Raw genomic sequence first — 57671 nt, 5'->3', positions numbered from 1 at the left:
TAATTTTAAAACACAGTACTCTAATGGTTATAATTATCCTAATAGAGAAAACCCTATTTCTCGTTTCATGGCTCCAGGATATTTATTTATAGGTGGAGGTGTTGAATATGGTAAAAATCTCGAAAAATTATCTTTCTATTTCTCTCCTTTAACTTTTAAAGGCACTTTCGTTTTAGACCAAGAATTAGCAGATGCCGGTTCTTTTGGTGTTGATGCAGCTGTATATGATGCTTTAGGAAATAGAATTAAAAAAGGAGAAAATGCGAGAACAGAAATGGGTGTTCTAATTACAAATTCCTATGAAACCGAAGTTTTTGAAAACATCTATGTTAGAAATCAATTAAGCCTTTATACAGATTATCTTAATAGTTTTGGTAATGTTGATGTCGATTGGGAAGTTGTTTTCGATTTTAAGGTTAACGATTATGTGAAAGCAACTTTAGGTTCGCATATTAAATATGATAATGATATTAAAACGCAACAAGAAACTGCTGTTGCAGATGTATTTATAGAAAGAGGAGCTAAACTACAATGGAAACAAATTCTAGGAGTTGGTGTTACTATGGATTTATAAAGCATTATAATTGAAAAATAAACTAATAGTAAAAATAGTAACGCTAGTTATAGTTATAATAAATATAGCTTCAGTTTTGTTTTTAGATTTTTTTATTAGCCAACTTGTTAGGTTGGCTTTAAGTGCTTTGTTTCTTATACTTTTTTTATTTCTTAAAACTAGAAATAAATTATATTTAGTCTTTTTGGTGTTTATGGTTATTGCAGATATAGTAGATTTATATTATACTAAACCGTATATAACCGAGATTTATTCTCTAATAAAAATGATTGCATTTTCTTTATTAGCGTTTAGTGTTTTGAAAAAAATAAAAATTCAAAAATTAGAATATAAAGTAGTTATATTATTTTCAGTTGTTGTTGGGATTAATTTATTAATAGCATATAAATTAGTTAGTGAGACATCTAATTTATTGTATAATAACATAGAAAGAATAGCTATGTTTGCAAATTGGATTGTTAGCATTTCTGTAGCTGCTGTAGCAGCTAAATACTATTTTGATTCCGAATCGAAAAAGGCTTTTTATTTTATGTGCTTTACTTTCCTATTTATATTTACAGATTTATGTGGCTTTATATCTAATTCTTTTGGAATGCATTTATTTCTGTATTTAGAACGTATTTTATACTTTTTAGCTTACATGTATTTATCCTTTTATTTGTGTTTTACTGAAGAAAATAAGGATGATGTATTAGAGTTGTTTTAAATAAAACCTTTTATCAATAACAAGAAACTACAAGTTATTAAAGAGTCAATAGCATAAAGAGTAGCAACTAATTTAAAATTAGAAACGCCTACCATTTTATAGAATTTTAATTTTCTTCGCATGTTTCTATCATTAATCATTAGCCAAAATAAGAGCATTAAAAATAATTTGGTTAATAGCGCGCAAACTATTCCAGGATTATAGATCGTTACTAATACAGTAACAACAAAAGACCACACGGCAATTGGTCTGTAATAAAATAGTATGGCTCTAAATTGGTTAAGCATAGCTCATTTATAACGAAAGTTCTAGAAAAATATTTTAAACTATAATCATCAGTTTTAAGTATAAAATATTGTTTCTTAGGCATAACAATAATTACTATCTTCGTAAGACCAAATTATAACCTATTTATTTACTTTGTATTATCAAAAGCTATTATATTCTATAGCAGTTACTTTATTTTCAACTGGTATTTATACTGTCGCAAAGCTGTCATTCGATGCTTATGTCGTTCAAACCATGATTACATCTTTAGTATTTACAGCTGTATATTTTTATATAGGTTGTTATAAACATAAAACGGCTACAGTTATAATGTTTCTGTTTGTTCTTTTCGATATACTTACTTTTTTTGTGCAAACACCAGTAATAACTAAGTTGTCTATAATAGTTCGGGCAGTTATATTTTTATTATTATCTAGTTTAATAATAAAGAAAATTAGCATTAAGGAAAGAAGCTATTCTATGATTTTAATTTTTTCTTCAATAGCAATGTTAAATGGATACTTAGTTTATTTATTAATTTCTTCGGTAGATATTCAAAAATTTGGTTTTGTAGATAGAGCCTTTTTTATAATTCCAAGTATTATAATGATTGTAATGTGCGTCTTTTCTGCAAATTATAATTTTAATAGATTTCATTTGCGTTCAACACTCTTTTTGTTAGCAACGTTTTGCGTAGCATTTGCTGATGTTTCTATGTTTTGCGGCTATTTCTTAGAGTTTAAATACATGTTTTATTTAGAGCGTTTTTTCACAGTATCGGCATTTTTAACTTTTGTAAACTACGTTATGTTAGAGAACAAAAAAAGAGCGCAAAATTCAGTAGAGAAAACCACTTATTATTATTGATTATTTATCGTATTTTTGCTCAATAACGCAAAATATTTATGTTAGATAAATTACAAATAGTAAAACAACGTTTTGATGAGGTTAGTGATTTAATCATTCAACCTGATATTATTTCAGATCAAAAAACTTATGTTGAGCTAACTAGAGAATACAAAAGTTTACGTTTATTAATGGATAAACGTGAATTATATATAGAGCAGACTAATAATTTAGCTGAAGCTGAAGAAATAATATCAGACGGTAGTGATGCCGAAATGGTAGACATGGCTAAAATGCAATACGATGATGCTAAAGCTCAAATTCCATTATTAGAGGAAGAAATAAAATTATTACTAATCCCTAAGGATCCTCAAGATGCTAAAAATGCTGTTGTAGAATTAAGAGCAGGAGCAGGTGGAGACGAAGCAAGTATTTTTGCTGGAGACTTGTTTAGAATGTATAGTAAGTACTGTGAAAACAGAGGTTGGAAAGTAGATACTGTAGATTATAGTGAAGGAACAAACGGAGGTTTTAAAGAAATTCAGTTTGAAGTTTCTGGAGACGATGTTTATGGAACTTTAAAGTTTGAAGCAGGAGTACACCGTGTACAACGTGTACCACAAACAGAAACTCAAGGTCGTGTGCATACAAGTGCAGCTACAGTAATGGTATTTCCAGAAGCCGAAGAGTTTGATGTCGTTGTTGAAGCAAAAGACGTAAGAGTAGATTTCTTTTGTTCTTCAGGTCCAGGAGGTCAATCGGTAAACACAACGTATTCAGCAGTACGTTTAACGCACATTCCAACAGGATTAGTGGCGCAATGTCAAGATCAAAAATCGCAGCATAAGAATAAAGAGAAAGCCTTTAAGGTTTTACGTTCGCGTTTATACGATTTAGAATTAGCTAAAAAGAACGAAGAAGATGCTGCTTTAAGAGGTACTATGGTAACTTCTGGAGATAGAAGTGCTAAAATTAGAACTTATAACTATTCTCAAGGACGTGTAACAGATCACAGAATTGGGTTAACACTTTACGATTTACAAAACATTGTAAATGGTGACATTCAAAAAATATTAGACGAATTAATGCTAGCCGATAATACTGAGAAGTTAAAGGCTAACAATGATTTACTTTAAATTTAAAGCCTCTTTTTTAGAGGCTTTTTTATTATATAAAAATTAAACTATTTTGTTACACCACACATAAGAGCAACATTTGTTGCAGTATGATGTGGAACTCACATTTTTAAGGCATGACAACACAGCAACTAACAACACAAATTAAAAAAAAGAACTCTTTCTTATGTATAGGGTTAGACGTTGATTTAAATAAAATTCCAAAGCATTTATTAGAATTAGAAGATCCTATTTTCGAATTCAACAAAGCAATTATAGATGCAACACATCATTTGTGTGTAGCTTATAAACCAAACACTGCCTTTTACGAAGCTTATGGAATTAAAGGTTGGCAAGCTTTAGAAAAAACAATAAAATACTTAAATAAAAACCATCCTGAAATTTTTACAATTGCAGATGCAAAACGTGGAGACATTGGTAATACAAGTACTATGTATGCAAAAGCCTTTTTCGAAGACTTAGCGTTCGACAGTGTTACTGTAGCACCATATATGGGAAAAGACTCAGTAGAGCCTTTCTTAGCTTTTAAAGATAAGCATACTATAATGTTAGCATTAACGTCTAACCAAGGTGCTTTCGATTTTCAAACAAAGCAAGTAGATGGTAAAGAGCTTTACAAACAAGTTTTAGAAACGTCTAAAAATTGGGAGAACTCAGAAAATTTAATGTATGTTGTTGGTGCAACAAAAGCAGAATACTTTGCAGAGATTAGAAAAATTATTCCAAATAGTTTTCTTTTAGTTCCAGGTGTTGGCGCTCAAGGTGGAAACCTTCAAGACGTTTGTAAATATGGAATGAGTGATAATGTTGGTTTGCTTATTAATTCTTCTAGAGGCATTATTTATGCTTCAAACAATAAAGACTTTGCACAAGCAGCGGCTACAAAGGCAGCAGACTTGCAACAACAAATGGAAGTTGTCTTAAATAGCTAACCAATCTTTTTAAGGTAGAAGCTAAATCTATTGTAATGAAACTAAAAGACCAAATAGGAAATCTAATAGAAGTAAATACTACTCCAAAACGTATTGTCTCCTTAGTGCCATCGCAAACCGAGCTGCTTTACGATTTAGGTCTTGAAGATGCTATAGTTGGTCTAACAAAATTTTGCATACATCCCATTCAATTAAAAACTACAGAAAAAGTAGTTGGAGGCACAAAGCAAATTAATCTCGAGAAAATAAAGACACTTAAGCCAGATATTATTCTTTGTAATAAAGAAGAAAACACAAAAGAGATAGTAGAAGCTTGCGAAAGTATCTGCACAACTCACGTGTCAGATATTTTTACAATAGAAGACAGTTTAGAGCTTATAACTCAATATGGGAAAATTTTTAATAAGAAAGTAAGCGCGACAAAAATCTCAAATCAAATTAATGCTAATTTAACCAATTTTAAAGCCTTTGTAAAAGATAAGCCAACTCTAAAAGTAGCTTATTTTATATGGAGAAAACCATGGATGGTAGCAGGTAATAATACATTTATAAATCATTTATTAGAATTAAATAAATTCGAAAATGTTTATAATAACTTAGAACGCTATCCCGAAATAGAATTAGAAAACTTAAGCTCAAACGGTGATCCCGAAATTGTATTACTGTCTAGCGAACCTTACCCATTTAAAAACGAACATGCCATAGAAATAAACAACGCATCTCCTCACACAATAACAGTTCTTGTAGATGGAGAAATGTTTTCCTGGTATGGTTCTAGACTTATAAAAGCATTTAATTATTTTAAGACGCTACGTCAAAACCTTTAGGTTGCTTTTTATTATCCAGCACAGTTTTAAAAGACTGTTGCATAGCCTTTTCTTTTAATACATTTATTTTATAGGACTTATTTAAATTAGGCCTTATTTTTCCAACTTTACAAAAATGTGTATTCATATCTTTCTTTTTATATAAATACGAGTAGTTTTCTTACTTAGATCTCGATTAAATAAAAAATATAAAAATTTATAGTGTAGTCTGTGGGTTGTCACGAAATAGAAACTTAATCTTGTTTAATTTGTGTAGTAATTTTAACGCCTTAAACTCAGAGTCGTCACTAAGCGCATGGTCTGTTTCTCTTAAATTATAAGCTTGTTCTATTAGCTGCAGGTACCGGCTGTTCAGTTTTTGATGATGAGATTCTAATAGATTTACTTTTTTCATAATAATTAGAGCTTAGTCTTATAAAAATACGTTAAATATTGATAATAAGCAACTTATGTTGTTTGTAGGCTGATTGCATTATAAAAAAAGCCAATCTAAATTTTTAGATTGGCTTTAAATATTTTTTACTAAACTAACTAACTCAAGTAAATTATGGAGAATAAAACTTGAAGTACAAAAGTATAGAAATCCCTTTGAGCTTATGTTACCAAAACTTTAGCTTAGTATTATTAATTTGTATATTTTTATTAAATTAATCCTGTAGAGCAAAAACTTTCTGTAATAATGCAGTTGTTCTAGACGATGCTTTTTCTCTAATTTCTAGTTCTTCAACAGCAATCATTTTATAAACACCTTTTAAAGCTTCAGTAGTAACGTAATCTGTTAAATCAGGATTTACATCACTAGTAAAAGGTATTGTGTTATACTTATTTATTAAGTTAGACCAAATTTGATCTGCACCAACCTTAGCAAAACTATTTTTAATTACAGGATTAAATTTAGCATATAAAGCTGTTTGTGTTTTTCCGTTTAAGTACTGTGTTGCTGCATCTTTATCTCCTAATAAAATGTTTTTAGCATCGTTAAAAGTGATGTCTTTAACTGCATCAACAAATATAGGTGTTGCCTCTCCAACAGCATCTTCTGCTGCACGGTTTAATACTTTTAAACCTTCGTCTGCCAAGCTGCTAAGTCCAATATCACGTAATGCTTTATCTACTTTTTGTAACTCTGCAGGTAATAATATTTTTACCAAATCGTTCTTAAAAAAACCATCCGTAGACGTTAATTTACTTACTTGTTTATCTATTCCAAGATCAAGAGCTTCGCGTAATCCGTTACCAATATCTAATTGAGAAATAGCACCAGTACCTTGAGGTAATTGACTTACAACTTGTTGTAATTCTGCACAAGCAGATAAATTTAATACTAATAAAAGGGCAATAAATTTTTTCATCTTTTGTTATTTTAAGTGGTAAAGGTAATAATTATTAGAGCAAATATTTTGTTAAAACTATTCCGCAAGCTCCACAGCTTTAAAAAAACATCGCGTTTTCCGTTATATCTTTTTTTTGCCATATATGGCAGCAAAAAAAAGGATGCCACTGCAACCGCTTTTGCAAAATCACTGTTATGAGAAAATAACGGTTTTATTATTAAACACCATTACCTTACGTTTTATGTGTAATTTAATAGCATTAGCTAAAACAACACGCTCTAAGTCTCGACCTTTTGCTATTAAATCTTCAATAGTATAAGTGTGAGAAATACGCTCTACATCTTGTTCTATAATTGGTCCTGCATCCAATTCCTCGGTTACATAATGGCTAGTTGCTCCAATAATTTTTACACCACGTTTATAAGCCGAGTGGTAAGGCTTTGCTCCAACAAAAGCAGGTAAAAACGAATGGTGAATATTGATAACCTTATTAGGAAACTTATTAATAATTTTGCTAGACACAATTTGCATGTAACGTGCTAAAACAATAAAATCGATACCATGAGCATCGCATAATTTTAATTGCTGTGCTTCGGCTTCAGCTTTAGTGTCTTTTGTTACAGGAATATGATAAAACGGAATATTAAAACTATCTGCAATAGGTTTTAATGTATTGTGATTACTAATAATAAACGGAATTTCTAAATTAAGTTCACCAGAGTTATAGCGACCTAAAAGGTCGTACAAACAATGGTCGTATTTAGAAACAAATAGTGCCATTTTAGGTTTTTCCTCATCATTATAAATACGCCACTTCATGTTAAATCTTTCGGCTAACTCCGTTTTAAAGCTAAGTTTAAAGGCTTCCATAGAAAAAGAAGTAAATTCACTTTCTAGACGCATAAAGAAAATATCTTGTTCTCTATCTACATGTTGGTCTATGTAAACAATGTTTCCATTATTGTTGGCGATAAAATTAGTAACTGTAGCAATAATTCCAGATTGGTCTTTGCAATGTATTTGTAATGTGATTTTTTTCATTTTTGTTTCCGCGAAAGCGTTAATTTTTCACCTGTATATAATTCCGCTAAAGCGAAAAACTGAGTGTTAATAGCATTACTAAAGTACTATAAATTGGGCTGAGTAATTTTATTCACTAAAACTTTTAGATAATTGTAGTTTTTAGAGCAAATTTTTTGATTATTCCGTAAATTGCACGCTTAAATCAGATTATTTTTTCCGAATGATACAAGCAACACCATACAAACCAAAATATAAAGTTAGAATTGTAACAGCAGCAGCCTTATTCGATGGGCACGATGCCTCCATAAATATTATGCGACGTATTATCCAATCTACTGGAGTTGAGGTTATTCACTTAGGACACGATAGAAGTGTTGACGAAGTAGTAAACACTGCCATTCAAGAAGATGCAAATGCTATTTGCTTAACGTCTTATCAAGGTGGACATAATGAGTATTTTAAATACATGTACGATCTTTTAAAAGAAAGAGGTGCAGAACATATTAAAATCTTCGGAGGAGGAGGAGGTGTAATTTTACCTTCAGAAATTAAAGAATTAATGGATTACGGTATTTCTCGTATTTACTCACCAGACGATGGTCGTGAAATGGGATTACAGGGTATGATTAACGATTTGGTTAAACAATCAGATTTTGCAATTGGAGACAAATTAAGTAACGAAGTAGAAATGCTTCATACTAAAAACCCAAAAGCAATAGCTAGAGTTATTTCTTCGGCAGAAAACTTTCCAGAAGTTGCCAAAGATGCTTTAGATAAAATTCATGCTAAAAATAAAAAATCTAAAACACCTGTTTTAGGTATTACAGGAACAGGAGGTTCAGGTAAATCGTCATTAGTAGATGAATTAGTAAGACGTTTTCTTATAGATTTTCCAGAAAAAACGGTTGGTTTAGTATCTGTAGATCCATCTAAACGTAAAACAGGAGGAGCACTTTTAGGAGATAGAATTAGAATGAACGCTATTAACTCTCCAAGAGTCTATATGCGTAGTTTGGCTACACGTCAAAGTAATTTAGCATTATCTAAGTATGTAAACGAAGCAGTACAGGTTTTAAAAGCTGCAGAATACGATTTAATTATACTTGAAACTTCTGGTATTGGGCAATCCGATACTGAGATTATGGAGCACAGTGATGTTGCTTTATACGTTATGACTCCAGAATTTGGTGCAGCAACACAACTTGAGAAAATCGACATGCTTGATTTTGCAGATTTAGTTGCCATTAATAAATTCGATAAACGTGGTTCTTTAGATGCTTTACGCGATGTTAAAAAACAATACATGCGTAATAATCATCTTTGGGATGTTCATCAAGATGATTTGCCTGTTTTTGGAACGATAGCGTCTCAATTTAACGATCCTGGAATGAATACGCTTTACAAAGCGATAATGGATAAATTGGTTGAGAAAACCGATAGTGTTTTAAAATCTACTTTCGAGATTTCAGAAGAAATGAGCGAAAAGATTTTTGTTATCCCACCAAGTAGAACACGTTACTTATCTGAAATAGCAGAGAGTAATCGTGCTTACGATAAAACGGCTTCAACTCAAGTTGAGGTTGCACAGAAATTATACGGTATTTATAAAACATTAGAATCTGTTTTAGATGCAAAACCAGAATTAGATAAAGCTGGTATAGCTTCAGAATCTGTTACAGCAACAGAAGACAACAAAGATTTTGTTAGATTATTGGTTTCAGAATTCGATCGTGTAAAATTAAACTTAGATCCTTACAATTGGGAAGTTATTACAGGTTGGGACGAGAAAGTAAATAAATATAAAAATCCTATCTACACTTTTAAAGTAAGAGATAAGGAAATAAAAATAGAAACGCATACAAAGTCATTATCACAAAGTGATATTCCTAAGGTAGCTTTACCAAAGTACAAAGCTTGGGGAGATATTTTAAAATGGTGTTTACAAGAAAATGTACCTGGCGAATTTCCATACACATCAGGATTATATCCTTTTAAACGTACAGGAGAAGATCCAGCACGTATGTTTGCAGGAGAAGGTGGACCAGAACGTACTAACAGACGTTTTCACTATGTAAGTGCAGGTTTACCAGCAAAACGTTTATCTACAGCTTTCGATAGTGTAACGCTATATGGTAACGATCCAGATTTACGTCCGGATATTTACGGTAAAATTGGTAATGCAGGTGTTAGTATTTGTTGTTTAGACGATGCTAAAAAACTGTATTCTGGTTTCGATTTAGCAAGTGCAATGACATCTGTAAGTATGACAATTAATGGTCCTGCTCCTATGTTATTAGGTTTCTTTATGAATGCTGCCATAGACCAACAATGTGAGTTTTACATTAAAGAAAATGGTTTAGAAAAAGAAGTAGAAGCAAAAATTGCTAAACTATATAAAGACAAAGAACGTCCATCTTATAACGGAGAATTGCCAGAAGGAAACAATGGTTTAGGTTTAATGTTATTAGGTGTTACTGGAGATCAAGTATTACCAACAGACGTTTATGCAGAAATAAAAACAAATACAATTGCTCAAGTTAGAGGAACTGTACAAGCCGATATTTTAAAAGAAGATCAAGCGCAAAACACATGTATTTTCTCTACAGAATTTGCATTGCGTTTAATGGGAGATGTGCAAGAGTATTTTATCGACAACAATGTGCGTAACTTTTACTCGGTATCTATTTCTGGATATCATATTGCCGAAGCAGGAGCAAACCCAATTACACAGTTAGCATTAACGTTATCTAATGGTTTCACTTACGTGGAATATTATTTAAGTCGTGGCATGGACATCAATAAATTTGGTCCAAATTTATCGTTCTTTTTCTCTAATGGTATCGATCCAGAATATTCTGTAATTGGTCGTGTGGCTAGAAAGATTTGGTCTAAAGCATTAAAGCATAAATATGGAGCAAACTCAAGAGCACAAATGTTGAAATACCACATCCAAACCTCTGGTAGAAGTTTACATGCTCAGGAAATTGATTTTAACGATATACGTACAACGCTTCAAGCATTATACGCTATTTACGATAACTGTAACTCGTTACATACAAATGCTTACGATGAAGCTATTACTACACCTACGGAAGAGTCTGTACGTCGTGCAATGGCAATTCAGTTAATTATAAACAAGGAGTTAGGATTAGCTAAAAACGAAAACCCAATACAAGGTTCTTTTATTATTGAAGAGTTAACCGATTTAGTAGAGGATGCTGTATTAAAAGAATTCGATCGTATTACCGAAAGAGGTGGCGTTTTAGGTGCAATGGAAACTATGTACCAACGTTCTAAAATACAAGAAGAAAGCCTGTATTACGAGACTTTAAAACATAATGGAGAGTTTCCTATTATTGGTGTAAATACTTTTTTAAGTTCTAAAGGTTCACCAACAGTTGTGCCAAAAGAAGTTATTAGAGCTACAGAAGAGGAAAAGCAATTCCAGATTAAAACACTAGAAAACTTACATAAAGCTAACGATACAAAAGCGATGTTAAAAGACCTTCAAGTAAAGGCAATTAACAACGAAAATATATTTGAAGCATTAATGGAAGTTTGTAAAGTGTGTAGTTTAGGTGAAATTACAGCTTCGTTATTTGAAGTTGGAGGACAGTATAGACGTAACATGTAAGCAGAGAACCATTTTTCGTTTTTACGAAAAGTGAGAGGATGGCTTATCCCAAATTTATTTTGGGATCTCATAAAACGATTAACTTTTAAGAGAGTCGTTTGTGTCATTCAGAGCATTATTGAAATCAAAATATATTTTGATTGAAAATACCTAAACATAGTTTAAAGAATCTTAAAAAAGAATCTCAATAAATTAAACAAAAAGCGTTTCTATTTTGAAACGCTTTTTTTACATCAAAAAACTAAAATAATATGTCTATAAATCACACCTTTAAAGCAAAAGTAAACTGGACAATAAACGAAGGAGAAAGCACTCAGAATCCAAGAACTTTTAGCAGAAACCATAGCGTTACAATTGCTAATAAAGTAACTCCATTACAAGTGTCTGCAGCAAAAGTATTTAGAGGAGACGATACATTATACAATCCTGAAGATTTATTATTGTCTGCTTTAGCATCTTGCCACATGATGTCTTACTTATACGTTTGTACTCAAAATAACATAGAGGTTTTAAGTTATACAGATACTGCAGAAGGCGATTTAGAAGTTGAAGCTACAGGAAGTGGTAGTTTTAAAATGGTAAGATTAAAACCTGTAGTAACTATAAAAGACGCTAAACAAAAAACGTTAGCACTTAGCTTGCATGAAAAAGCAAATAGTTTATGTTTTATAGCGAACTCCTGTAATTTTCCAATCTCTCATGAAGCCATAGTTTTGGTGAGTTAATATTTTATTTTAAGCCATTTTAAAATAAAAGCAGATATAAATGCATCTTTTTAAAACATGCTGCGTCTATTATATGAACTTTAAAATTAGATACCATGAAAAATATAGAATGTACTTGCAACTGCGAAGGTTGCTCTAAAGGAAACTGTACTAATTGTACTTGCGATAATTGTACATGTACTAACTGTAACTGTTAAGGTATAATTAAACCTACAGTATTATAACGCTAATTTCAGTAAATTTATACTAGAATTAGCGTTTTTTATAACCTATCATTATGAAAACTCAAGAGGTTTGGAAGTTGCATGCAGAAGATATTAAATACTTTATTTTAAGTATGGTAAAGGATGCAACAGTAACAGACGATTTATTACAAGAAACATTTATTAAAGTACATACTAAGTTGGGGACTTTAAAGGATGATGCTAAGATAAAGCCCTGGTTGTTTTCTATAGCAAGATATACTGTTTTTGATTATTTTAAAAAACAAAATATAGTTTATGAAACCACCGATGATGATTTTGTTGAAGAGCAAAAACAAGAGCATACAGAAATTGATTGCTTACATGGTATTATAAAAAGCTTGCCTAAAAAATATAGAGATCCATTATTTCTGTCGGATATAAAAGGCTTAAAACAAGCTGAGATTGCTAAACAATTAAAAATAGAATTATCAACCGCAAAATCTCAAATACAACGTGCTAGAAAAATGGTAGCACAAGGTTTTAAAGACTGTTGTGGCTTTGTTGAGAACGATAAAGGCGTTTTGGTTGGTGAACTACAAGAGAAAAAAGATTGCAAAGTTTGTAATTATTAATGTGCTAAATGCTTTTAAAGCACGACAAAAAGTTGTATATTCGTGTAAATTGTCGCAATCATGAAGCAGTATAAGCAAGACCATAGTATTCAAAACTTAGCAAACGAGCCAGAAGCATTCTACGGCTTAGATAATAAGTACGATAGAATTGTAAGTGTTTTAGGAGGTAGTACAAATATTTCTCATTCTATAAGTAGCGATTTCGATCTTATTCAAATTACAAGAAATGGTTTGCCAAAATCGGCAGTTTTAACGCTTAGTAAATTGTTAGGTATCTCTATGGAACGCATGAGCGATTTAATTCATATTTCACATCGTACAATACAACGTAAAAGCGATAGCGATTTATTAAATGTATACAGTACCGAACAAATTTTAGAAATTGCACAAGTGGTTTCTCGTGGTATCGAAGTTTTGGGTACGTTAGATAATTTCACTTCTTGGTTGCATAGCGATATTAGGGTGTTAAACTATAATAAGCCTATAAGTTTACTAGATACTAGTTTTGGTACTGGGTTAATTCTAGATGTTTTAGGTCGTATAGAATTTGGCGTATATTCTTAAAATATGCGTGTATTTAGGATTGCTAAAAAGCAATATTTAGAAGATTTATCTGGAGAAGGTTCTCGTTTATTTGGTGGGCGATGGAATAAAAAAGGAATGCCGATGCTTTATTTTTCGGATAGCTTATCTACCAGCTTACTTGAAGTTTTAGTGCATTTAGATTTTAAACATCTTACTAAAGATTTTGGCTATATTGAAATTGATATTCCCGACAACTTAATAGATACTAAATTAAAGTTGAAAGATTTAGATGATAATTGGAGAGACAATCCACCAAAAAGTATCACTACAAATCTTGGAACTGCATTTTTAAAGGCTAATAAAAAATTAGCATTAAAAGTACCTTGTGCTATTTTGCCAATGGCAAGTAATATTTTAATAAATCCGAAGCATAAAGATTTTACGAAACTAAAAGTAATTAAGGTAGCAGATTTAGATATTGATAGTCGCTTGATTGTTGATACTAAATAATTAATTATCAATAGTGATATAAGAGAGTTTCTCTAAATCCCAATCAATTACCAATCCTGTAGCAAGTTGTTGTGCTATTTCTTTTCCGTAAAGTACTTCGCATAAATATAAAGAGGCTTCAAAGCTTTTTGCACCTCCAGCTGAGGTTATGTATTTGTTGTCATGTACAAATAGTACCTCTTTTCTAATATCTAAATCAGGAAACATCTCGCGCATAAAATCGATATCGCTTGGAAAGGTGGTCGAAACCTTATTATCAAGCAATCCTGCTTTTGCTAAAATAAAAGCACCATCGCAATGTGATGTTACATATAAAGCTTCTTTGTCGATTTCTTTAACAAAATTAATTAAGGCTTCATCTTCAAGATCTTTATCTAAATGATGCTCTGCACTAGGTATTACAAGAATATCTATTTTAGGTAATTCATCTTTTAAATAATTAAAATCAGGAAGCATTCTTATGCCTTCAAAAGTAGTGATAGCATTATCGGTATTTGCAACCGTAAACACATTCATTGCTTTAATATTGTTTCTGTAAATAGTGTGTTGAAATATATCGAAAGGTGCAGTAAGCTCTGTGTTGAAAGTGCCGTCCATTATTAAGCAAGCAACATTATATCTATTAGCTTTAAGTTCAGGGAAGACTTTCTTGCTTTCTACAGTTTTATTTTTTTCTTTCTTTTCTTCGGAAGTATTACAGCCTAAAAGTATAAAAACGGTAAGTATGTATAGTATCTGTTTCATAGTTTAATTAATGCGCCAAGGTGGATTTTTTCTATCCTCACCAGCTTTAAATAGTATAATATTATTACCATCGGGATCTTGTAATTTTGCTTCTTTCCAAAGCCAAGCTTCATCTTTTGGTAATTGATTTAAAGTTATTCCTTTTACTTGAAGTTTTTCAACTAAAACATCTAAATTTTCATCTTCAAAGTATAAAGTTATGTTGTTTCCTGTTGAGATAGTTTCTGTAAAATGAATAGATAACGTCGCCTCGCCATCTGGACACTCCAAACGCGCATAACGTGGCAACGCATCTACTATTAACTTAAGACCTAGTTTTTTGTAAAAAGAGACTAAGGTATTAGTCTTGTTAGAGGCTATTGTGACTAGGTTTAAGTTTATTTTAATTATTTTTTTTCATTTTCATTTTTAAAATAAATAATAATAGAACGCCTAGCATAGCAAGCGCCGTCATAATATACCAAGTGTTATTAAAGCCTAAGCCTTCTATAAGATGTAAACCTGTATTGTGACCAAATATGCTTCCCACAGAAAAAGCCATGGCATACATTGCCATATATTCTCCTTGATTTCCTTTTTTTGCACGATCTAATGCAAAACCATTGGCGAAAGGAAATGCTATCATTTCTCCAACCGTCATTAAAAACATACCAACAATTAAAATACCAGACCAACTAGTAATATTTAAAACGATTAAGCTTAATCCTGTTAAAAAGCATCCGAATAATATTAGCCCAATTTTGGTGTTTTGTGTTTTTTCTAACCATTTTATTAATGGCATTTCAAAAAGAAATATAAATAAACCATTAGCACCTAAAATTAAACCAACCTGTAATTCGCTTAAATGATGTGTTTCTCTATAGTAAATTGGCATTGCAGAGAAGTACTGAAAAAATACAATGGCAAATAATACCATAGCCATAAAAAAGATTAAAAATGGTTTGTCCTTATAAACAGATTGCGGATTTTCGATTTTAATTTCGTCTTGTATTTTGGCTTTTTTCGGATTTAAAACAATAAATAAAACAAGAGTTGCAAGAATACAAGTAATACCATCTACCCAAAATAATCCGGAGTAATTAACGTGTGTAATTATTAGTCCGCCAATTGCTGGTCCAGCCGAAAAACCTAAGTTTATTGCTAAACGAATAAGTGTTACGCTTCTTGTTTTGTTTTCAGGTTTACTATATGCGCTCATGGCAACAAAAGATGCAGGTCTAAACATATCTGCCACGCACATGGTTAAAAAGATGCCTAAGCAAAGTGTTTTAAACGTTGTTAAATATTGCAGTCCAATAAATAGAAAACCAGTAGCGAGAAGGCTAAATACCATTATTTTGTAATAACCAATAATATCTGTAAGCTTGCCACCAACCCAAGTGCCTATTAGCGAACCAAGTCCAAAACAGGTCATTATCCAACCTACATTTCCAATAGAAATTTCTAAATCTTCGGTTAAATAAATCGACAGAAAAGGAATTACCATTGTGCCAGCGCGATTTATTAAAGTAATAAGTGCGAGCCACCAGATTTCTTTAGAGAGACCACTAAAAGAGTCGATGTAATTTGCGTAAAGTTTTTTCATTGGTTAGGTTAGTTTTTGGTTTATTTCATTTACTAAAAGTTTAATTCGTAATGGACCTAAAATAAAAAAGTCCAACTATGAAGTTGGACTTTTAATATTGTATTAATTGATATTTATATCATTACAAAATATAGCAAGCCCAATCTGTATCTCTACAAGAGGTTTGTTTTATATAATATGTAATGACTAAATTCATTTTCTATATTTTGATGCTTCAAAGCTACGCAAATTTTTTATATGTCGTATTTTTGAAAAGATAAATATAATTAAAGATGAAAAAATATATTGTTTTAATCGCTGTAGTTTTAATGCTTTTTTCCTGCGGAAGCGCTTCGTTTCAAGGGTTTTATAATGCTCATAAAACAGATTTAGGCGCAACCTCCTTTCAAGTGCCAAATGTTATGAAAGCACTTTTAAGTTCGGTGTCACTAGAAACAAAAAGCATTATTGGTAATCTTCAAGATGTAAAATATATTAAATTAAATAGTGTTTCATCATTTAGAAGACAGCAAATAATTACAGAAATGAATGCAGTTACAAATGCAGGGTATTTAGATATGTTTAGACAGAATGAAGTTAATAACACACGCATTATTTCGGTTAAAGAAAATGGCAATGTATTAACAGATGTTATTCTTTTTAATTGTGATGAAAAAGAAGTTACTGCTTTCTATTTAAAAGGCATTTTTGATCCGGATAAGATTAAAACATTATCTGAAGCATCTACTTTTAATGCTCTATCATTAGATTTGTTACAGTCTTATAAATCTAATATGAGACCAAGTTTAAACCCATCTTTCAATCCAAATAATTAATAGGATTATAATATAAGTACTCATGACAAAAAATATTTTACTTTTTATTTTATTCGTTTCAGCTTTAAGTTGTGCACAAAAAAAAGAACCACTTTTAGGGGATACGGAATGGCAGCGTAAAATGAATTCAGATTTTAAAGACGCTTCAGAATCACCATTAAAAGATAAAGACAGAAAGACATTTAGGGCTCTAGATTTTTTTGAATTTGATTCGACTTACACTGTTGTAGCGACTTTAAAAAGAACACCAGATTCTAAATGGTTTAAAATGAAAACGACTACTAACCGCATGTCTAAAGAACGTGTTTTTGGGGTTTTATCATTTAAACTGAATGAAAAAGAGTATCAATTAAATGTTTATCAAGGTGAAGATTTAATGAAGAAAGAAGGTTTTGAGGATTATTTATTCCTTCCTTTTTTAGATAACACCAATGGCGAAACTAGTTATGGCGGCGGACGTTATATCGAACTACGTATACCTGAAGGTGATGAAATAATTATAGATTTTAATAAAGCTTACAATCCGTTTTGTGCTTACAACGCAAAGTATTCTTGCCCAATTGTACCAAGAGTAAATTATATAGATGAAGAGATTAAAGCAGGAGTTAAAGCTTATGCAAAACACTAAAAGCTTTTAGCCAAATAGATGCCGCCAAAAACGGCTAAAAAACCAATAACAAAACTTGCAATAGTATAGATAGCAAAACTTGTAAAATCTCCGGCTTTTAAAAACACATGGTTTTCGTAAGCAAAGCTTGAAAATGTGGTAAAACCACCACAAAATCCTGTTGCTAATAATAGTGTGTGATTTTGTGAAAGTGTATTGTTTTTAAGCGCTAAGCCTAATATAATACCAATAAGTAAACTTCCTAAAATATTTGCAGCAAACGTACCGTAAGGAATTCCGTTTTCGGCATTGTTTAAATACTTTCCTAGTAGGTAGCGTAAAACACTACCCAAACCACCACCAACAAATACGAGTAAAATATTTTTCATTGTTATTTTACTGCTATATAAATTTCAGTTTTTAAATCTGCTGGATTTGGTGTGTTAGATGGATTGTTTAGATAAGCTTCTAAATTTGGTCCATTCTCTTCTTTTTCTAATCCGCTTTTTGTAATGGCAGCCATGGCTTTTTTCCAAGCGTCTTCAAGGTTGCTATAATCACCATTTAGTGTTGTTCTTACAGCTTTAAAAGGAGCTAATTGACCTGTTAGTATTTCGCCTCCAGTAGTAATTACACGAGCAGTTGTTGGTACACAGCATGAAAACATAACAGCGTTATTCTCTTCGTCATATTTATGATATAATATATAAGGAGCTCCAGCCATTGTAATATTGTTTTTCTGTGCATACGTTATTACGGCAGGTAACATTGTAGCCATTTTGCTTTTAAAATCCTCTAAAGTTGTAGCTGCGGTATTATAAATATAATAGCCTCCACTATGTTGTGTCGTTTCTTTATCGACAACAATACTGTATTTTTTCATGTCTATAAGAATAAGATTGTCTAGTTTTTCAAGACTACGCTCGTATTCTGGACCTATCTGTTTTTCCATACCTCCCATAAAAGTAGAAAAAGCTTTAAAGGCAAAAGGCAAATCTTTACCTTCTATTTTCCATGTTACATCTGTAGAACCATCTGCGTTTGGTTTAAATTTCCAAGATACGTTAGACGATGGAAAATCTCCATATTGCATAACTTGACTAATAGATTTATTAGTATTGGTTTCTATGGTTTTCATGGTGCCAATACCATCTTTATCTTCCCAAGTATAAACAGCGCTTTCTCCTAGAGTTGTTTCTGATAAAGTAATTTTTATATCTGGATTTTTTTCGACCCAAGAAGACCATGATTTCCAATTTTTAAAATCATTAACATTCTTGTAAATCACAGCTGCAGGTGCATTAATTGTACGTGTTCTTGTTACAGAATACTCGTTTGGTTGTACAGCAATATATATGGCTAAAGCAATAATAGCAATAAGGACAAGAAAGAAAATGTATTTTATGGCTTTCATAAATGGTTTTTGTGGCTTTTAGTAAAAAATTAAATTTACAAAATTTGTAGAATAATTAGTGGTTTATAGAAGAATGTAACCAAAAACTACTTAAAAACAAACTTTATAGCTGCAATAAGTCCAATAAAAGAGATAAAGGCAACCAATACCCAAATAGTACCTTTGTAGTGTTGTTTATGTAATTTTAAGTCCTTTCTGTAGGTATAAACTAAGGCTGCAATAAATACAACAGCAAAACAAATGGCAAAGATTAATTGTCCTGTACTAAACATATCGTTATTTTTATGCAAAAATAACGAATAGAAGTAGTAAAAAATCATTTCAATGAAAAATAAAATAGAAGCTGTAAAGGCATTTCATACCGCATTTAAAATTGGTCATTTAGAAGCTCCAAAAGCCGACTTAGGAAACGCTAAAAATAAGTTGCGTTTTGATTTAATGAAAGAAGAAAACGAAGAGTATTTAGAAGCAGCAAATAATAATGATTTAGTTGAGGTTGCAGATGCTTTAGGAGATATGCTTTACATTTTATGTGGTACTATTATAGAGCATGGTATGCAACATAAAATTGAAGAAGTCTTTAACGAGATACAACGTAGTAATATGAGTAAACTAGGTGAAGACGGTGAGCCTATTTACAGAGAAGATGGTAAGGTTTTAAAAGGCCCAAACTATTTTAAGCCAAACATTAAGGCTATTTTAGAAAAGTAATTTAGTACTATTAAAAAAAGCAGCCAATTGGCTGCTTTTTTTTGTTATTTATATTCTGGTAAGTGTTGCTTACTAACTAGATTTTAACTCTCCATCCAAAAGGATCTTCAGTTTTATTAGTTTGTATTGCGACAATACGTGCTTTTAATTTACTAGCGTAAGTATCTTCTAATTCTGGTAAATCGAAATCTGAATCTCTAAAACCAAAACCAGAAATAGGAGAAATTACAGCTGCTGTTCCAGCACCAAAAATTTCTTTTAAACTTCCGTCTTTAGCCGCTTCAACAAGCTCGCTAACTTTTATTTTTCTTACTTCGGTGTTTATGCCTTCCGCTTTAGCGATATCTAAAATACTTTTTCTAGTAATTCCATCAAGAATTCTATCACTTACAGGAGAGGTAATTAATGTATCGTTAATACGTACAAAAACATTCATTGCACCAGCTTCTTCAATATATTCGTGAGATGTATCGTCTGTCCAGATTACTTGTTGGTAACCTTTATCTTTAGCTAATTGCGTTGGATAAAACTGTCCAGCGTAATTACCACCAGCTTTAGCAAAACCAACACCACCATTTGCAGAACGTGAATATGTTTCTTCGATTAAAACTTTTACTTTTCCAGAAAAATAAGGTCCAGAAGGCGCACAAGCAATAATAAATTTATACTCGTCTGCAGGAGACGCGTGAAAACCTTCTCCAGTTGCAAAAATAAAAGGTCTAAGATATAAAGAGCTTCCTTCTTTTGTAGGAATCCAATCTTTTTCTAAGTCTAAAAGCGCTTTTAAACCTTCCATAAAATAGTTTTCAGGAATTTCTGGAATACATAAACGTTTTGCCGAAATATTTAAACGCTTTACGTTATCTGTTGGGCGAAATAAAAGTACATCGTCATTAGCATCTTTATAGGCTTTCATGCCTTCGAAAATAGATTGTCCGTAATGAAAAATCTTTGCAGAAGGCATTAATGTAATAGGTGCAAAAGGCTCAATTTTTGGTTGTTGCCATTTGCCATCCTTATAATCGCATGTTAGCATGTGATCTGAAAATACTTGACCAAAAGCAAGATTATTAAAATCGATACTATCAATTTTAGAGTTTTTAGCTTTTGTAATTTCTACTTGATCTTTAGTTATGTTTTCCATGAAAATATTGTATGTCTTTCTATTGCAAAAGTACAGAATTAAGAATTAAGAAATCGGGTTTTTCATCTTAAAATACTATCTTTGAAGGAGTAAAAATTAATTTAATAAAATAGAGTAATATGAGAAAAGTAGTATTGGCACTAGCTGTTGTTTTCAGTATTGTAGCATGTAAAGAAGCTAAAAATGAAGAAGCTGTTGAGGTGGCTAAAGAAATGGCTGTTAATTACAAGTCGTTTGGAGAAGAAATTATTGCGGATGATGCTATTGATGCAAAATCTATGGCAGAACATTACAAAGCAATGAATGTTGGTGATAGTATAAACAGTAAAATGATTGCAAAAGTAGATGCGGTTTGCCAATCTAAAGGATGTTGGATGAAGTTAGATTTAGACAATGGAGAACAAGTTATGGTTAAGTTTAAAGACTACGGATTCTTTATGCCTAAAAACATTGCAGGACAAGAAGTAATTGTAAATGGTAAAGCTTATGTAAATGAAGTGTCAGTTGAAGAATTACGTCATTATGCTGAAGATGCAGGTAAATCTACCGAAGAAATTGCATTAATTACAGAGTCTAAAAAAACATATTCTTTTGAGGCTGATGGTGTTTTATTAGTTGAATAAAAAAATGAAATATTTACTTTGCTTTATAAGTTTAGCCTTTGTTTTAAGTTGTAATTCTAACGTTAAAGAAGGCGCTAAACAAGAAGAAAAATCTGAAAAGAAAGTTTACGATATGTATGAGCCGTCTGAAATGGCGAATCTCATGAACGAAATGTATGCTATTAATGCAAAAATTAAGGCAGACATTCTTGCAGGAAATACTCTAGAAGAGTTTCCTTCGGCGTTTTTAGAAATTCATACAGCTGAGCTTTCAGATTTTAAAAAAAGGAATGCAAAGTTTGAAGCTTTTTCAAATATATACATTCAAGCAGAAAAAGAAGTTTTTAATACCGAGTCTAGTTTGTCGGTAGAAGAACGATTTAATAATGCCGTTGGTGTTTGTATTTCTTGTCACCAAACAGAATGTACAGGACCAATACCAAGAATTAAAAAACTACTAATTAAATAGTTTATTTGGAACGCAAAATAATAATAACAGACGATGGTTCTACAACCATCCACATACCAGAGTGGAACGAGCAATATCATTCTACACACGGCGCAATACAAGAGGCTGAGCATGTTTATTTAGAACATGGCTTAGCCTTTTTTTGTACTTCTGAAGGCTATGCAAAAGATTCTGAAATTTCCATTTTAGAAATAGGCTTTGGTACCGGATTAAATGCTTTTTTAACAGCAATTAAAGCCGAAGCATTAAACCTAAATTGTAATTATGTTGGAGTAGAAGGTTTTCCTATTTCTAAAGAAGAATTAAAAGCTTTAAACTATTCTGAAGCACTAAAAGACGATGTTGTTTTTGATGCTATTCATGAATGTGATTGGGAAAAAGATTGTATGGTTTCTAAAAACTTCAGTCTTAAAAAAGAACAGAAGCAATTTTCTGAAATTACAGATAAAAATAAGTTCGATGTTATATATTTCGACGCTTTTGGGCCAAGAGTACAACCAGAATTATGGACAGAAGCTATTTTTAAAAGCATGTATGAAGCCATGAAACCAAATGGTGTATTGGTTACTTATTGCGCTCAAGGTCATGCTAGACGTGCTATGATTTCGGTTGGTTTTACTGTAGAAAAAGTAAAAGGGCCTCCAGGAAAACGACACATGTTAAGAGCCGTTAAATTATAGTTGCTATTTTGGTTGTTTTTAAGAGTACTTTCAATCGAAAACATAATTTTTTACACCTTAATATTTAACGAAATATTAGTGCTTTAGGTGTTTATCACTACAAACTAAAATTGTATTTTTATAAAAAAGAGATGCGCGTACTTATAACAGGAGCAACAGGTTTAATTGGAACTGAAATTGTAAAAAAATGTCATAATAATGGCATTTCAGTTAATTACTTAACAACAAGCAAATCTAAAATAGAAAACACTTCTAATTATCAAGGTTTTTATTGGAATCCTAGTAAAGCTGAAATTGATGTTAATTGTGTAAAGGATGTAGATGTTATTATTCATTTAGTAGGATCTAGTATTTCTAAACGCTGGACAGAGGCTAACAAGCAAGTTATGCTAAGTAGTAGGTTAGAAACTACAGCTTTATTGCACGAAACGGTTAAAAACAATCCTAATAACATAAAACAAATTATCTCTGCAAGTGCCATTGGGTATTATCCAGATTCTTTAACTAATTATTATTCTGAAGAAGAAAAACAAATCAACGATTCTTTTCTAGGAAAAGTGGTGCAAGAATGGGAACAAGTAGTAGGCACTTTTAACACCTTAAATATTACTGTTTCTAAAATAAGAATTGGTATTGTGTTTTCAGAGAAAGGTGGCGCTTTTCCACAATTAGCTATGCCAATTAGGTATGGAGCCGGTGCTGCAATGGGAAATGGAAAGCAATGGATGTCTTGGATTCATTTAGACGATTTAATAAACATATTTCTACACGTTCTAGAACACAAGTTGGAAGGTGTTTATAATGGCGTTGCTCCAAATCCAGCAACAAATAAAGCCATTACAAAAGCGATTGCAAAGGAATTAAAGATGCCTTTGTTTTTGCCAAACATACCAAAGTTTGTAATGAAATTAATACTTGGCGAGATGCATATACTTTTATTTGAAAGTCAACGTGTAAGTGCCAAAAAGATTGAGAATACAGGTTTTAAGTTTGAATATCTTAATTTAAACTCGGCTTTAAAAGAATTGATTTAATATCGTTTAGGGAAAGACTGCTCTACTTTTTGTGATTAAATAGCTTCTTTACAGCTAATAGCATCTTTTTTGTTTTCGAGTTTCTAGCAATTGCATCATAAAAAGCCAAAGTTGTGAGTAGAGATATAAAAGCTAAAGCACCTAGTAATCCTCCGTAACCATTAAAAAAATCTCCTTTGTTAATATAGATAATACTAAATAGGATGGAAGCTATAGATAAGCGAATGTAACTGCTTTTTACTTTAGGAGAAACCATTCCTATAAAGGAAGATCCTATAAATACTATTTGAATGTTTTTTGTTAAGTAAGCATTAAATACTTCAGGAAAAAAGTAAAAAAACAAACCGACACCTAACGATAATATAGCCGATGCTCTTACTGCACCTTGCTTTAGTTCATGGCTTACATAAAAGGTTAATGTTGTGCCTAAAATACTTGTTATTACAATAATTAGTAAGTCCATTAATAGAAAGAGTTTATTAAGTAAACAACTGCAACACCAATAAATGCTATGGTTCCTAATTTTCCTCCTAAGCCTAGAAACAAGTTTTTAGATAGCATATAAAGTATACCTGTTATAGATCCTGCTGCAATAGCAAACGTTATTGATGGAGATATTTCTGTGCTAGACATGCCTACAAATGCACCACAATAAATAGCTGCTGGTAACTTTTTTAAATAGTCAGATTGTTTATTTATTAATGGTAAAAACGACGCAACAGTTCCAGTGATTCCTGCAGCTAAAATACTTCCTAAGCCGCAATAAGCATTTAAGGAATAACAAATTAAAGTGCCTAAAGGTACCCATAAGGCTACAGATACTTTTTCGTAGGCATACTCTTCATGATGTAGATCAAGATATTTGTAACCGTAAAACATGATTAAGGAGATTATAATTAGTGAAACTATTGTAGCAAAACTATCTGTTTCATATTTTTCTTTTACAGTTATAACTAGTAGTACAATTTGAATTATCAATACTATTTTAATCAAAAAAAACCTAATAACCTTGTGTCTTCTCATTAAAGCACTTCTTTAGAACTTAATCGTTTTATGCTGCTAATTTACAAATCCAAATTGCTATTGAATAAAAAAAAAGCTACATCTTTCGATGTAGCTTTTTAATAATTTATAAAAATCTAATTAAGATTTTTTAGCTGTAATAGAAATTTTTAATTCCATATCATCATTAATAAACTTGTCTCCAAGGTTATCAAAAATACTTTTAGAGCCATAGTTTATAGACCATTTTGTTCTGTCTATAGTAAATGCTTCACTAATAATTGTCATTACATCACCTGTATTAGTAATAGTAGCAGGAAAAGTAATATTATTCTTAATACCTTTTAAAGCTAAATTACCAGAAATCATAGTTTTTCCGTTCTCAACAGTAGTTCCTGTAATTTCAAAAGCAGCATTTGGAAATTTTGCAACGTTAAAAAAGTCACCTTCTTTACCTTCAACAGTACCTTTTAAGTGAGCATCAAGATTTGCTTTTTGGTCACCTTCTAAATCTGTAGAATTAATAGAAGTCATGTCTATAATAAATGTTCCACTTTCTAATGTGTTATCTGTTACAGAAAAAGTACCACTATCTAAATTTATAGTACCATTGTGAGATCCTGTTGGCTTAAAACCTTTCCACTCAATAGTAGATTCAGAAGTGTTTACTGCATATTTTGAAGAACTACTTTCGCTTGTTGCTGCTTCTTTTACTTCACTTGTATCTGCCTCAGCTCCTTTTTTACATCCTACAACTGCAAGACCTAAAGCTAAAACTGTAAAAATATTTAATACTTGTTTTTTCATTTTAAATGTTATTATTGGTTAAGTAACAAAAATAAAAAACATTCCATGGAAAATACTTAAATTTTTCATAAATATTGAAGGTTGGTATAGTGTCAAAATATGTTTTAAATAGATTATAATTAACAGACATATAGGCAATTTTAAGGCTTTTATGCAGTATAAAAAAAAGATAATGACATTTTGGCATTTTTATAATAATGGCAGTACTTTTGCCAATCTTAATTGGTATTAAAATAAATACAGAAATGAGCAAAGCAAAAGATATTAAAGAAGATATAATCGAAGAGCAAGTAGAAGCTACAACAGTAGAATCTACAACAAACGAGGAAACTGTTGAGGTTGAAGAATTATCTACAGAAGACAGGCTTAATAAAGAATTAGGTCAAGAAAAAGACAAGTTTTTAAGATTGTTTGCTGAATTCGAAAATTACAAAAAAAGAACATCTAAAGAACGTGTTGAGTTATTTAAAACAGCAAGTAAAGATGTCATGGTTTCAATGTTACCAGTTTTAGACGATTTCGAACGTGCTTTATTGCATATAGAAGACGATAAAGAAGCCGAAGAATTAAGAAAAGGTGTGGTGTTAATATACCAAAAACTGTTAACGACTCTAAGTCAAAAAGGTTTAGCAGCAATGGAAGTGAAAAAAGGAGATGTTTTCGATTCTGAAATTCACCAAGCTATTACACAGGTACCAGCACCAAGTAAGAACTTAAAAGGAAAAATTATAGATGTTGTTGAAAAAGGATATACACTTGGAGAAACAGTAATTCGTTTTCCAAAAGTAGTTATCGGACAATAATAAAATAATTTTTAACTAAAAGGCAACAGCAAATAGCTATAAGTCAAATAAAGATATGGCAAAGAAAGATTATTACGAAACATTAGGCATTAGTAAAGGTGCTACAGCTGCCGAAATAAAAAAAGGCTATAGAAAAAAAGCTATAGAATTTCATCCAGATAAAAATCCAGATGATGCAACAGCCGAAGCTAAATTTAAAGAAGCAGCAGAAGCATACGAGGTTTTAAGCGACGAGAATAAAAAAGCACGTTACGACCAATATGGTCACCAAGCCTTTGAAGGTGGCGGTGGTTTTGGTGGCGGTGGAAGAGGCGGCATGAATATGGACGACATATTTAGCCAATTTGGAGACATCTTTGGTGGAGGTGGCGGAGGCTTCTCTGGCTTTGGAGGTGGTTTTGGCGGAGGTCAACAGCGTCGTGTAAAAGGAAGCAACCTACGTATTCGCGTAAAATTAACACTAGAAGAAATTGCTAATGGTGTTGAGAAAAAAATAAAAGTAAAACGTAAAATTCAAGCAGAAGGTACTACATACCAAACCTGTGGAACTTGTAATGGAGCTGGTCAAGTTACTAGAGTTACAAATACCATTTTAGGTCGTATGCAAACTGCAAGTCCTTGCCCTACATGTGGAGGAGCAGGACAAACTATAGACAAAAAACCAGCTGGAGCAGATGCTCAAGGTTTAATTGTAAAAGAAGAAACAATCTCTGTTAAAATTCCAGCAGGAGTTGTAGACGGTATGCAACTTAAAGTATCTGGTAAAGGAAACGATGCGCCAGGAAATGGTATTGCAGGAGATTTATTAGTAGCGATAGAGGAGCAAGATCACGAAACTTTACAACGTGAAGGTGATAATTTACATTACGATTTATATGTTAGTTTACCAGATGCAATTCTAGGCGCTTCTAAAGAAATTGATACTGTTACTGGAAAAGTACGTATTAAAGTAGAAGCAGGTTTACAGTCTGGGAAAATTTTACGCTTACGCGGAAAAGGTATTCCAAGCATTAACGGTTATGGTAAAGGAGACTTGTTAGTACATGTAAATGTATGGACGCCAAAAACGTTAAATAAAGAACAGTCAGCCTTTTTCGAGAAAATGAAGGATGATGAACACTTTACACCTAAGCCAGAAGGAAGCGATAAATCGTTTTTTGAAAAGGTAAAAGACATGTTTTCATAGAAATAAAAACATATATATTAAAAAAAATCTGCAATACTATTGCAGATTTTTTTTGTTAATTAACGAACTTATTTAATCTTAAAAGGGATTGTTAAACAAAAAATAGTATATTTGGTTTATCATTGGTTTGCGCCAATGGTAATTTTTCTTTTTCATAGCAATTTTTTCCCATCCTTTATTTGCGTAGAGGGTGGGTTTTGTTTTTTAGTAAGTTTATCTTTTAAATATTTCTTATCTTAAAACAAAATGTAATAAAGATGTAGTCTGCAATTTATTTTATTCCTTACAGCGTTAAAAATAATTTTAAACAATAAAGCATACCAACTTACATTTTTTATATTTACACAACTAACAACTTTATCTTTATGAACAACTTATTAGAAGCACAATCGGTTTCTAAAAAATTTGGTGACTTTACAGCATTAAACAATGTTTCTATCTCGGTAGAAAAAGGAAGTATATTTGGATTACTTGGTCCAAACGGAGCAGGAAAAACCACTTTAATTCGTATTATCAATCAAATCACAATGCCAGACAAAGGGCAAGTGCTTTTAGATGGAGAACCTTTACAAAGGCATCACATACAAAACATCGGCTATTTGCCAGAAGAGCGTGGTTTGTATAAAACAATGAAAGTTGGTGAGCAAGCGTTGTATTTAGCGCAACTTAAAGGCTTAGATAAAGCTGAAGCTAAAAAACGTTTGCACGAATGGTTCGAAAGATTAGAAATTGGAGATTGGTGGAATAAAAAAATTCAAGAGTTGTCTAAAGGGATGGCCCAAAAAATTCAATTTGTAGTTACGGTATTACATCAGCCAAAATTATTAATTTTCGACGAGCCTTTTTCAGGTTTCGATCCTATTAATGCAGATATTATTAAAAACGAAATACTAAGACTTAGAGAGGATGGCGCTACGGTTATTTTTTCTACGCATAGAATGGAATCTGTAGAAGAATTGTGTGATCATATTGCATTAATACATAAATCTAATAAGATTTTAGATGGTAATCTTAATGCTATAAAAAGACAATATAAATCTAATACTTTTGAGGTTGGTATTACTACCGACAATGCTTCAGAATTACAACGTTCGCTTTCAGAAAAATTTATAGTATCTCCAGCAGAGTTTAAGACGTTAAATAACGAGTTAAAACTTAATGTAAAGCTTTCAGAAAAAGAATCTGCAAATCAATTATTAAATTATTTAACTACAAAAGGAGAGGTCTCTCATTTTTTAGAAGTAATACCAAGTGCAAGCGATATTTTTATTCAAGCAGTAAAGAATAATTAAAAACTATGAACCATTTACCACTTATAATAAAGCGAGAGTACATTACTAAAGTGAGAAATAAAGCTTTTATAATTATGACTTTTATGAGTCCGTTAATTATGATTGCTCTCTTTTCTTTAGTCGCGTATTTATCTCAATTAAATAATACAAAACAAAAAAGTATTACTGTTTTAGACGAGTCAGGACAAATTGAATCTATTTTTACAGATAAAGAAACAGTAAAATACACTATATTAAAAGGTGTAACTTTAGAGAACGCCAAGGCTATTGTAGAGGAGCAAGAAAGTTATGGATTGCTTTATATTTCAGGCTTTAAAAATAGGGTTGGCACAACAGATGAGGTTAAAAAAAGAAATGTAGATGTAAAGTTTTATTCTTCTGAAACACCTTCACTAAGTATTATTTCTGGATTAGAAACTAAGGTAGAAGACCGCCTTAAGGAGATGAATCTTCAAGACAAAGGAGTTAACCAAATTACAATAAAAAATGCAGAAGTAGATATAAATATAAACCAAGAAAATTTTACAGGTGAGAAAACATCTAAAGAAGGTAGTGTTGTAAAACTTATTTTTGGAGGTGCTGCAGGTTACTTGCTTTTTATGTTTATAATAATTTATGGAAACATGATTATGCGTTCGGTAATCGAGGAAAAAACGAGTAGAATAATTGAGGTAATTATCTCTTCGGTTAAACCAATACAATTAATGTTAGGTAAAATTATTGGTACTACACTTGCTGGGATTACACAGTTTGGAATTTGGTTAATTTTAGGAAGTGTTTTAATGGTGGTTGCGTCTTTAATTTTCGATATTGATTTTTCGCAAGTCAATACACCACAACAAGATCTCATGGCTCAGGCAATGCAAAATCCAGATGCAAATGCTGATATCCAAATATTTATAAACGCCTTTTTTAATATGCCATTAGCAAATTTAATAATAGCCTTTATTTTATTTTTTGTTAGTGGTTATCTATTATACAGTTCGCTTTATGCTGCTATTGGTGCAGCTGTAGATAATGAGACAGATACGCAACAATTTATGTTGCCTATAATTATGCCTTTAATTTTGGCGGTATACGTTGGTGGATTTACAGTTATAGAAGATCCTCATGGAACCGTTGCAACAGTGTTTTCTTTTATACCATTTACATCTCCTGTTGTTATGCTTATGCGTATTCCTTTTGGAGTACCAATTTGGCAACAAGTTCTCTCTTTGTTAATATTAATTGGTACATTTATATTTACCATTTGGATGGCTTCAAAAATATATAGAGTAGGTATATTAATGTATGGTAAAAAGCCAACGTACAAAGAACTTTTAAAATGGATTAAATATTAAAGATGCAAGAAAAAGTTTCAGATAAAATAGAAGGTACTGTAGAAGAGGTAAGCGATGCTATAACCGAAAGTTCTATTTGGGAAAGTTTTATTAACTTTTTAAATATTAAAATATATACATTTACAGATGCTGCTGGAGCTAGTACAGGAGTATTAAAAGTAAAATATGTCTTAATTTTAATAGCCGTATTATTTTTAACTACTTATGTTTTACGTTGGGTTAGAGTGTTGTTAACACAGCATATGCCGGAAGCTGATAAAGCTAAATTTGTAACAGTGTTTTCTTTTGGTAGATGGATCATTTATATGATTGTCTTTTTGGTGTCAATAAGCTCTTTAGGTATTGATATTACTGCTGTTTTTGCAGCATCGGCAGCATTACTTATTGGTATTGGTTTAGCTTTACAAACCTTATTCCAGGATATAATTTCTGGTGTTTTTATATTGATTGATCAATCTGTTCATGTTGGAGATATTATAGAAATTGAAGGTAAAGTAGGTCGAGTTGAAGAGATTAAACTTCGTACTACAAGAGCAGTTACTATAGATAATAAGGTGTTAATAATACCCAATCACTTATACTTAACTAATAGTTTGTACAACTGGACACAAAATGGATCTTCCACAAGGGAATCTGTAGACGTTGGAGTTGCTTATGGTAGTGATGTGGAATTGGTTAAAAAGTTGTTGCTAGAGGCAGCTAAATCTTCAAAATTAGTTTTTAAAAATCCTCCGCCAGGTGTTACTTTTATAGACTTTGGAGAAAGCTCTTTAGACTTTAGAATCGCTTTTACAATAGAAGATAGTTTTAATGCTAGGATACCAAAAAGTGAGGTGCGCTTTGCAATTTATAAATTATTTAAAGAACATAATATTAGCATTCCTTTTCCGCAACGCGATGTTCATGTTATTCAAAATGGCGAAGAAAATATTCAATTAAAAATGAACTCAAAAAAATAATATTAATAACATTTATGAAAAACCAAACCGCTAAATTTATTGTAGCCGCTTTTTTTATTATGGCGTTTCAAAATACGTTTGCTCAGCTCACAGATTTAGCACGTTTGGAGTATTCCTACATTCCTAAAGGCAATTCAGAAGATAGCTTTAGTAGATTTAGAGGCTTAGTTAATTATCCTATAAAAACTAAAGAAGATTGCTATTTAGTAATTGGAGGAGAGTATAGTAGAATAGCACTTAATATAGAAGATAATTATCCGTTTAGCACATCTAATTTAAGGCGATTACATGTAATGGACTTTAATGTAGCGTACACTTTTAAGATAAAAAGTGGTTGGCGTTTAGGAGCTAAAATTTCGCCTAGAATCGCATCTACATTAACACACAAGTTATCGGGAGACGACTTCTTTTTAAATGGAGGTGTTTATGCAATAAACGATAGAACAAAAGACGAGTCTAAAAATAAACCATACCGTTTAATTTTAGGGCTAACCTATAATAGTACTACAGGTATACCATTGCCATTGCCATTTGTAAGTTATTATAGACGTGTAAACGAGAAGTGGTCTTTTAATTTGGGAGTACCAAAAACAAATGTTAAATATTTTTTTAACGAACAAAGTATTATACAAACATTTGTAGGTATCGATGGTTATTCTGCCAACGTTCAAGATCCTATTGCTATTGGAGGAAAAGAAGTAGATAATATTTCCTTATCGGTTATTCTTGCAGGTTTGGGTTACGAGTATTGTTTTACAGACCATTTAGTATGGTACGCATATTCAGGCTACACCATAAGTATGAGTAATAGATTACGCGATGAAAATAGAGATGAAGTCTATAAATTAGACAACGTAAATACATTTTATTTAAGAACAGGATTTAAATTTAAAATATAATGCCAAAAATATTAGTAATAGAAGACGAAGCAGCAATTAGAAGAGTTTTAATAAAAATTCTTTCTGAGGAAAATGATAAATATGAAGTCTTCGAAGCCGAAGATGGTTTGGCAGGAATAGAAAGAATTAAAAAAGAAGATTTCGACCTTGTGCTTTGCGATATTAAAATGCCAAAAATGGATGGTGTAGAAGTACTTGAGGCTGCAAAAAAAATAAAACCAGAAATACCAATGGTCATGATCTCTGGACATGGAGATTTAGATACAGCAGTAAATACAATGCGTTTAGGTGCTTTCGATTATATCTCTAAGCCGCCAGATTTAAATCGTTTATTAAATACAGTACGTAATGCATTAGACCGAAAAGAATTGGTTATCGAAAACAAAATTCTTAAAAGAAAGGTTAGCAAAAAGTACGAAATGATTGGAGAAAGCGACGCTATTTCTCAAATTAAAGATATAATAGATAAAGTAGCTCCAACAGATGCTCGTGTATTAATTACAGGACCAAACGGAACAGGAAAAGAGTTAGTAGCACATTGGTTACACGAAAAAAGCGCACGTGCAAAAGGCGCAATGATAGAGGTAAACTGTGCGGCAATACCAAGCGAGCTTATTGAAAGTGAATTATTTGGTCACGTAAAAGGAGCCTTTACAAGTGCAGCAAAAGACAGAGCAGGAAAGTTTGAAGCAGCCAATGGTGGAACCATTTTTCTAGACGAAATTGGAGACATGAGCCTATCTGCGCAAGCAAAAGTACTACGTGCTTTACAAGAAAGTCGTATTCAACGTGTAGGTAGCGATAAGGATATTAAAGTAGATGTTCGTGTTGTAGCTGCAACAAATAAAAACTTAAAAAAGGAAATTGCAGAAGGTAGATTTAGAGAAGATTTATACCATAGGTTAGCAGTAATTCTTGTTAAAGTGCCAGCGCTTAACGATAGAAGAGAAGATATTCCTTTACTAATAAAACATTTTGCAAAGAAAATTTCTAACGAGCAAGGCACAGCAGAAAAAAACTTTTCGGTTAAAGCCATAAAGTTATTACAAGAGTACGACTGGACAGGAAATATTAGAGAACTACGTAACGTAATAGAAAGATTAATAATTTTAGGTGGAGTAGAAGTAAGCGAGCAAGACGTTAAATTATTCGCCAGTAAATAATAAATTTCTACGCAGGTAGAAATCTCATATAAAACGATAAATAAGCCTTTATTTATGAAAAACATAAGCATAAAAGACCATAAAATAACATCACAAATTAAGTTGTCTAATTTACCATCTCATTTAGATTTAGGTGAAACCGAAGACGAAGTAAAAAACGAGTTAAAAAAGGTAAGAAAGAAGTTAGGTAAACTTCAAGACAGGCTTTATGCGCATGGTAAATATTCAGTTTTAGTCTGTTTACAAGGTATGGATACCTCTGGAAAAGATAGTTTAATACGCGAAGTCTTTAAAGACTTTAACGCACGTGGTGTTGAGGTTATGAGCTTTAAAGTGCCAACCGATTTAGAGCTAAAGCACGACTATTTATGGAGACATTATTTAGCCTTACCAGCAAGAGGTAAGTTTGGCGTTCACAATAGAACACACTACGAAAACGTATTGGTAACACGCGTGCATCCTAATTATATTTTAGGAGAAAAACTACCAAATGTAAATACCGTAGAAGATGTAAACGAAGCTTTTTGGGATAAGCGTTTCGATCAGATTAATAATTTCGAACAACATCTAGCCGATAATGGAACAATAATTTTTAAGTTCTTCATGAATCTTTCTAAAGACGAGCAAAAACGTAGGTTATTGCGTAGATTAGACTTAAAACATAAAAACTGGAAATTCTCTGCAGGCGATTTAAAAGAGCGCAAACTTTGGGATAATTATATGGATTGTTACCAAGATGCCATAAATAGAACCAGTAAAGAGCACGCACCATGGTTTAATATTCCAGCCGATAATAAACCAGCGGCACGATTAGCAGTAGCAACAATTTTGTACAATACTTTAAAAAACTATCAAGACATTAAAGAACCAGAATTAGACGATAAAACAAAAGCTAATCTGCATTTGTATAAAGAGCAATTAAATAACGAATAACCAATATATGCTTAGGTAGGAATCTCGAAATTAATAAATAATTAGGGCGTTACCACAAGGGTCGCGCTTTCCATTATATCTTTTTTTGCCATATATGGCAGCAAAAAAAGGATGCCATATCAATCGCTAACGCACCAACCATGAAACTAAAAATCTTAATTGCAGCGCTTCTATTATCAGCAAATGTATTTGCACAAAACGATAAAGAAACCGTAAAAACCATTTACAGTCAATCGTTAACCAATGGGCAATCTTACCAATGGCTAGATTATTTATCAAACCAAATAGGAGGTAGATTATCGGGTTCTGTAAGCGCAGAAAAAGCAGTGCAATACACAAAATTAGAATTAGAAAAACTAGGTTTAGATAAAGTGTGGTTGCAAGAAGTAATGGTTCCAAAATGGGAACGAGGCGAAAAAGAAGTTGGTTATTTTGAAACTTCGGGAGAAAAATTAAATGTAAATATCTGTGCACTTGGCGGTTCTATAGCAACACCAGCGGCAGGATTAAAAGCTCAAGTTGTTGAGGTTAAAAGTTTCGAAGAATTAGAAGCACTTGGTACAAAAGTAAAAGGGAAAATAGTGTTTTTTAATGGCGCTTTAAATCCAGAATTAATACACACATTCGAAGCTTATGGCGGTTGCTCAAAACAACGTTACGCAGGTGCATACGAGGCAGGTAAACTTGGTGCAGTTGGTGTAATTGTACGTTCTTTAAATTTACGTCAGGATAATTTGCCACACACAGGGAGTATGGGTTATTTAGATTTACCTAACAACCAACGCATACCATCTGCAGCAATAAGTACTAATGATTCTAATGCACTTTCAGAAGCTTTAAAAAAAGATAAAAACTTAGAGTTCTATTTCAAGCAAAGCTGTAAACAATTCGAAGATGTATTATCTTATAATGTTATAGGAGAAATAACAGGAAGCGAATTTCCAGAGGAGTATATGGTAGTTGGTGGGCATTTAGATTCTTGGGATCTTGGAGATGGTTCTCACGATGATGGTGCAGGAGTAGTACAATCTATGGAGGTTGTAAGATTGTTAAAAGAAAGCGGTATTAAACCCAAAAGAACTATTCGCGTTGTTCTTTTTATGAATGAAGAAAACGGATTAAGAGGCGGAAAAAAATACGCAGAAGAAGCGCAGCGTAAAAACGAAAACCATGTGTTTGCGTTAGAAAGTGACTCTGGCGGATTTACACCTAGAGGTTTTAGTTTCGATTGTAGCGATGCTAACCTTAATAAAGTATTAAGCTGGGAGCCACTATTTAAGCCTTATTTAATTCATTATTTCGAAAAAGGATATAGTGGAGCAGACATTGGACCATTAAAAAACGATAATATCGTTTTAGCCGGATTACGTCCAGATTCTCAGCGTTATTTCGATCATCATCATGCCGCTAACGATACGTTTGATGCAGTTAATAAAAGAGAATTAGAACTTGGTGCTGCAACTATGACTAGCTTAATTTATCTTTTCGATAAATATGGAACAGTTACTATCAGCGATGTAAAAGAGATAAAGAACTAATATGCATTTTGCAGAGCTTCTTGCAGAACTACTAATGCTTTTCGATGATTTAAAATTTTGGAAAAAGAAGAAAACAAGAAGAAAGTTTGAAAAAGAGAACGGACTACCAAAACAAGAAATGGTAAACCCTTCTAATAAAAGATACGTGATTTTGATATTATTGATAATACCGCTATTCATACTTTTTAATTATTTATTTTTCCCAAATAGAGCGCAAAAGGAAACAGTAAATAAAATATCTAAAATTGAATCGCTATTAGAAGACGAAAAAAAGGCTTTTAATAGGTATCCAGACTCTCTTTCTGATATTATTAGAAACAACCCAACTCTTAAAAATATAACAGTAGACTATTGGAAAAATAATTTCCTATATAAAACCTTTAATAAAGGATTAAGCTATTCCTTAATATCAAAAGGAAAAGATGGTATTCTTAATACCGAAGACGATATTAAAATTACAAATAAATGAAAAGCGCAATCCTAACTTTTATATTATTAATGACAACAATACTTTCTGCTCAAGAAAACGAAATAGAACTTCCATATTACGAACTTCCAGAAACATCAAATAAATATACCGCAGGTACTGTGGCAGCAAGACAAGTAGATGCTTTGGGTTTTAGATTTTATTGGGCAAGTGAGAGTTTAACAGAGAAAGATTTAGCTTATAAGCCAAGTGACTCTGTAAGGACGTCTTTAGAAACAATAGAGCATATTTACAGTTTATCTTTAATTGTTTTAAACTCAACTTTAAAAAAGGAAAATATAAACGAGAAAGAAGAAATGTCTTATGCTAAATTAAGAGCACAAACATTATTAAACTTAAAACAAGCAGCAGATATTTTAAGAGCAAGTAATGATATTTCTCAATACAAAATTATTTTTGGTACAAAAGAAATACCGTATTGGAATAATATAAACGGACCAATTAGTGATTCTATTTGGCATTGTGGGCAGTTAGCAACATACAGGCGTATTACGGGAAATCCAATAAACTCGAAGATTAATCATTTTTCTGGAAAAGTAGGAGGTAAGAAATTAAATAAATTGTTTTATAGGTAGATTTAAATATAGAATCCTTCAGTTAATTATTATTTGTAATCAAAATAAATCTTAAAATTAGTGCCTTTACCAACTGTACTCTCAACTTCTATTTTTGCACCAATAGCGTCTATTTGGTTTTTTACAATAAATAGCCCAAGACCTCTCGCGTCTTTATTTTTGTGAAAAACATTATACATACCAAATAATTTGTCTCCATGTTTTTCTAAATCTATTCCAAGACCATTATCAGAAATAGAAAGGATAACATTATCACTATTTTGTTTAGCTTCAAGTATAATTTTTGTTTTAACATCTGACCTTTTATATTTAATAGCATTGGTTAAAAAGTTAATAATTATACTATCAATATAAGCAGGTACACCTTTAATGGTAATTTGCTTTTCAATTAAAACTTCTATATCGACAGTATTAGATAATGTTAAACCATAAATATTACTAATTGCATTATTTGTATACTGTAAAAGATTTAATGATTCTAAATTTTCATTATCTAAAGAGTTATGAATAGCAATTTCGTTTAAGTTAAGAATAGTCTCATTTAAATTATCTACTGCCTTTTCATATAATGGAAAATATTCATCTTCAGCAATTTCAGGATTTTCATCTTTATTTAATTTTAAAAGCATTTCTAAATTCCCACCATGAGATCTTAAATTATGAGAAACAATATGCGCAAAATTTAATAATCTATCATTTTGTTTAGAGCTTACTGTTAGTAAGTTTGTTATTTCATTTTTTGCAAGTTTTATTTCGGTAACATCACTTATACAAGCGACAAAATGTTGCGGTATTCCATTGCTATCTCTTACTATGGTAGAAGACAAAATGCAATAAACACAAGAGCCATTTTTATGAATATACCTTTTCTCTGTACGGAAGTTATCTATTTTTCCGGACAGCATAAGTTTAATTTCTTTTTTTCCAATATGCTTATCCTTAGGATGTGTAAAGCTTTCAAACTCTAGTTTTAAAAACTCCTTTTGAGTATAGCCTAACATATTGCAAGTACTATCATTAACATTTAACCACTTACCGGTTAAACTAACAATTGCCATTCCTATTAAAGATGATTCAAAGATAGATCTAAATTGCTTTTCCTTAAGTGCAGTGTTTTTAGCTTCTATTGTTTTTTTTGTAATATCTTGAAATACACCTCTTATGGCAACGCATATTCCTTCTTCTAGTTTTGGGTGACCAATAGATCTTACCCATTTTTCATTTCCTTTTGCTGTGATTAATTGGAATTCATTATCAAAACTTTTTCCATTGGTTAAACATTCTGTAAAATGTTTATTAATTAAATCTCTGTTGGATCCTGCTTTATAAAAATTAATAGCAGTATCTATATCTGGAATATAACTATCTTCTACTTCGTGAATTTTTTTAGTAACAGAACTCCATTTTAAAACGTTAGACTTAATGTCTAGTTCCCAGGATCCTATGGCTAGAGAATTTTCTATCGTGCTTAAAAAAACTTTGTCATGGATTTCTTCGGAAAGAATTGTGTTAGATATACTATTAAACATAAAAGGAAAGATTTAGGGATTTCTGCAACTAAAAATAGTTAACAAAAAAAACATATACTTATATGCCGTCAAATTTACATAAAATAACGATTAAACAACAAAAAAACACGTTAAAATGTAATTTTAATGTTTCAAAGAGCGTTTTGTCCTACATTAAAACATGTTTTTAATCTGCTTTTTGGGCTTTTAAAAACTCCACCTATAATATACATATCAAAAAAAACCACTTTAAATAGAAGTGGCTTTTTTGTTTTTTAAGATAATTTTAATAAATCTCTATTAGTGCTTTTCTTTTATAAATAAGCTAAGCTTTTACTTTTTTAGGTTCTAAATCTATTTGAATTTGATTATTCAGTATATCGTCAAAAGTTTCTCTTTTTCTAATTAAGTGTGCTTCGCCGTTGTGCCAAAGTACCTCTGCCGGACGATATCTAGAGTTGTAGTTACTAGCCATAGAGTAGCAATATGCACCTGCATTTTTAAAGGTTAAAATATCACCTTCATTAATTTCCGAAATTCGCCTGTTATTTGCGAATGTATCGGTCTCGCATATGTAACCCACTACACTATAAAAACGTTCTCTTCCTTTTGGGTTCGAAATATTTTCAATTTCATGCTGAGATCCATAAAGCATCGGTCTAATTAAATGGTTAAACCCTGAATCTATTTGTGCAAAAACGGTAGAAGTGGTTTGTTTTACAACATTAACTTTGGCTAAAAACTGTCCTGCCTCACTCACTAAAAATTTACCAGGTTCGAAAGCTAAGATTAATTCTTTGCCATAATCTTTACAGAACTCATTAAAGCGAACAGATAATTTTTCTCCAAACTCTTCAATATTAGTTTCTATATCTCCGGGCTTATACGGTACTTTAAATCCAGATCCAAAATCTATAAAATCTAAATTTTTAAAGTTTTTTGCAGTTTCAAATAATATTTCACTGGCATAAAGAAAAACATCAATATCTAAAATATCACTTCCTGTATGCATGTGTATTCCGTTAATATTCATATTTGTATTTTCTACAATACGTAGAATATGTGGAATTTGATGTATTGAAATACCAAACTTACTATCTATATGTCCTACAGAAATGTTGGTATTACCACCTGCCATAACATGCGGATTTATACGAATACACACAGGAATATTAGGATGCTTTGTTCCAAATTGTTCTAATATAGAAAGGTTATCAATATTAATTTGACAACCTAATTTTGCTGCATTTTCTATTTCTTCTAGCGATACACCATTAGGAGTAAAGATAATTTGCTCGGCTTTATAACCAGCAGCGATGCCCAATTGCACCTCTTGAATTGAGACTGTATCTAATCCTGCACCAAGAGTTTTCATTAACTTTAAAATAGAAATATTAGAAAGTGCTTTTACAGCATAATTAACTTTCACCTTTTCTACTTTACTAAAAGCAGACGTTAAACGTTTATATTGTTGTGTAATAATTTCAGAATTATATACATAAACAGGACTTTCAAAGTCTTTTGCTATTTTAAGTAATTGCGTATTGGTCATGAATTGTTTTTTTATCAAAGATATTTGTTTGCTCAAATTAATAAATATTTACGTCAAAATATTACATATTTAAACAGTTTGTTAATTATTTAACAATTTTAAAACAGTAATACTCCTTGATATCGTATTTTCATAATTAAATATTAGGGTAAGTAATTGTGATTATTTACTTTTGTAACTCTAAAATTTTATAGACTTTCGCATACGCGGAAATTAAAATAAATCCATTAATAAAGATGAATTTACACGAATATCAAGGAAAAGAATTATTAAGCAGCTTTGGCGTACGTATTCAACGTGGTATTGTTGCCCAAAATGCTGACGAAGCAGTAGCAGCAGCAAAACAATTAACGGAAGATACTGGAACAGGTTGGCACGTTATTAAAGCACAGGTTCACGCAGGTGGTCGTGGTAAAGGTGGTGGTGTTAAGTTGGCTAAAAACTTAGACGAAGTTAAATCTATCGCTGGAGATATTATAGGAATGGATTTGGTAACACCTCAAACTTCTGCTGAAGGAAAGCGTGTGCACCAAGTTTTAGTATGTGAAGATGTATATTATCCTGGAGATTCTGAGCCAGAAGAATATTACATGTCTGTTTTATTAAACAGAGGAACTGGACGTAACATGATTATGTATTCTACAGAAGGTGGAATGGATATTGAAACAGTTGCAGAAGAAACTCCACATTTAATTTTTAATGAAGAAATCGATCCTGCAACAGGAATTTTACCTTTTCAAGCACGTAAAATTGCTTTTAACTTAGGTTTATCTGGAGCAGCTTTTAAAGACATGACAAAATTTGTAACGTCTTTATATACAGCTTACGTAAAATCTGATTCTGCATTATTTGAAATCAATCCTGTTTTAAAAACAAGTGATGATAAAATAATGGCTGTAGATGCTAAGGTAACTTTAGATGCTAGTGCATTATACAGACATAAAGATTTAGCAGCAATGCGCGATTTACGTGAAGAAAACGCAATTGAAGTTGAAGCAGGAGAACAAGGGCTTAACTATGTAGACCTTGACGGAAACGTTGGTTGTATGGTAAATGGTGCTGGTTTAGCAATGGCAACTATGGATTTAATTAAGCAAGCAGGTGGTGAGCCAGCTAACTTTTTAGATGTTGGTGGTACTGCAGATGCTGCAAGAGTAGAAATTGCTTTCGAACTTATTTTAAGAGATCCAGCTGTTAAAGCTATTTTAATTAACATTTTTGGTGGTATCGTTCGTTGCGATCGTGTTGCTCAAGGTGTAATTGATGCTTACAAAAACATGGGTAACATTAGCGTGCCAATTATTGTACGTTTACAAGGTACTAATGCAGATATCGCTAAAAAATTAATTGACGATTCTGGATTAGATGTAATGAGTGCAACTGAATTTCAAGAAGCAGCAGATAAAGTACAAGCTGTATTAGCATAGTACTTTTTTAAATATATTTATTAAGAGCAACCAATATGGTTGCTCTTTTTTTTGTCTTAATATTTTAACAGACTAGAGATTAGTTTCTTAACAGGAGCTAAAAGTTGTGTTAAGCATTAGTTAAACCAAGTTTTTCAATGTTACTTTTCTTGATTACTTGAGTCTATAAGCTATAAAACAATTAAAACAAAAATTATGAAATCAATTAAAATGGTATTACTAGTATTAGCTATTGCTTTTACTGGTGCTTTAAGCGCAACAACAAACCCAGATGGTTTAGAGCCAAATGTATTAGCAAATGAAATTACAGCATTATTAAAAAATCCTGAATTTAGAATTGCCGAAGATTTAAAAGCAAATGTAACTTTTATGCTTAATAAAAAGAATGAGATAGTTGTAATAAGTGTAGATACAGAAAGTGAACAGCTTGAAAGTTATATTAAAACCAGACTAAACTATTCTAAATTAAAAGAAGGACTAGTGACTACAACAAAAACTTATAAAATTCCAGTAAGGATTACTATTGTTTAGTACTATTTATTTTAAGCAAAAAAAAGAGCAACTTAATCGTTGCTCTTTTTTGTATTTCTAGGTTTATTAATGTTCTTTTTATTGTTACCGTATGGATTTGGCTTTACTTTTCTTGAAGCTTCTTTTTTTGGCTCTTCTCCTTTTTTAGGCATTGGTCCACGAAGATGAATAATTAATCCATTTAAAAAGTTTCTTAAAATTTGATCGCCACATTCTACATAATTAGGATGATCTTCTTTTCTAAAAAAAGCACTTAATTCACTTTTAGTAACTCTTAAATCTACAAGCATTAATATTTTAATAATATCATCATCACGTAGCTTATGTGCTACTCTTAGTTTCTTAAAGATATCGTTATTTGTCATAGTTTAATGTGTTGTAATTGAGTTGTTTATGTTCTATTTTTGAAGTGATAAATTTCGAAAAAGTGATAAACAGCTATTAAATTCGGTGTAAAACTACTCATTTTTCGATAAGCGACGTAATTTATACGATTATAAATTATCATTATTCCGTAATTTTATAAAAAGAAAAACAATCTGTCAATCCCTCATTATGCCTAAAAGAGTAGAAAAACTAAGTTTATTATCTGAAATGATAGCATTTGCTAAAGCAGATAAAAATTTAAAGAGAATAGAATACAACTTTCTTTTAAGTATTGCTAAACAATTAGATGTCTCTAGAGCAGATTTTGATTACTTAATAGAACATCCTATAAATTATGTGAATTTAAAATCTCATAGTGAACGTATTGTGCAATTTCATCGCTTGGTATTATTAATGCATATTGATGAAGAACGTACTGACGAAGAGATTGGTAAAATTCATAACTACGGACTTAGAATGGGTTTAAGTCATGAGTCTATTAGCAGAGTTTTATATTTAATGGATGGCTTTCCAAATATGATGGTTCCTGCAGAAGTACTAATCGATATTTTTAAGGTACAGTATAATTAGGTAGTATACAGTTAGCAGTAAATAGTTATTTTATTCTATTCTAAGTTTTGATTAATTTTCACTATTCATTAAGCTTTTAGTGCTTCAAGTTTACCTTGATAACTCTTAATTTCATCTCTTAATTGTGCAGCAATAATAAAGTCTAAAGCCTTTGCAGCTTGCTCCATTGTTTTTCGTTTTTCGCGTATTTTCTTTTCTATTTCGTCTTTAGTTAAGTATTCACTTTCTGGTTCTGCAGCACGAGCAGCTTCCAATTCGTAGCTATAGGTACTTACAGAATTTTTACCTAAAGCACTATCTAAACTTTTATTTAAAGCTTTTGGTACCATGTTATTTTCTGTATTGTAAGCTATTTGTTTTTCGCGTCTATATTCGGTTTCATCAATAGTTTTCTGCATACTTTTGGTAATCTTATCTGCATACATAATGGCTTTACCATTTAAGTTTCTTGCAGCTCTACCAACGGTTTGTGTTAATGATCTTGCCGAACGTAAAAAACCTTCTTTATCTGCATCTAAAATAGCAACTAAAGAAACTTCTGGTAAATCTAAACCTTCACGAAGTAAGTTAACACCAACCAAAACATCGTAAATACCTTTACGTAAATCTTGCATAATTTGCACACGTTCTAAAGTATCTACATCACTATGGATGTAGTTTACGCGAATAGAAATTCGACTTAAATATTTGGTTAATTCTTCAGCCATACGCTTGGTTAGCGTTGTTACTAAAGTACGTTCGTCTTTCTCGATGCGTTGTTGTATTTCTTCAATTAAATCATCTATTTGGTTTAAACTTGGGCGTACTTCTATAATTGGATCTAGTAAACCAGTAGGTCTAATAACTTGTTCTACGTAAACACCGTCGGTTTTTTGTAATTCGTAATCTGCAGGAGTTGCACTTACATATAAAACTTGATTTTGTAACGCTTCGAACTCTTCAAACTTAAGTGGTCTGTTGTCCATTGCTGCAGGTAATCTAAAACCATATTCTACTAAATTTTCTTTACGACTTCTATCTCCTCCATACATTGCATGTACTTGTGAGATGGTTACGTGACTTTCGTCTACTACCATTAAATAATCGTCTGGAAAATAATCTAATAAACAGAAAGGTCTTGTACCAGGCAATCTACCATCAAGATAACGCGAATAGTTTTCTATACCAGAACAATAGCCTAATTCTCGAATCATTTCTAGGTCAAATTCTGTACGCTCTTTAAGTCTTTTGGCTTCTAAATGTTTCCCTATTTCTTTAAAGTAATCGTATTGCTTCACTAAGTCGTCTTGTATACCTTTAATGGCACCTTGTAGAATATCTGGAGAGGTAACAAACATGTTTGCTGGATAGATGTTTAATCTATCGTATTCTTCAATAACTTCATTAGTTTGTATATCGAATTGTTCTATTAATTCAATTTCATCTCCAAAAAAGTGAATCCTGAATGCATTGTCTGCATAACTCGGAAATATATCTACAGTATCTCCTTTTATTCTAAAGTTACCGTGTTTAAAATCTGCTTCGGTACGCGAATACAAACTTTGCACAAGTTGATGTAGTAATTTTGTTCGCGAAATCTGTTGATCGCGCTCTATAGAAATAACATTTTTTTGAAATTCTACTGGATTTCCAATACCATACAAGCATGATACCGATGCAATTACAATAACATCTCTGCGGCCAGAGAGTAGAGAAGAAGTTGTGCTTAAACGCATTTTCTCAATTTCCTCGTTAATAGATAAATCTTTTTCTATGTAAACACCAGATGTAGGTATGTAAGCCTCTGGTTGGTAATAATCGTAGTAAGACACAAAATACTCTACAGCATTGTCCGGGAAAAACTGCTTAAACTCACTATATAATTGAGCGGCCAAAGTTTTATTATGTGCAAGAACCAATGTAGGTCTTTGCGTTTCTTCTATAACATTGGCAACTGTAAATGTTTTACCAGAACCAGTAACACCAAGTAAAGTTTGGTATCTCTCGTTGGAGTTTAAACCATGTACCAATTTTTTTATTGCTGAAGGTTGATCTCCTGTAGGACTAAATTCTGATTGTATTTTGAATCGCATAAAGCAAAATTACGGAATAAAATGGTAGCTTTATTTTAATGAAGCGTTAAGGTTTTTGTATGGAGAATTAGAGTGCTTTTTACTTTAGTTTTTTGTGGTGTTTTCTTGTTTACCATAAAATGTTACTAAAATTTTTCCGAAAATAAAATAGAGTACAACCACAGTAATTCCTCCAACTAAATATCCATTTTCCATTATACTTTTAAAACCATAATTTATACCGAATAGTATCATACATATAATAAACTGAAGAATAGCATAAGCAATATTGCCTTTTGGACTAAAGCCAAATAAACCCAAGAAATGAGTTTTGGTAAGTCCGAAAATAAGATGCGGCATTGCGTTAGCTAATAAAGCACCTATAATAAAATCTATTAGAGTCATTTTTTAATTGTTAGATTTAAGTAAAGTTAAGGATATCAAAAACAAATAAGGTTTATAAAACTAGTGTTTTTAAGCATAACTAAATACAGAAAAAGCTTTTAGTGAGGTTGTTTTATTTTTCTTTGATTATATTTCCTTTTCGTTTTTATTAATTGGTACCTTAAATCATCATAAAATAAGCTTATAATTAAAATAAGTGCTCCAAGAATTAAAGTGTTTAATTTAAAATTAAATTTGGAGTAAAAAAGCCCACCGATTAAACCACCAGCAAAAAAGAATGAAATAATATAAATTCTTAATTTTATATTCGCTTTTATTTTTTCTCTTTCTAGATTGTTTTTTAGAAAAAATAATTGAGAAATATCTATACCTAAATCAGTAAAAAGTCCAGTAAGATGTGTTGTTCTAACTATTGCATTAGAGATTTTAGTTACAAATGAGTTTTGAAGTCCCATTGCAAACAATAAAAGGCAAATGATTAAGTTAGGAAATTTAATTTCAATGAAATTACTTAAAAGACCTATTGCAATTAAAATTACGCATTCTATTATTGTGGGTAATAAGAATACATTAAGTTGTTTACTTTCACGATAATTTTCGATTAAAAAGCTGGACGAAAATGAACCAAAAAGAAACGAGAAAATGTAAAGAAAATAGATTGTGCCTTTCCAAAAGTCAAAATCGGCAACATCATTAATAAATAATGCAAAATGTCCGGTTACATTTGTTGTTAATTGCTTGAATGCTAAAAATCCAGTTACATTTACTATACCTGCTACAAAAGATAAAACAACAGCTATTCTTAAGTTATGTTTTAAAGTTCTGCTTTTACCTTGATGTCTAAACACTCGGTTTTAATTTGTTTACTTATAGTACACAATGTTTTTGTGTAATGGAAGCTTGTACTAAAATACAAAACTCAATTTATCTCACCAAAGCAAAATGCCCTTTATATTGTTTTCCATTTGGATGATTAATAACATACCAATAATCTTCACTAGGTAAATTATAACCATTTATTGTACCATCCCAACCTTTAAGAGAATTGGTTTTGCTTAATAGTTTTCCGTAACGATTAAAAATTAGAAGTTCTAGATTAGCATTAAAACTTCTAGAAGTACCAATTGGTTTCCATACCTCATTTACTGTATCTCCATTAGGTGTAAAATATTGAGGAAAACCTAAAATTGAAAATTCAACAAAAGTGTCTCCACAACCATTTTTGTCGCGAACATAAATGGTGTGAAAGCCAGGTGATAAATTAGAAAAGGTATTTGAATCTTGATAAAAACTAAATTCGTTATCAATAGAAAATTCATAATCACCATCTCCAGAAACTGTAATGGTTGCCGTGTTATTTGTTGTTAATTCGGTAAAGTCTAAATTTTCTATTGTTGGTTCGTTTGAAGGTACAAGTGTTAAATCTCTAGTGTTTGAGCAGCCATTAGGACCTGTAACAATTACTGTGTAAGTTCCAATTTGGTTAGCTTCTAAGAATGGAGTAGTGATTCCTGTATCTGTTCCATTATAAAACCATTGGTAATAATGATTGTTAGGATTATCGTTTGTAACACCTCCAGCTAGAGTAATAGTATCTGGAAAACTATTTAAGCAATATAAAAACGATTCGTCTTCCAATAATTGTGGTGTAAATAATACATTAAGAGTTAACTCTGAAATGGCATAACACTGGTTTGTATCTGTAACTACTTTTACAAAAATGGTTTGTGAATCTTGAATTGTATTGTTAAAATTTCCAGTTATACTATTTGATTCAACAAAAGCATTTTGGCTAGTCGTATAAAATGTTATTGTTGCATTTGCAGGAACTAAAGGGATTATTGTTGTTCTAATGTCATCCAGATTAAAAGTAGAAAAACCATCGACTATTTCGTCATCACAAACATCTACATCTTGTAGTGTAATTGTATTTGTAGAAATGTCTAAAGTAACTTCAGCTATAGCTTTACAGCCGGTTGTTTGGTTAACTATCCCAGCATATACAATTTGCATTGGAGAAGTGTTGTCAAAATTATTAGTATTAGAAATTGGATTAATTTCCATTTCTGCATCAGTAAAAGAACTATAGAAATTAAAAATCGCTAATGCAGAGTCGTTATTTGTTACAGCTTGCCAGGCATCGGATAAATTATAAGTAGTTAATCCGTCTTGATTAGCATCACACTCGAAAAGAGTTGTATTAGTAACGTTTGGTATTGGAGCATATTCTATGGTAACTTCACCATAGGAAATACATCCATTATTGAAGGTTACTTCAACATTATAAGTTCCTGTCCCAGTAACATTAAATGTGCTAGATGTTTCACTAGTTTGCTCAACAGTATCTAGAAACCATTTGTAATTAGGAGTTCCTGCTTGAGTAGCGTCTAGTGTTATCGTTTCGTTATTACAAACAGCATTATTGGTTGCTAATAATCTATCAGAGCCCAAATCTGTAACTAATTCAAAACTTCCAGCTTCTAAAAAAACAGCAGAATCGAAACGGTAATTTTGTTCATCTGCAATTACTAATTTTACATGATAAGTAACATTAGGTATTGTAGTGGCAGTAGCTGTTAAAATAGTAGTCTGGCCATTAAAGTTTATTGGTGCAACTGTATTGTTAAAAGTATCGAAATAAGTTTCGTTTTCTGCATCGCAGCCACCTGGTATTTGTGGGTGAACAGTTGTTACTTTTACTGGTGTTTGGGTACCAGGTACTAATGCAATGTTTTGGTATTGTGTTTCGGATGCTGGTCTTATTAAAAAGCCAAATAAATCTGAAAACTGACAAGTGTTAGAATCACCTTCTTGATATTCTTCTGAAGCAAAAATATAACGAAAGCTAATTTGATTTGCTAACGTGGTAAAATCGAATTCTATTATTGTAGCGTTAGTAGTATTAGATTCTTGCAAAGCAACCTCTAAGTCGTTATCTCCACTCCAATTTGTAGCATTATCATCACTTAAGTTATTATTAGGACCAGGAACATTGCTTAGTCTTCCTGTGCTTAATACAATACCACTTTGAAAAGGAAATGTTGTGCCAGTAGCATCAAAGAAACCATAACTTTGGTCTGCTGATCCAAAGTTGCCTCCAATACTATTAGTTACTTGTACATTAGAGATACAATTACTATCTACTAGAATGTTTTCTATTAATTGTTGTGGTGTATAGGTTTGACTGTCTACTGTAATATTCTGTGCATTCACAGATACTACACCGAGTAGAATAAATACTATTAAGATTCTTTTTTTCATAACAAGAGCATGCAAAGATAAAGAAGAACTTAAATATATAATGTATTTAAAATGTTAAAGGATTATTATAATACTAATGCAAAGTGCCCTTTAACTTGAAACTTCTCGTTACCATTAACAACATCTGCTACAAACCAATAATCGCTTGCAGGCATTAGGTTTCCATTGTAACGTCCATTCCAACCATAATCATTATGTTTTAATACTTTTAAAATTTTTCCAAAACGATCGAAAACAGTAACAACAGTACCTTCTAATTGGCTAACACCCGTAATGTGCCAAGTATCAAAAAAACCATCACCATTAGGGGTTACAAATTGTGGTGCATCTATTACAAATACTTTTTTTGGAGGTGTTGGTTCACAACCATTAAGATCTATTACAGTAATATAATGTACTCCAATTGGTACATTGTTAAATATGTTAGAGGCTTGTGGTTCGTTATCGTTTAACTGATAAACGTAATTTCCAATTCCGGCAGTTTCAACCACTATAGTATGTGGGTCTTGAAAAGCAGGTGAGACATCGAAATCTACTAAAGCTTGTTGAGATGCTGTAACACTAAAGTTAGAAGTTGTTGTGCAACCAAAAGTAGTAGTTACAGTAACCCAGTAGTTTCCTATTGTTGTAATATCTATAATTGCGGTTGTAGCTCCAGTAGACCATAAGTAAACATCAGAAGGTTCATTAGTTTCTGCAGTAACTACTAATGGTAAATTATCGATACAAACAACTTGATTGGTAATGTCTACTTGTGGTTTTCTATTTATATAAACATTAAAATGTCCTGTAGAAAAACAATTTGTGTTACTATTTTCTAAACGTACATATAATACTTGCTCGTTTTCAGCATTATAGTTTAAATCATCAATTGTATTAGTATTATTTAAGGCATCGTTTTCAGTTTCAAAATAATTAACAGTAAAATTATTAGGGTTTTGATTGCCAATAATAATTGGTGTTTGTTGCTCTAAGTTAAATACTAGGAAGTTATCGAAATCATCATCGCAAGCTTCTAAATCTTGTAAATTTAAAGTTGGTAATGTATTTACTACTAAAGAAAAAGAACTTGTACTAAAGCAACCTGTAGTACTAAACTCTGCTCTAACAAAAATAGTATCGTTATTAGAGGTGTAATTATAATTTGGATCTAATGCATTTTGAGAGGTTTGCGCATCTACTAAGTTGGAGTAGAAGGTAAGTATTACATTTTCTTGCGTACCAATTAAAGCTTCTGTTGTTTCTGTTAGATTAAAAGTAGCGTCTGTTGTTTCGCAAATATTATAGTTTGTAATTGGTTCTATTTCTGGTGGTAAATTAACAATAAGATCGAAAGAAACTGAAGCTCCACAATTAGAAACAGTATTGTAAACCTCTATATAAACGGTTTGCGGATTAGAGGTATTGGTATAAGTTTCTGGATTAGAAATTTGGTTTGTGCCAGATAGTAAATCTGTTTGGTTAGTATAATAATTAACAACAGTATTGTCTTGTCTAATAGCAAGTACATCTATTTCAACTTGTGTTAAATCAAAAACAACATTGCCATCATAATCTGTATCACAATCTGTTAAATTTAGAGCAGTTCCAATAATAGGTACTTGTATAACATTGTACTCGTAAGATGCAATACCCTTACAAAAGGTGCCATTATCTACGCTTGCAAAAAGTTGTTGAGGGTTTACGGTATTTGTAAACGTATCACCAACTATTGCATTGGTTTCGTTTTCAGCATCTTCTAAAGTTAGGTAATATGTAACTGTTAAAGCATCGGTGCTATTAGCAATAATTTCTTGTGTTTTATCATTTAAACTGAAGGTTTCAAAACCATCGTTAGAATTATCATCGCAGGCATTAACATCGCTTGGTGCATTGTAAATAGGCTCTGAACCAACTTCTAAAACAAATGAAGATACTCCAAAACAACTAGTGTCTGTTATGTTTTCTACAAGAACATAAATGGTTTGTAATTGCGAAGTGTTATTGTATATACTATTTTTATCGATGTTAATAGTTAATGCTGAGTCTTCAAAATAAGAAACTTCTTTTCCTGTTTGTCCGTTTAGAATTTCGGCATCTTTATCTGCAAGAATAAAATCTGAAGTTTGGTTACCATCGGTCTCACAATTTCTAAAGTTTGATATTACTGGAAAATTTGGTAATGTATTTACAAGAATATTAACAGGAACTAAACCGTAGCATCCAGTAGTATTGTTTTCAACTTTAGCATAAATGGTTGAAGTTTCGGCATTGTAATTTGTGCTGTCTGTAATTTCGTTACTAGAATTATTTGCATCTGCTTGCGTTAAGTAATATGTAATTACTGTTGTTGTATCTGTATTAATTTGACTGTTTCTTGAAGTTAAATCTATTATAGAAAAACCATCTTGATCATCATCACAAATAACAAAATCTGAAGCAGTATTAACAGAAGGCGCTGGTAATACTTCTATTTGAAAAGGTTTTACATCGTAACATCCAGTTGTGCCATCTGCAACTCTTACATATAAAGTAAATGGATTTACGGTATTATTATAAAAAGGAGGTAATATATTAGAGCTCGATTCGGCATCCATTTCAGTTTCAAAATAAGTAACGATAGGGCTGTCAATACCAACGGTAACAATAGAATTAAAAGTAGAAAGTTCTACAGATGTTAAAGTATCGTCGTCTGTATCGCAATAAGTAGAAGGACCATTATTTAAAATAGTTACAGAGTCGTTTACATTTAATTGTATTTCTGTAGTATTTGTACAGTCTAGGTTTTCTATTAAAAGGTATAATTGCTGAAAGCTGTTTTGTACTTCATAAAGTACACTATCATCAATAGGATTGGTGTTATTGTCTAAGTCTAATTCGGTTTCGTAATAAGTAATTGTAATATCTGGCAAGCCATTAGCAATAACGTCTGTAACTGCAGTTAAATCGAAAGTAGCTTCACCATCATCTGGAGATTCGTCACAAGCACCAAAGTTTCTAATGTTTGTTCCCGTTTCTAAAATATTTGTGTGTAACTCTATGGGAACTATTTCGTAGCACGAATTGTTATCGTTTTCAATTCTAATATAAACAAGTTGAAAATCTGGAGTCGTATTTTGAAATTGTGTAGGGTCGGTAATTTGGTTTACATCGTTATTAGCATCTTCTTGTGTTACATGGTAGCTAACAGTAACATTTGTTGCACCTTGAAGCACATCTACAATAACACTTGTTAAATCGAATATCTCTAAGCCATCATCGTCTTGTTCGCATGCATCTAACTGTTGAAGTGTATTGTCAATATCTGGACTTTCCAATGTTTCAATAGTAACATTAGTAAAAGCAACACATCCAGTTGTAACATCTTCAACTCTAATAAATAATTGTTCTGTTGTATTGGTTGGTGTGTAAGGTGAAGGAATAGCATTTGTATTACCATCTGCATCTACTTGAGAATAGTGGTAGGTTACATTATAATTTACATTGTTATTTGTTATTTCTGAATCACTATCTGTTAGCATTGCATCTCCACTTCCGTTATCACAAACTTCTATAGTGCTAGGAGATATTATTGTTGGTGACGGATTTACAACTAATTCCACAGATGAAACATGTACGCAACCAGAATTAGTATCTATGGCACGAACATAAACAGTATGTGGGTTTGTAACGTTATTGATGGCGTTAAAACTGTTTGTTCCGTCTATTGCTTCTTGATTAGAACTATGGTAGGTTATTGCGTAATTTGAAGCAGGTATGTTTGTTTCAACTTCAGTATTTAAAGTTGTTAAATCAAAATTTTCGACACCATCGTTACTAGTATCATCACATAGTGTGAAATCTGCTAGCTGAGGAAAAGTTTGTACCGAGTTTAATACAACATCTATTTCATCTTCAAAGGTGCAGTTTGTTCCATTTAATGGTACAGTAATTATTACAGAATAAGTTCCAGATGTTGTAGCAGTTAGAGAGCTAGTAGTTTCTCCAGGAATTATAGCTGCATTTAAATACCATTCGTAACTTGCTTGTGGATTGTTAGTTTCCGCATTTAATAGTGTTGAGTCATTACATGTAGTAAGGTCTGCACCTAAATCTACACTATTTGTAAAACTATTGGCTTCTATAAATACTGCAGAATCGAAGTTTCTATCGGTTTGGTCTGCAATTATTAACTTAATAGTGTATTCTACATTAGGAGTAATATTTGCAGAAGCAGACATTATTTGAGTTCTTCCATTAAAATTGGTGTCACCCATATTATAACCTTCAAAATAACTTTCATTTTCAGCATCACAAAAGCCAACAATCTCTTGATGAATAGTGCTTGTATTCACGGGAGTTGTTGTTCCGGGTATAATAGCTAAATTTTGATAGGGTTGCGTTGTGCCTGTTTCTTTGATTAAAAAAGCAAAACCATCTGAATAGTTACATGGGTAGTCGGCAAAATATTCTTCGGATGCTAATATGTAATTAAAATTAATACTGCTTGTAGCAGAAATAAAATTGAATTCTATTGAAGTCGCATTTAATGTATTGTTAATTCCTAAGGCAATTTCTAAATCTGGATCTGTTTGCCATGAAGAATCACCTTCGTTAAGTGCATTGGTGTTTTGTGCATTTCCTGCCGAGTTTATGTTACCAGAAGATAATACAATTCCATTTTCGAAAGGAAAATTAGAATTTCCTTTTTCAAAAAAACCATAACTAGCAAATCCGTTATCATTACCATTAATTGGACTTGATATGTTAGAGACTTCTACGCAGCCATCAATTAAAGTATTTATTAATTGCTCTGGAGTTTGAGTGTCGTCTATTGTTATTTGTTGTGCTTGAGTTATTTGCGCAAAAAAAACTAAAAGTAATAATGTAGGTAGGTAGTATTTCATCTTTGGGGCATTCTAGCTTTTAAATATAATCTGTCGCTAATTCACTGCGTCGGTTTAACGGTGTAAAAATAACGTTTATTAGTTTAAAAGCAAAATTTATCGATGAAATACACTTTTTTTAACGATTTAAGTAAATCCAACCTGTATAATTCCCATAATTAGGGTCATTTGTTCTTAATAAGTAAAAATAAGTTCCGGTTGGGACTAATTTACCTTTGTTAAAACCTTGGTTAGAAATACCATACCATTTTAATTTGTCGTTACCTATAAAAATAAGATTACCATATCTGCTATAAATTAACAACTCGTGTTTCTCGAAAATGGTATATAAACCTTGGATATTAAAATAATCATTATATCCATCATTGTTTGGTGAAAAACCTTCAGGAATATATGGAGGGCAATTTTTTGTATTTAATTGAAATGTGAAGATATCGTAACAATTATTTTTTTCTGCGCGTATATATATGTCTTGTGGCGTTGTTAACGATTGGTAGTTTTCTGGATTAATAATATTATTTATATCCTGTTCTAAATCTTGAAGTGTTTCAAAAAAGCTAAAGCTTATATAATTAGTCTCATCGATTTCTAATAGTGCATCAAATAAATTGAAGGTTGCAGTATTAAAACCAACATCGCATAACTCTAAATGAGATAAGTTAGTAACTGTCGGTTCCGGGAATAACGTAATTACTGTTTCGTCTATATTATTTGTCTCTATAATTTCTACAACGGAGCTATTTCCATTACCATCATCATCAACTACAATATTTAGTAAGAAATCATCAGGAATTGATGTTGGAATTTCAATTGAAATTACTCCATTTTCACTACTATTAATAGGAATACTGTTTTCTGTTTCTGTTTGTGCTATTAATTGTCCTTCAGCATAGATGGCAATAGGAGTATTAGCAGGTAGAGGATCTGTACTGTTAGTATTGTAAACCGTATAATTTAACGTAACCGCTCTTGAGGCACAACTAATACTTGTGGAATCTATAGTGATTGTAGCATCTGGTAATTGGCTATTTAAAACAGTTATAATATTGTTTATTATAATTAAATCGGCGCTAAAAACTCCTGTAGTTGGATTTACGGCTCCTGTTGTTAATTTAATTTCTACTTGAGTATCTCCAACATCAATATTATTTTCAATGCTATATACATCTAAATCTGCGTTGTAAAATGTTGTAGAATTAGTAAAGGAATTTGTACCATTAAAAGCATTGTCTGCTAAATTTAATGGAGGATTAGAAATAATGTTTCCGTTTATAGATAAGCTTTCTCCAAAGTTTAGGGCGTTATCTCCTTCCCAAGTCAAGAAACCAATTTTCGCATTATCATTGTCGAGTACGTTTACATTTTCAAGTAAAATAGTTTTTTCGGTAATGTTTCTATTGATAATCTCTAAACCTTGAAATAGATTTACTTGGTTTAATGGTAGTGTGTTATTTTCGAATATGACATATAAGCTCCAACCTGCAAAATTTGTTCGATTACCGCAATAACCAGGATTATTCGCTAAGGTTTCAGAAATGTCCAAATCTGAAAGCGTATATGTTGTATTGCCTTCAGTTAGAATTTGATTTGTTACATCTGCATAACATGAGAAGTAATTTAATTCGCCAAATCCAGAATCGGTATAAGGAATAATGTAAGTGTTTTGGGCAATAATTTGTGTGCCATTAAAAGTAACCTCTGTGTCTCCCAAGCCAGAGCCTGCCCAGTATAAATATGCAGCTATTACTGTTGAGGTATTGTCTACGTTAAGATTTGCTTGAGAGGAAGGAAGTGTTTCGCAAAAACTTTGTACTAAGTTATTTTCTGCTTGATTTAATGTGTTACCTATTGCTAAATAATCATAACGACCATTAAACTGTTGAAAGATTGAAATATCTTGTGCTTTTGCTTCAATATGAAGACAAAACACAACAAATAATAAGATTAAACTTCTATTTAACATTTTAGTTTTATAATGACATAAACTTACGAATATTTTAACTTATAATGAGTAAACAAAAAGCCTGAACTTTCGTTCAGGCTTTTTCTATTTAATAAGTATTACTCTTTATCTATCTCTTAAGAGTAAAGTGCGCACGTATCGATTTCTTTTCGTCCGTACTTGGCTCTCTGTATTCTACAGTAAACCAATAGTCACTTGTTGGCATTGGGTTACCGTTGTAAGTACCATCCCATCCTGCACCTGATGGACTTAATTGTTTTAATAATTTACCGTAACGATCGAAGATGTAAATCACTGCGTCTGGCTGTGTTCCAATATCGTAAACATTCCAAGTGTCGTGGTAACCATCTCCATTTGGTGTAAAGTATAATGGGTAATCCATAATCATTACTGGAAGTGTTGTTTCTCCACAACCTACCGTGTCTCTTACTGTTACAATATGTTCGCCTGCTGCAATATCTGTAAAGGTATACGTGTATTCTCCTGCTGCATTTAACGTTCCTAGTTCCCAGCTTCCGCCGTCAATACTAAACTCGTATACTGCTATTGAAGTACTTGTTGTTCCTGTTGCTGTAATTACCACATCGTGTTGGTCTGCAAAGGCTAATGTTGTTATTTCTGATGTTATTACTGGTGGCTCACTTACTGTTACTAAAGTATTCACTTCAATACTTGAACATCCTGTTGCAATATCTGTTGCTACAACACCATAAGTACCACCTTCGGTTGGTTCTATAAACTCTGCTGTTTCTCCTGGAAGAACGGTACCGTTTAAGTTCCATTCAAAAGTATATAATGCAGGATCTAATCCTGTGTTTACAACTGGTGAGTTAACAATTTCACTTCCATTAGTATTGATACATAATAAATACTCTGCTTCTAATGTAAATGATGGCATTGGGTTTACTTGTAATGTGATTGTTGTTGTTTCATAACATGCTGAAGTATCATTATCAACCTCTCCATCATTATTTAAATCTACTAAATCTCCATTTCCATCGCCATCTAAGTCGATATAATCGATAATACCATCTGCATCGGTATCAAATCCTTCTGCTACACCATCACCATTGATATCTACAATATCAAAGATGCCATCTGCTGGTACTGTTGTGTCGATAGTATCTATTGTACCATCGCCATTAACATCTAATCCGGCAGTTAATGTAGTAAGATCTAAATTTAATGTCCCTGGAATATCATTATCTACTCTTACTATAATTACTTGTGGGTTTACAGTGTTTGTGTAAATAAATGGTAACGGGTTTGTACCTGCATCTGCATCGGCTTGATTATCGTAATACGTTACCGTGTAATTTAATGGATCTTGACCATCTAATACATCTGGATTTTGTGTTGCTAAATCAAACTCAACCATATCGTTTGTGGTATCGTTATCAAACTCCATAGTATCGTCACATACTTCGTAAACGATTGCTACACCATCTGGATTTGCTTGTGCTGCTTCGTCTACAACTAAGTTGAAGGTTAATGCAGTAGTATCACATCCTGTTATTGTGTTTGTAATGTTTACGTAAATAGTCTGTGGGTCACTAGTATTGGTGTAATCGCCACTTGCTGCTAAGTCGTTCATTGAAGCATCTGCTTCTGCTTGCGTTTCATGGTAAGTTACTGTGAATATTGCTGGATCTTGTCCGTTTAATATTCCTGCAGTCATTGTTGTTAAATCGAAGTCTGCAACGTTGTCTGTATTCAGCTCACAAATAACATAATCGTTTACTGGTGTAACTACTGGTAATGGGTTTACAATAACATCGAAACTTACTAAACTGTAACATCCTGTTCCATTTAATCCTGTAGCATCGCTACCATTGGTAAGACGTACAAAAATAGTTTGTGGTGTTACTGCTACGCCTGGTGTTGCTGGATCTTCGTTAACATGCATTGTTGGATCTACAATAGCATTGTTACCCATAATAGCATCGTCTTGTGTAATGTAATAACTTGCTGTTACGCCAACTTCTCCATTGATAATGAAAGTTTCGTTTTGTGTTAAATCGAAGGTTTCTAATAAATCGTTTGGTCCTACAATGTCTATATCGTCACACAATTCTAAATCTACTGGATCTGGACTTGGTGATGGATTTGGTATCACTCTAATTGTTACTGTTGTAAAGCTAAAGCAACCTGTATCGCTATCCGTTACTCTTATAAAAAGTGTTTGTGGACCTGTCATTGTATTTTCATACGCTGTTGGATCTGGTATTGCATTAGTATCTGCTTGAGCATCGGCGAATGTTTCGTAATAAGTAACAATCCAACTTACGTTAGTTACACCTGTGATTTCAATGTCTTCAACTGTTAAATCGAAGAATGTAAAACCATCGTTAGCTTCCATGTAATTGGCATCTAAATCGTCGCATTGTGTTAAGATGTTATCGTAGTTAGCATCGATTACTGGTGGAAACTCTACACGAATAACAAAACTTCCTGTTGTTACACAACCATTAGCAACGCTTACTAAACGAATGTAAATGGTTTGTGG

At 31.8% G+C, this 57671-nt stretch carries 56 protein-coding genes (1 of these 56 running past the window's edge); 32 read left to right on the top strand and 24 right to left on the bottom strand.

Annotated features, from left to right (window positions below; all coding sequences use genetic code 11):
* A protein-coding gene (locus Q0935_RS14625; RefSeq protein WP_299254656.1) for a DUF3078 domain-containing protein crosses the window boundary here: on the top strand, positions 1-574 show its 3' portion. The gene continues 389 nt to the left of window position 1, outside the view; 574 of the gene's 963 nt are visible here — the last part of the coding sequence; its start codon lies off the left edge, out of view; the stop codon is at positions 572-574.
* 10 nt (positions 575-584) lie between these two features.
* Complete coding sequence (locus tag Q0935_RS14620) at positions 585-1280, top strand: hypothetical protein (RefSeq protein WP_299387796.1); 696 nt, start codon at positions 585-587, stop codon at positions 1278-1280.
* Here the strand turns inward: Q0935_RS14620 and Q0935_RS14615 are convergent.
* Complete coding sequence (locus Q0935_RS14615) at positions 1277-1567, bottom strand: hypothetical protein (protein ID WP_299387794.1); 291 nt, start codon at positions 1565-1567, stop codon at positions 1277-1279. The genes Q0935_RS14620 and Q0935_RS14615 overlap by 4 nt on opposite strands.
* Before the next feature lie 460 nt (positions 1568-2027).
* Here Q0935_RS14615 and Q0935_RS14610 point away from each other — a divergent pair, with 460 nt between their 5' ends.
* The 4 genes from Q0935_RS14610 to Q0935_RS14595 all read left to right on the top strand — a co-directional run bounded on the left by Q0935_RS14610 (position 2028) and on the right by Q0935_RS14595 (position 5288).
* Entirely contained in the window at positions 2028-2414 is a 387-nt protein-coding gene (locus tag Q0935_RS14610) for a hypothetical protein (RefSeq protein WP_299387791.1), read from the top strand.
* A 38-nt stretch (positions 2415-2452) separates the two neighbouring features.
* Positions 2453-3529, top strand: coding sequence for a peptide chain release factor 1 (prfA, locus tag Q0935_RS14605; protein WP_299387788.1), 1077 nt, complete (start codon positions 2453-2455; stop codon positions 3527-3529).
* A 116-nt stretch (positions 3530-3645) separates the two neighbouring features.
* The gene (gene pyrF / locus Q0935_RS14600; RefSeq protein ID WP_299387785.1) at positions 3646-4461 is read left to right on the top strand and encodes an orotidine-5'-phosphate decarboxylase; all 816 of its coding nucleotides are present in this window, start codon (positions 3646-3648) and stop codon (positions 4459-4461) included.
* A gap of 35 nt (positions 4462-4496) precedes the next feature.
* Positions 4497-5288: an ABC transporter substrate-binding protein gene (locus Q0935_RS14595; RefSeq protein ID WP_299387781.1), complete on the top strand. Its 792-nt coding sequence runs from the start codon at positions 4497-4499 to the stop codon at positions 5286-5288.
* Between the two features lie 196 nt (positions 5289-5484).
* Here the strand turns inward: Q0935_RS14595 and Q0935_RS14590 are convergent, their stop codons facing one another.
* The 3 genes from Q0935_RS14590 to purU form a co-directional block, all read right to left on the bottom strand.
* Complete coding sequence (locus tag Q0935_RS14590) at positions 5485-5682, bottom strand: Lacal_2735 family protein (RefSeq protein WP_299387776.1); 198 nt, start codon at positions 5680-5682, stop codon at positions 5485-5487.
* A gap of 253 nt (positions 5683-5935) precedes the next feature.
* The gene (locus tag Q0935_RS14585; protein ID WP_299254675.1) at positions 5936-6640 is read right to left on the bottom strand and encodes a DUF4197 domain-containing protein; all 705 of its coding nucleotides are present in this window, start codon (positions 6638-6640) and stop codon (positions 5936-5938) included.
* Positions 6641-6814: 174 nt separating this feature from the next.
* A complete protein-coding gene (gene purU, locus Q0935_RS14580; protein ID WP_299387772.1) occupies positions 6815-7663 on the bottom strand; it encodes a formyltetrahydrofolate deformylase in 849 nt (282 codons plus the stop codon).
* A gap of 202 nt (positions 7664-7865) precedes the next feature.
* On the opposite strand from purU, the gene Q0935_RS14575 reads away from it, so the two are divergent.
* The 5 genes from Q0935_RS14575 (at position 7866) to Q0935_RS14555 (ending at position 13856) form a co-directional block, all read left to right on the top strand.
* On the top strand, positions 7866-11279 hold the full coding sequence (locus tag Q0935_RS14575; protein ID WP_299387767.1) for a methylmalonyl-CoA mutase family protein: 3414 nt from the start codon (positions 7866-7868) through the stop codon (positions 11277-11279).
* A 251-nt stretch (positions 11280-11530) separates the two neighbouring features.
* A complete protein-coding gene (locus Q0935_RS14570; protein ID WP_299254680.1) occupies positions 11531-12004 on the top strand; it encodes an OsmC family protein in 474 nt (157 codons plus the stop codon).
* Positions 12005-12281: 277 nt separating this feature from the next.
* Positions 12282-12821 carry a sigma-70 family RNA polymerase sigma factor gene (locus Q0935_RS14565; RefSeq protein WP_299387763.1) on the top strand — a complete coding sequence of 180 codons (540 nt, stop codon included), beginning with the start codon at positions 12282-12284 and terminating at the stop codon, positions 12819-12821.
* A 60-nt stretch (positions 12822-12881) separates the two neighbouring features.
* Positions 12882-13385 (top strand): antitoxin Xre-like helix-turn-helix domain-containing protein, encoded by a 504-nt coding sequence (locus Q0935_RS14560; protein WP_299387759.1) that lies wholly within the window; start codon positions 12882-12884, stop codon positions 13383-13385.
* Positions 13386-13388: 3 nt separating this feature from the next.
* A complete protein-coding gene (locus Q0935_RS14555) occupies positions 13389-13856 on the top strand; it encodes an RES family NAD+ phosphorylase (RefSeq protein ID WP_299254685.1) in 468 nt (155 codons plus the stop codon).
* On the opposite strand, the gene Q0935_RS14550 is transcribed toward Q0935_RS14555, so the two are convergent.
* Genes Q0935_RS14550 through Q0935_RS14540 form a run of 3 tightly spaced genes read right to left on the bottom strand, consistent with a single transcriptional unit; the run spans position 13857 to position 16185 of the window.
* Entirely contained in the window at positions 13857-14600 is a 744-nt protein-coding gene (locus Q0935_RS14550; protein WP_299387755.1) for a DJ-1/PfpI family protein, read from the bottom strand.
* Positions 14601-14603: 3 nt separating this feature from the next.
* Positions 14604-14981, bottom strand: coding sequence for a VOC family protein (locus Q0935_RS14545; protein ID WP_299387873.1), 378 nt, complete (start codon positions 14979-14981; stop codon positions 14604-14606).
* Position 14982: 1 nt separating this feature from the next.
* A complete protein-coding gene (locus Q0935_RS14540) occupies positions 14983-16185 on the bottom strand; it encodes an MFS transporter (protein WP_299387751.1) in 1203 nt (400 codons plus the stop codon).
* Positions 16186-16457: 272 nt separating this feature from the next.
* Between Q0935_RS14540 and Q0935_RS14535 the strand changes: the two genes are divergently transcribed.
* Together Q0935_RS14535 and Q0935_RS14530 are read left to right on the top strand one after the other, a co-directional pair.
* A complete protein-coding gene (locus Q0935_RS14535; protein WP_299387747.1) occupies positions 16458-17000 on the top strand; it encodes a DUF4252 domain-containing protein in 543 nt (180 codons plus the stop codon).
* Positions 17001-17022: 22 nt separating this feature from the next.
* Complete coding sequence (locus Q0935_RS14530) at positions 17023-17628, top strand: DUF1684 domain-containing protein (RefSeq protein ID WP_299387745.1); 606 nt, start codon at positions 17023-17025, stop codon at positions 17626-17628.
* On the opposite strand, the gene crcB is transcribed toward Q0935_RS14530, so the two are convergent.
* From crcB to Q0935_RS14515, 3 genes are all read right to left on the bottom strand, one after another.
* Entirely contained in the window at positions 17625-17996 is a 372-nt protein-coding gene (gene crcB / locus Q0935_RS14525) for a fluoride efflux transporter CrcB (RefSeq protein ID WP_299387740.1), read from the bottom strand. The two genes, Q0935_RS14530 and crcB, sit on opposite strands and share 4 nt — an antisense overlap.
* Before the next feature lie 2 nt (positions 17997-17998).
* Entirely contained in the window at positions 17999-19021 is a 1023-nt protein-coding gene (locus Q0935_RS14520; protein ID WP_299387736.1) for an SRPBCC family protein, read from the bottom strand.
* 86 nt (positions 19022-19107) lie between these two features.
* On the bottom strand, positions 19108-19293 hold the full coding sequence (locus tag Q0935_RS14515; protein ID WP_055435872.1) for a hypothetical protein: 186 nt from the start codon (positions 19291-19293) through the stop codon (positions 19108-19110).
* Positions 19294-19345: 52 nt separating this feature from the next.
* Between Q0935_RS14515 and Q0935_RS14510 the strand changes: the two genes are divergently transcribed.
* A complete protein-coding gene (locus Q0935_RS14510) occupies positions 19346-19732 on the top strand; it encodes a nucleoside triphosphate pyrophosphohydrolase family protein (RefSeq protein WP_299387732.1) in 387 nt (128 codons plus the stop codon).
* Between the two features lie 76 nt (positions 19733-19808).
* On the opposite strand, the gene Q0935_RS14505 is transcribed toward Q0935_RS14510, so the two are convergent.
* Complete coding sequence (locus Q0935_RS14505; protein ID WP_299387727.1) at positions 19809-20876, bottom strand: branched-chain amino acid aminotransferase; 1068 nt, start codon at positions 20874-20876, stop codon at positions 19809-19811.
* Positions 20877-20995: 119 nt separating this feature from the next.
* Between Q0935_RS14505 and Q0935_RS14500 the strand changes: the two genes are divergently transcribed.
* The 4 genes from Q0935_RS14500 (at position 20996) to Q0935_RS14485 (ending at position 23661) form a co-directional block, all read left to right on the top strand.
* Positions 20996-21499 carry a DUF4920 domain-containing protein gene (locus tag Q0935_RS14500; protein WP_299387723.1) on the top strand — a complete coding sequence of 168 codons (504 nt, stop codon included), beginning with the start codon at positions 20996-20998 and terminating at the stop codon, positions 21497-21499.
* Positions 21500-21503: 4 nt separating this feature from the next.
* The gene (locus tag Q0935_RS14495) at positions 21504-21947 is read left to right on the top strand and encodes a hypothetical protein (RefSeq protein WP_299387721.1); all 444 of its coding nucleotides are present in this window, start codon (positions 21504-21506) and stop codon (positions 21945-21947) included.
* A gap of 5 nt (positions 21948-21952) precedes the next feature.
* Positions 21953-22627, top strand: a complete 675-nt coding sequence (gene mnmD / locus Q0935_RS14490; protein WP_299387717.1) for a tRNA (5-methylaminomethyl-2-thiouridine)(34)-methyltransferase MnmD — start codon at positions 21953-21955, stop codon at positions 22625-22627.
* A gap of 131 nt (positions 22628-22758) precedes the next feature.
* Positions 22759-23661: a TIGR01777 family oxidoreductase gene (locus tag Q0935_RS14485; RefSeq protein ID WP_299387714.1), complete on the top strand. Its 903-nt coding sequence runs from the start codon at positions 22759-22761 to the stop codon at positions 23659-23661.
* A 22-nt stretch (positions 23662-23683) separates the two neighbouring features.
* Here the strand turns inward: Q0935_RS14485 and Q0935_RS14480 are convergent, their stop codons facing one another.
* The 3 genes from Q0935_RS14480 to Q0935_RS14470 form a co-directional block, all read right to left on the bottom strand.
* Positions 23684-24124, bottom strand: coding sequence for a hypothetical protein (locus tag Q0935_RS14480; protein ID WP_299254714.1), 441 nt, complete (start codon positions 24122-24124; stop codon positions 23684-23686).
* The gene (locus tag Q0935_RS14475) at positions 24124-24639 is read right to left on the bottom strand and encodes a hypothetical protein (RefSeq protein WP_299387710.1); all 516 of its coding nucleotides are present in this window, start codon (positions 24637-24639) and stop codon (positions 24124-24126) included. The genes Q0935_RS14480 and Q0935_RS14475 overlap by 1 nt, the downstream gene beginning before the upstream one ends.
* Before the next feature lie 165 nt (positions 24640-24804).
* Positions 24805-25470, bottom strand: coding sequence for a YceI family protein (locus Q0935_RS14470; protein ID WP_299254718.1), 666 nt, complete (start codon positions 25468-25470; stop codon positions 24805-24807).
* Between the two features lie 245 nt (positions 25471-25715).
* On the opposite strand from Q0935_RS14470, the gene Q0935_RS14465 reads away from it, so the two are divergent.
* From Q0935_RS14465 to Q0935_RS14415, 11 genes are all read left to right on the top strand, one after another.
* On the top strand, positions 25716-26273 hold the full coding sequence (locus tag Q0935_RS14465) for a nucleotide exchange factor GrpE (protein WP_299254720.1): 558 nt from the start codon (positions 25716-25718) through the stop codon (positions 26271-26273).
* Positions 26274-26328: 55 nt separating this feature from the next.
* Entirely contained in the window at positions 26329-27459 is a 1131-nt protein-coding gene (dnaJ, locus tag Q0935_RS14460; protein ID WP_299254723.1) for a molecular chaperone DnaJ, read from the top strand.
* Positions 27460-27824: 365 nt separating this feature from the next.
* Positions 27825-28751, top strand: coding sequence for an ABC transporter ATP-binding protein (locus tag Q0935_RS14455; protein WP_299254726.1), 927 nt, complete (start codon positions 27825-27827; stop codon positions 28749-28751).
* 5 nt (positions 28752-28756) lie between these two features.
* Positions 28757-30091, top strand: a complete 1335-nt coding sequence (locus Q0935_RS14450) for an ABC transporter permease (protein WP_299387705.1) — start codon at positions 28757-28759, stop codon at positions 30089-30091.
* A 2-nt stretch (positions 30092-30093) separates the two neighbouring features.
* Complete coding sequence (locus Q0935_RS14445) at positions 30094-31050, top strand: mechanosensitive ion channel domain-containing protein (RefSeq protein ID WP_299254732.1); 957 nt, start codon at positions 30094-30096, stop codon at positions 31048-31050.
* A gap of 14 nt (positions 31051-31064) precedes the next feature.
* The gene (locus Q0935_RS14440) at positions 31065-31949 is read left to right on the top strand and encodes a DUF6268 family outer membrane beta-barrel protein (RefSeq protein WP_299387702.1); all 885 of its coding nucleotides are present in this window, start codon (positions 31065-31067) and stop codon (positions 31947-31949) included.
* Positions 31949-33112 carry a sigma-54 dependent transcriptional regulator gene (locus Q0935_RS14435; protein WP_299387688.1) on the top strand — a complete coding sequence of 388 codons (1164 nt, stop codon included), beginning with the start codon at positions 31949-31951 and terminating at the stop codon, positions 33110-33112. The genes Q0935_RS14440 and Q0935_RS14435 overlap by 1 nt, the downstream gene beginning before the upstream one ends.
* A gap of 54 nt (positions 33113-33166) precedes the next feature.
* Positions 33167-34045, top strand: coding sequence for a PPK2 family polyphosphate kinase (locus Q0935_RS14430; protein WP_299387687.1), 879 nt, complete (start codon positions 33167-33169; stop codon positions 34043-34045).
* Positions 34046-34185: 140 nt separating this feature from the next.
* A complete protein-coding gene (locus Q0935_RS14425) occupies positions 34186-35583 on the top strand; it encodes a M20/M25/M40 family metallo-hydrolase (protein WP_299254743.1) in 1398 nt (465 codons plus the stop codon).
* Between the two features lies 1 nt (position 35584).
* Positions 35585-36052, top strand: coding sequence for a type II secretion system protein GspG (locus Q0935_RS14420; RefSeq protein WP_299254746.1), 468 nt, complete (start codon positions 35585-35587; stop codon positions 36050-36052).
* Positions 36049-36645: a hypothetical protein gene (locus Q0935_RS14415; protein WP_299387686.1), complete on the top strand. Its 597-nt coding sequence runs from the start codon at positions 36049-36051 to the stop codon at positions 36643-36645. The genes Q0935_RS14420 and Q0935_RS14415 overlap by 4 nt, the downstream gene beginning before the upstream one ends.
* Before the next feature lie 29 nt (positions 36646-36674).
* Here the strand turns inward: Q0935_RS14415 and Q0935_RS14410 are convergent, their stop codons facing one another.
* Together Q0935_RS14410 and lysA are read right to left on the bottom strand one after the other, a co-directional pair.
* Complete coding sequence (locus tag Q0935_RS14410; protein ID WP_299387685.1) at positions 36675-38174, bottom strand: HAMP domain-containing sensor histidine kinase; 1500 nt, start codon at positions 38172-38174, stop codon at positions 36675-36677.
* Positions 38175-38478: 304 nt separating this feature from the next.
* Positions 38479-39705 (bottom strand): diaminopimelate decarboxylase, encoded by a 1227-nt coding sequence (lysA, locus tag Q0935_RS14405; RefSeq protein WP_299387684.1) that lies wholly within the window; start codon positions 39703-39705, stop codon positions 38479-38481.
* A gap of 236 nt (positions 39706-39941) precedes the next feature.
* Here lysA and sucC point away from each other — a divergent pair, with 236 nt between their 5' ends.
* Both sucC and Q0935_RS14395 read left to right on the top strand, forming a co-directional pair.
* Positions 39942-41132, top strand: a complete 1191-nt coding sequence (gene sucC / locus Q0935_RS14400) for an ADP-forming succinate--CoA ligase subunit beta (RefSeq protein WP_299387683.1) — start codon at positions 39942-39944, stop codon at positions 41130-41132.
* A gap of 195 nt (positions 41133-41327) precedes the next feature.
* Positions 41328-41663 carry a hypothetical protein gene (locus Q0935_RS14395; RefSeq protein ID WP_299387682.1) on the top strand — a complete coding sequence of 112 codons (336 nt, stop codon included), beginning with the start codon at positions 41328-41330 and terminating at the stop codon, positions 41661-41663.
* A gap of 32 nt (positions 41664-41695) precedes the next feature.
* Here Q0935_RS14395 and Q0935_RS14390 read toward each other — a convergent pair whose 3' ends face one another.
* Entirely contained in the window at positions 41696-42028 is a 333-nt protein-coding gene (locus Q0935_RS14390; protein ID WP_055435894.1) for a DUF1456 family protein, read from the bottom strand.
* A 190-nt stretch (positions 42029-42218) separates the two neighbouring features.
* On the opposite strand from Q0935_RS14390, the gene Q0935_RS14385 reads away from it, so the two are divergent.
* Positions 42219-42620 (top strand): TerB family tellurite resistance protein, encoded by a 402-nt coding sequence (locus tag Q0935_RS14385; RefSeq protein ID WP_299387672.1) that lies wholly within the window; start codon positions 42219-42221, stop codon positions 42618-42620.
* 68 nt (positions 42621-42688) lie between these two features.
* Here Q0935_RS14385 and uvrB read toward each other — a convergent pair whose 3' ends face one another.
* The 7 genes from uvrB to Q0935_RS14350 form a co-directional block, all read right to left on the bottom strand.
* Positions 42689-44692, bottom strand: a complete 2004-nt coding sequence (gene uvrB, locus Q0935_RS14380; protein WP_299387669.1) for an excinuclease ABC subunit UvrB — start codon at positions 44690-44692, stop codon at positions 42689-42691.
* 84 nt (positions 44693-44776) lie between these two features.
* Complete coding sequence (locus tag Q0935_RS14375; RefSeq protein ID WP_299387666.1) at positions 44777-45076, bottom strand: hypothetical protein; 300 nt, start codon at positions 45074-45076, stop codon at positions 44777-44779.
* A 98-nt stretch (positions 45077-45174) separates the two neighbouring features.
* Positions 45175-45924: a YoaK family protein gene (locus tag Q0935_RS14370; protein WP_299387665.1), complete on the bottom strand. Its 750-nt coding sequence runs from the start codon at positions 45922-45924 to the stop codon at positions 45175-45177.
* 76 nt (positions 45925-46000) lie between these two features.
* Positions 46001-48337: a T9SS type B sorting domain-containing protein gene (locus Q0935_RS14365; RefSeq protein WP_299387662.1), complete on the bottom strand. Its 2337-nt coding sequence runs from the start codon at positions 48335-48337 to the stop codon at positions 46001-46003.
* 65 nt (positions 48338-48402) lie between these two features.
* Positions 48403-53202 (bottom strand): T9SS type B sorting domain-containing protein, encoded by a 4800-nt coding sequence (locus Q0935_RS14360; RefSeq protein WP_299387659.1) that lies wholly within the window; start codon positions 53200-53202, stop codon positions 48403-48405.
* 118 nt (positions 53203-53320) lie between these two features.
* Positions 53321-55165: a gliding motility-associated C-terminal domain-containing protein gene (locus Q0935_RS14355; protein WP_299387656.1), complete on the bottom strand. Its 1845-nt coding sequence runs from the start codon at positions 55163-55165 to the stop codon at positions 53321-53323.
* 109 nt (positions 55166-55274) lie between these two features.
* The coding region (locus Q0935_RS14350) for a T9SS type B sorting domain-containing protein (protein WP_299387653.1) at positions 55275-57671 on the bottom strand (2397 nt) is incomplete at its 5' end.

Origin of the sequence: uncultured Lacinutrix sp. (genome assembly GCF_947500605.1) — a bacterium.
Taxonomy (GTDB): domain Bacteria; phylum Bacteroidota; class Bacteroidia; order Flavobacteriales; family Flavobacteriaceae; genus Lacinutrix.
This window is presented reverse-complemented; position numbering and strand designations above follow the sequence as displayed.

Bases quoted from the DNA above. Each gene is read 5' to 3' on its own strand.
- Q0935_RS14455 (WP_299254726.1), top strand. From the start codon at position 27,825: ATGAACAACTTATTAGAAGCACAATCGGTTTCTAAAAAATTTGGTGAC.
- Q0935_RS14535 (WP_299387747.1), top strand. From the start codon at position 16,458: ATGAAAAAATATATTGTTTTAATCGCTGTAGTTTTAATGCTTTTTTCC.
- dnaJ (WP_299254723.1), top strand. From the start codon at position 26,329: ATGGCAAAGAAAGATTATTACGAAACATTAGGCATTAGTAAAGGTGCT.
- Q0935_RS14410 (WP_299387685.1), bottom strand. From the start codon at position 38,174: ATGTTTAATAGTATATCTAACACAATTCTTTCCGAAGAAATCCATGAC.
- Q0935_RS14355 (WP_299387656.1), bottom strand. From the start codon at position 55,165: ATGTTAAATAGAAGTTTAATCTTATTATTTGTTGTGTTTTGTCTTCAT.
- Q0935_RS14425 (WP_299254743.1), top strand. From the start codon at position 34,186: ATGAAACTAAAAATCTTAATTGCAGCGCTTCTATTATCAGCAAATGTA.
- Q0935_RS14585 (WP_299254675.1), bottom strand. From the start codon at position 6,640: ATGAAAAAATTTATTGCCCTTTTATTAGTATTAAATTTATCTGCTTGT.
- prfA (WP_299387788.1), top strand. From the start codon at position 2,453: ATGTTAGATAAATTACAAATAGTAAAACAACGTTTTGATGAGGTTAGT.
- Q0935_RS14555 (WP_299254685.1), top strand. From the start codon at position 13,389: ATGCGTGTATTTAGGATTGCTAAAAAGCAATATTTAGAAGATTTATCT.
- Q0935_RS14485 (WP_299387714.1), top strand. From the start codon at position 22,759: ATGCGCGTACTTATAACAGGAGCAACAGGTTTAATTGGAACTGAAATT.
- Q0935_RS14415 (WP_299387686.1), top strand. From the start codon at position 36,049: ATGAAAAGCGCAATCCTAACTTTTATATTATTAATGACAACAATACTT.
- lysA (WP_299387684.1), bottom strand. From the start codon at position 39,705: ATGACCAATACGCAATTACTTAAAATAGCAAAAGACTTTGAAAGTCCT.
- sucC (WP_299387683.1), top strand. From the start codon at position 39,942: ATGAATTTACACGAATATCAAGGAAAAGAATTATTAAGCAGCTTTGGC.
- Q0935_RS14520 (WP_299387736.1), bottom strand. From the start codon at position 19,021: ATGAAAGCCATAAAATACATTTTCTTTCTTGTCCTTATTGCTATTATT.
- Q0935_RS14365 (WP_299387662.1), bottom strand. From the start codon at position 48,337: ATGAAAAAAAGAATCTTAATAGTATTTATTCTACTCGGTGTAGTATCT.
- Q0935_RS14610 (WP_299387791.1), top strand. From the start codon at position 2,028: ATGATTTTAATTTTTTCTTCAATAGCAATGTTAAATGGATACTTAGTT.
- pyrF (WP_299387785.1), top strand. From the start codon at position 3,646: ATGACAACACAGCAACTAACAACACAAATTAAAAAAAAGAACTCTTTC.
- Q0935_RS14445 (WP_299254732.1), top strand. From the start codon at position 30,094: ATGCAAGAAAAAGTTTCAGATAAAATAGAAGGTACTGTAGAAGAGGTA.
- Q0935_RS14430 (WP_299387687.1), top strand. From the start codon at position 33,167: ATGAAAAACATAAGCATAAAAGACCATAAAATAACATCACAAATTAAG.
- Q0935_RS14420 (WP_299254746.1), top strand. From the start codon at position 35,585: ATGCATTTTGCAGAGCTTCTTGCAGAACTACTAATGCTTTTCGATGAT.
- Q0935_RS14465 (WP_299254720.1), top strand. From the start codon at position 25,716: ATGAGCAAAGCAAAAGATATTAAAGAAGATATAATCGAAGAGCAAGTA.
- Q0935_RS14590 (WP_299387776.1), bottom strand. From the start codon at position 5,682: ATGAAAAAAGTAAATCTATTAGAATCTCATCATCAAAAACTGAACAGC.
- purU (WP_299387772.1), bottom strand. From the start codon at position 7,663: ATGAAAAAAATCACATTACAAATACATTGCAAAGACCAATCTGGAATT.
- Q0935_RS14515 (WP_055435872.1), bottom strand. From the start codon at position 19,293: ATGTTTAGTACAGGACAATTAATCTTTGCCATTTGTTTTGCTGTTGTA.
- Q0935_RS14595 (WP_299387781.1), top strand. From the start codon at position 4,497: ATGAAACTAAAAGACCAAATAGGAAATCTAATAGAAGTAAATACTACT.
- Q0935_RS14360 (WP_299387659.1), bottom strand. From the start codon at position 53,202: ATGAAATACTACCTACCTACATTATTACTTTTAGTTTTTTTTGCGCAA.
- Q0935_RS14500 (WP_299387723.1), top strand. From the start codon at position 20,996: ATGAGAAAAGTAGTATTGGCACTAGCTGTTGTTTTCAGTATTGTAGCA.
- Q0935_RS14565 (WP_299387763.1), top strand. From the start codon at position 12,282: ATGAAAACTCAAGAGGTTTGGAAGTTGCATGCAGAAGATATTAAATAC.
- Q0935_RS14570 (WP_299254680.1), top strand. From the start codon at position 11,531: ATGTCTATAAATCACACCTTTAAAGCAAAAGTAAACTGGACAATAAAC.
- crcB (WP_299387740.1), bottom strand. From the start codon at position 17,996: ATGAAAAATATTTTACTCGTATTTGTTGGTGGTGGTTTGGGTAGTGTT.
- Q0935_RS14480 (WP_299254714.1), bottom strand. From the start codon at position 24,124: ATGGACTTACTAATTATTGTAATAACAAGTATTTTAGGCACAACATTA.
- Q0935_RS14505 (WP_299387727.1), bottom strand. From the start codon at position 20,876: ATGGAAAACATAACTAAAGATCAAGTAGAAATTACAAAAGCTAAAAAC.
- Q0935_RS14390 (WP_055435894.1), bottom strand. From the start codon at position 42,028: ATGACAAATAACGATATCTTTAAGAAACTAAGAGTAGCACATAAGCTA.
- Q0935_RS14560 (WP_299387759.1), top strand. From the start codon at position 12,882: ATGAAGCAGTATAAGCAAGACCATAGTATTCAAAACTTAGCAAACGAG.
- Q0935_RS14435 (WP_299387688.1), top strand. From the start codon at position 31,949: ATGCCAAAAATATTAGTAATAGAAGACGAAGCAGCAATTAGAAGAGTT.
- Q0935_RS14540 (WP_299387751.1), bottom strand. From the start codon at position 16,185: ATGAAAAAACTTTACGCAAATTACATCGACTCTTTTAGTGGTCTCTCT.
- Q0935_RS14395 (WP_299387682.1), top strand. From the start codon at position 41,328: ATGAAATCAATTAAAATGGTATTACTAGTATTAGCTATTGCTTTTACT.
- Q0935_RS14470 (WP_299254718.1), bottom strand. From the start codon at position 25,470: ATGAAAAAACAAGTATTAAATATTTTTACAGTTTTAGCTTTAGGTCTT.
- Q0935_RS14510 (WP_299387732.1), top strand. From the start codon at position 19,346: ATGAAAAATAAAATAGAAGCTGTAAAGGCATTTCATACCGCATTTAAA.
- Q0935_RS14530 (WP_299387745.1), top strand. From the start codon at position 17,023: ATGACAAAAAATATTTTACTTTTTATTTTATTCGTTTCAGCTTTAAGT.
- Q0935_RS14550 (WP_299387755.1), bottom strand. From the start codon at position 14,600: ATGAAACAGATACTATACATACTTACCGTTTTTATACTTTTAGGCTGT.
- Q0935_RS14385 (WP_299387672.1), top strand. From the start codon at position 42,219: ATGCCTAAAAGAGTAGAAAAACTAAGTTTATTATCTGAAATGATAGCA.
- Q0935_RS14495 (WP_299387721.1), top strand. From the start codon at position 21,504: ATGAAATATTTACTTTGCTTTATAAGTTTAGCCTTTGTTTTAAGTTGT.
- uvrB (WP_299387669.1), bottom strand. From the start codon at position 44,692: ATGCGATTCAAAATACAATCAGAATTTAGTCCTACAGGAGATCAACCT.
- Q0935_RS14575 (WP_299387767.1), top strand. From the start codon at position 7,866: ATGATACAAGCAACACCATACAAACCAAAATATAAAGTTAGAATTGTA.
- Q0935_RS14450 (WP_299387705.1), top strand. From the start codon at position 28,757: ATGAACCATTTACCACTTATAATAAAGCGAGAGTACATTACTAAAGTG.
- Q0935_RS14375 (WP_299387666.1), bottom strand. From the start codon at position 45,076: ATGACTCTAATAGATTTTATTATAGGTGCTTTATTAGCTAACGCAATG.
- Q0935_RS14440 (WP_299387702.1), top strand. From the start codon at position 31,065: ATGAAAAACCAAACCGCTAAATTTATTGTAGCCGCTTTTTTTATTATG.
- Q0935_RS14615 (WP_299387794.1), bottom strand. From the start codon at position 1,567: ATGCTTAACCAATTTAGAGCCATACTATTTTATTACAGACCAATTGCC.